The sequence below is a fragment of the Streptomyces sp. NPDC026673 genome, from assembly GCF_040638135.1.
Taxonomy (GTDB): Bacteria; Actinomycetota; Actinomycetes; order Streptomycetales; family Streptomycetaceae; genus Actinacidiphila.
In genome coordinates, this window is sequence record NZ_JBEZXR010000013.1 from 57,672 (window position 1) to 115,342 (window position 57,671).

Below are 57,671 nucleotides of genomic sequence, written 5' to 3' on the forward strand. Positions count from 1 at the left end.
TGGGCCGCCCGCGACCAGCACGCCAAGATCATCAGCATGAGCCTGGGCGCCGGACCCACCGACGGCCACGACCCGATGAGCGAGGCCGTCAACCGGCTCAGCGCGGAGACCGGCGCGCTGTTCACCATCGCGGCCGGCAACTCGGGCAAGCACACCGTCTCGACGCCCAGCGTCGCCGACGCCGCGCTCTCCGTCGGAGCGGTGGACGGCTCCGACACCCTCGCCGAGTTCTCCGGTACCGGCCCGCGCCTGGGCGATGCCGGCCTCAAGCCGGAGCTGACCGCACCCGGTGTCGACGTGCTGGCGGCCCGCTCGCAGTACGCCGAGGACGGCAGCGGCTACTACGAGACGCTGAGCGGGACCTCCATGGCCACCCCGCATGTCGCCGGCGCCGCCGCGCTGCTCGCCCAGGCCCACCCGGACTGGACCGGGCAGCAGCTCAAGGACGCGCTGGTCAGCACCACCAAGTCGACGCCCAAGTACACCCCGTACGAGGGCGGCAGCGGCCGTCTCGACGTCGCCGCCGCCGTCAAGGGCACGGTGTTCGCCACCGGCAGTGTGTTCGGCGGCTACCGCGACTCCTCGGCGCCGGCCGGCGACAAGACCGAGAAGGAGGTGACCTACACCAACACCGCGGACACTGCGGTCACCCTCGACCTGGCCGTCCAGGCCCCCGGTGCCCCCGAGGGCGCGTTCTCGCTCTCCGCGCCGAAGGTCACCGTCCCCGCTCACGGCAGCAGCAAGGTCACTCTCACCACGGACTTCGACCGGATGAAGCCCGACACCATGACCTCGGGGCAGATCGTGGCCACCGACGCGTCCGGCGCACTGCTGGCCCACACCGTGATCGGCGCCTACGTGCAGGCCCCGCGCTTCACCCTCACGATCAAGGGCAAGGACCGCAGCGGCCGCCCGATGGGCGGCGAGGTGTTCCTGATGAGCGACAGGGTCACCATGGGCCCGTTGCTCCTGGACGACTCGGGCACCGGCACGGTCGAGGTGCCGGCCGGCAAGTACTTCGTGAACCTGGAGGGCGATGTCCGGGGCGCTCACGGGCCGCACTCCCAGGGCAAGGCGATGCTGAGCGCTCCCGAGGTCGTCGTCGGCAAGGACACCGCGGTGTCCCTGGACGCTTCCAAGGCGAAGCGGGTCTCCGTCCGGACCCCGCAGGAGAGCACCCCAGCCGACACCCGCGTCGACCTGTACCGCGGGTTCGACAACGGGAACTGGATGCTCATGATGCGCTCGCCCGCCAAGAAGTACGACAGCGTCTGGGCCCTGCCCACCAAGCCGGTCACCACGGGCACATTCGACTTCGGCGGCAACTGGCGCCTGACGCAGCCGGCCCTGACAGTCGCGTCCGGCACGCGCACCTTCGACGACATGATCGTCATGCGCGGACGGACCCCGCTCAAGGAGGGAACGCGCCAGTACAAGGCCGTCTACGCCGGCAAGGGCGACGCCCGCGCGTACGTCGGGCTCCATGCCGTGGGCAGGGTCGTGGTGGTCCGGCGCAGCGATGCGGTCGGGCAGGCCGAGCGGGCCAAGTACGCCGCCAAGGCCGGTGCGAGGATGCTGCTGGTCGTCAACGACGGCGACGGTCGCCTGGATCCGTGGGACGCCAACGTCGACAGCCCGTGGGCCGACAACGACCACGCCAACCCGGCTCCGCTGACGGTGGCCTCGCTCACCGCCGACCAGGGCGACGAGTTGATCGCCAAGATCAAGCAGGGCAAGGGCACGGCGCTCAAGGTGACCTCCCACCCGACCACGGACTACCTCTACGACATCAGCCACCACTGGTCCGCGATCCCGGCGGACCCGACCTACCGGCCGCGGAGCGGCGACCTCAACCGGGTGGACGTCTCCTTCCGCAACAACCGGCCCGCGCGGGCCATGGAATACCGTTCCGCCGTGTGGCGCGACTCCTACATGGGCCATCACCAGCCCACCCCCGCCCAGGCCGAGCGCACCGACTGGGTGTCGCGCGACACGGACTGGGCGGAAGCGGCCCAGGTCAACCAGCAGCTGCAGATCAGCAGCGACTCCGTGAAGCGGTACCGGTCCGGCAAGACCTCGCACCTGGAGTACTTCGGGCCGATCCAGCGTCCCCGCTCGAACAGCAGGTATGTGCCGGTGCGCGTGGGCGACCAGGTGCTGGCGATCATCCCGGGCTGGGCCGACTCCGGAGCCGGACACGTCGGCGCGACCCTGAACAACACCGGTGTCCACAACAGCGTGAAGATGTACCAGGTGCTTCCCGACGGCAATCCTCTCCTGCTCAGGGTTTCCGATACGGACACCCTCGGCAGCCCTCGGTACCCCCTGACGCTGGACAGCTCCGAGAAACTGCCGTACCGCCTGGTCTCGGAGAACGCCCGGGCCTTCTGGGAGAACGACTACTCGGTCACGACCAGGACCGAGTGGAACTTCACCTCGGGGCAGCCCGCGGCCGACACCTACGACGTTCTGCCGCTGATCCAGCTCGACTACACGGTCAAGGGCATGAACAAGGCGGGCAGGACGGACCGCCGCGCCGCTGTCACCGTCACTCCCTCGCACCTCGCGGGCGCTCCCCGATCCGACACCATCGGAACGGTCCGCCTCGAGGTCTCCTACGACGACGGCGCCACCTGGAAGCGCGCGGCTCTGACCCGCACCTCGGCGGGCTGGAGCACGCACCTGAACGCGCCCGCCAAGGCGAAGTTCGTGACCCTGCGCACCAGCGCCGCCGACAAGCAGGGCAACACCGTCACGCAGAGGATCAGCCGGGCCTTCGGCCTGAAGTAGGCACCCAGCGGATCAGTTCCGACTGACCGACCCGGGGCGGGACCGCATCCAGCGGTCCCGCCCCTCGCGTGGTGAACACCGAAGGCCCGCGATTCGGCCGACTCCCGAAGTGGGCCGCCGGGCTCTCCGCTGCCGGATGCCACGGGCGCGACGGAGACCGAGCGGGCCACCGGCGCGGCGCTGCGGACTGACACTGGGCGGTACGGGCCGGGTGGCCGTGCGGAGTCGAGCACCGGCACCCCCGGGAAGCACCACCCAGCCGAACGTGTGGCCGCTCAACTCCTCGGCAGCCGGCGGCTGGGGCTACAGCGCCGCCAGCGTCAACCAGTCGCACTTCATCGGCTGCCGCCTGGAGGCCTTCGGCACGGGGGGGGATCACTCAGGGGACGGCCAGGACCGACAACCCCGACGGCATCCACCTGACGGGCTGCAGGTTCGAGAGCTCCCTCATCCAGGGCGGTGCGCATAGGAACACGGACGCGTCCTGCAGGCACGTGTACGCCGCCGACATCTACGCCTTCGCCGGTTCGTTCGCCTCCGGCTGGTCACACATCGCTTGAACAAGGTCGGGCGTCATTGCCCTGGCAGACAAGCGTCCTGGGACTGCGGATCCCAGATGACCAGGCGAAACTCCGCAGCGAGCTCCTCGATCGCTTTGAGCGCCGCGTCGCTCCTGGACGAGAAGCTCAGATTCATGACCACGTGGTCGATGCCGAGCGCCAACGGCGTCGACATCCACGGCGAATCCACGGCGAAGGGCGGGCGATCCGGGAACCGTGAGCACAGCCGCTCGTAGAAGCCGACCACCCGCTCATCCAGCTCACCCTCCTCGTGCTGGCCAGATGTGCACCGCTCGAACATCGCGCACGCCGCCGCGGCGTCAGCCGATTCGTCCATCGCAAGAACCGCCAGATCGAAGCTCACGAGATCATCTTCCACCTGGCTACGTCGAGCCGACCAGCCGGCTAGGAGGGGCGGAGAACGGGATCGATCTCTGCCAGGCTTTCGTGCAGCCGGCGGGCCCCCCGGACAACACGATCGTCGGTATCGCCCGCCATCTCCTCGCAGAGCCGTAGCGCCTCGTCCAGGTCGTCCGAGAAGACGCTGAAGACATCGACGATCGCGGTGTCGATGTAATCGGCGTGGCTGTCGTCGGCGACTGCCAGTGCGGACGCGACGATCGTCAGTCCGGCCCTGTCCTTTCGCCGAAGCAAGCCCTCCGCGGTCCGCCGGGTGACGAAGGTGTTACCAGGATCGAGCACAAGCCCCAGCAGTGGCTCTACGGCTTCCGGCATCTCGGCGAACCGTGCAAGGCTGTCACCGGCATCCGCCCGGTCACGCCAGTCATCGCTTCGCCCGAGTTCGCCAAGCGCCATGACGACCGCACGCCGCAGGTCACTGTCCATGGATCGGCCGCCCCTTCCCGCAATGGCGGTCAAACTATCACCGAGGCGCCCGACCGGATCATCGCCAGGACAGGTCCCAACGGGGCGAGCACTGCCTGATGCGGCACTGGCTGCCGGCGAGCGGCGCGCCGCTCGCCGGCCTTGCGGGCTTCCCGGGGGGTGTCGGCCGAGGCTCGGCGGGCGCCCGCGTACGAAACCATCGCCCACGGCTCCTTGCCGACGCCCACGTACTGCTTGCTCCCGCGCCCCCCTGCGGCGGTGCCACCGGGCGGCGCCGTCGGCGCGGAGCGCAACGTCTTCCCAGCGGCCGTCACACCATCCGCAGGCCGCCGGTTCGGGGATGTCCGGCCAGACGATCGCCCGCGTCGGGTGCACGGTCGAGATGTGCCTGTCGCCGTCTATGCGGACCCGAGGGTACTGGTTCCGGTAGCCGACGGTGAGCGCCTGCGGGGCTCCTGTGGCTGATTTCCGGGCCTCGCCGGGCCGGAACCCCGTGGTGGCGGCGGGCTTACCCCCTGTAGCTCATCGGACGGTCCAGCCACGAAGCGTCACGGCGATCTCCTCAACAGTGACCCGGCCGGCCTCCGCGTCGCGGACCAGACCGGCGGCGTGCTTGGGCGGGTAGTCCAGGCTGTGGCCCTGCAGGGTCAGGAATCCGACGGTGCTGACCCACGCGAACTGCAGGTTCGAGTGCTCCAGGGAGGGCAGCCGGGCCAGGGTGTGAAGGAGCGCGGCCGCCTTGAGGTGGACGGAACCGTACACGTCGCGCTCCATGGCGCTGGCCTGGGCGCGGGCCACCGCGGCGTACAGCGGTCCCAGCTCGTGCACCTGCGGGTCGCCGTCGATCTGCTCGGCGGCGTGCAGCAGGAACGGCACGTCGATGCGGTGGATCACGCGGCGTTCCCGTGACCGGCGTCGGCGCCGTCCAACTCCTCCAGGCGGCGACCTGCGGCCGCAGCGGCGGCGAGCCGTTCGGTGTCGGGCCGGTCGTCGCCGATCTCGGCGAAGGCCTCGCGGGTGTACTCGGAGGCCTGCCGGGCGGCGTCGAGGAAGACCCGCTCAACGGCGGTGGCGCGGTCGTAGGCGGCGGAGAGCACGTAGTCCTGCATGCTCATGTCGGCTGCCTTGGCGGCCGCGGCGATGGCGGCGTACTGGTCGGGGTCGGGGAAGCGCAGGCTCATGGCCTTCTTCTCGGTCTTCTCGGATGCCGTCATGGTGGCAACGGTATCACTGGTATCCAGGGTGGGGGAGAGGAATCCGGCGGGCCGACCCGTTCGGCGCCCCGGCCGCCGCCGGGCCGGCAGCGTTCGCCGGGGGCCGCCCGAGGTTCTGTCCGACCGCGCCCAGCCGGGCAGCTAGCAGCACGTCCTCGTCGACGGACGGGGCATCCCGCTCGCCGTCCGGCTGGCCGGTGGCTACCGGACTTCCGTCGAGACCGGGTCGAGAGAGAAGTTGCATTGGGTCGCGTCGAACTCGCGCACCTTGGCAATGAAGTGGAACGTGTCGCCCGCGCCGACGGTGGCGGGGATCTTCTCGCCGGTCAGTTTCAGGTCGGAGATGGTGGCGTCCTCGTACTTGAAGGCCGGGCCGACCACCGTGTCCGGTCCTTCGTCGCCTGGGCCCAGGAGGAAGTCGGAGCGGGTGTCGGCGTCACCGTAGGACGCCATGTTCACGATCGAGCCGTCGAACGCGACCGTCCGTCCCTTGTACCTGGTCGCGAAGTCCTGGTTCGCCTTGTCGCAGGAGTCCGGCGTCTTCAGCAGCGCCGCGAACTCCGGGTTGTTCTGAGGCGTGATCACCTCGGTGGCCGCCGACTTGGCCGCGGTCGGAGCCGGCGCAGCGGAAGGCTTCCGGCTCGCAGCGGCCGTCGACTTGTGCGACTCGTCCTTCTTCTCGCCTTCGCCGCTGAGCGCGGAGGCGGTACCGATGACGATGGCCAGGATCACCAGGACAGCGGTCGCCGCGCCGATCAGGAGCCACGGCTGCGGCTTCTTCGGCCGACGGAAGCCGAGGGTGGAACGAAGCGTGCCCTGGGCCTGCTCCACCAGCTCCCAGCCGTCCTTCTGCATCTTCGAGATCACCAAGCCGTCGGTGCCACGAACCGTCCGCACGGTCTTGTACTCGTACGTGATCTCGTCGGCCATGCTGCTCCACGCCCCCCGAATGAGCTGTTCATACCAACTGCCCCGCGATCATAGGGGACTCCGGGAGGAACGGGGCATCGCCGACATCACCCTCCGCCCCGGGCCCGTGGTGCGCCTGCCGCCGTCGCCGAGGGCTCTGCTGTGCCGGGCCGGCCGGCCGGCGCGTGGCTGCGATGCTCCCTCGGGTTAAACCGATTCATTGGTCTCGTCGATCTGTTCAGTCAAATCCGTCCAGGTCGTTGCCATGGGGGCGTGGTGGGCTTCAGAGTGTCATTGAAGCGTTTCAGTGCCCGCGTTTCAGTACCCCTTCTGGAGGAGTGCCTGTGCGTCAGCAGATCGCCGCGGTGATCGCTGCATCGGTCCTCGTCGTGGTGGCGACCACGACGGGGTCGGCAGCGAGTCCACCCGCCGCCCCCACCCCCGCCGCCGCTGCAACGAGCGTGGGCGGTTTGACGGTCAACGCCCTTGACGACCCGCTCGGTATCCCGCCCACGGCGCCTGCGCTCGGCTGGCAGCTCGACTCCCAGCGCCGCGGCGTCACGCAGCGGGCCTACGAGATACACGTCGCGTCCTCGGCCGGCCGTCTCGGCGACCCCGATGTCTGGGACAGCGGAAAGGTCTCCTCCCGTCAGTCGGTCGGTGTCCGCTACGGCGGCCCCGCGTTGCGGCCGCAGACCGACTACGTCTGGTCCGTGCGGGTGTGGGATGACCGGGGCGCCGCCTCCGAGTGGAGCGCGCCCGCCAGGTTCGGCACCGGTCTGGGCGACCGGCCGTGGACGGCTGCGTGGATCGGTGCGGACACTCCGGCGCTGGGTGCCAAGTGGACCGACTACACGATCAAGTTCACGGCTTCCGACATCAACGGGGCGCTGGGCGTCTACTTCCGTGGTCAGGACACCGAGAACGCCTACATGTGGCAGATCAGCGACGCCGAGGACGCGCTGCGCCCGCATGTGAAACGCAACAGCGGCTACTCGGTCCTGAAGGCGACTCCGTTCCCGGCCGGGTTCGATTTCGGCGCCGAGCACGACTACGCGATCGCCGTCGACGGCGACACGATCACCACCACCGTCGACGGCAGGCAACTGGACCGGCGCACCGACGCGACGTTCGGCGGCCCCGGCACGATGGGCTTCCGTACCAGCGGCGCGGAGCGCGGTGTGGTCCGCGACGTCACGGTCACCAGCGCCGACGGCACCGTCCTGGTCGACACCGCCTTCCCGGCGGGCGACCGTACGTTCGCGGCCGGCACCGTCACCGCCGGCGGCCTGCGGGTCGACAGCGCGGGCGGCGAGGCCTGGCTGCGCCGCGACAAGCCCGTCCCGCTGCTGCGCAAGGAGTTCGACCTCGGCGGGAAGAAGGTCGCCCGGGCACGTGTCTACGCGTCGGCGCGCGGCGTGTACGAACTGCGGCTCAACGGCGCGCGGGTGGGCAACGCCGAACTCGCGCCCGGCTGGACCGCGTACGACAAGCGCATCGACTACCAGACCTACGACGTGACCCGGCAGGTCCGCGCCGGCGCCAACGTACTGGGCGCCGAGGTCGCACCGGGCTGGTACAGCGGCAAGGTCGCCATGTTCGGCACCGACGTCTACGGCCAGGACAACTCGGTGATCGCCGAGATGCTGGTCGAGTTCACCGACGGCACCAGCACCACCGTCCGTACCGACGGCACCTGGACCACCACCTCCGGCCCGACCCGCGAGGCCGACCTGCTCGACGGCGAGTCCTACGACGCACGGGTGGCCAAGCAGGTCGCCGGCTGGGACAAGCCCGGCTTCGACGACGTGAACTGGGCCTCGGCCGACGTCCGCGACGAGCCGGTGAAGGTACTCGAACCGCAGACCGCGGTCGACGTGCGGGTCACGCAGGAGCTCAGGACCGCGAAGCGGATCGACTCGCCGACCGACGGCACCTACCTCTACGACCTCGGCCAGAACATGGTCGGCCACGTCCGCCTCACCCTCAAGGGAGAGCCCGGCCGGACGGTGAGGATCCGGCACGGCGAGGTCCTCAACCCCGACGGCACGCTCTACACCGCGAACCTGCGCAGCGCGAAGGCGACCGACTACTACACCTTCGCCTCCGACCAGCCGGAGACGTTCGAGCCGTCGTTCACCTTCCACGGCTTCCGGTACGTCGAGATATCCGGCGTGGACGAGGCTCCCGCGGCCAAGGACCTGGTCGGCGTCGTCGTCGGCACCGACGGCGACCTCACCAGCAGCCTCGACACCAACTCCGACTTGGTCGACCAGCTGCACAGCAACATCGTCTGGGGCATGCGCGGCAACTTCCTGTCGATCCCCACGGACACCCCGGCGCGCGACGAGCGGATGGGCTGGACCGGCGACATCAACGTCTTCGCCCGCACCGCCGTCTACAACATGGACGCGCAGTCCTTCCTGACCAAGTGGCTGCAGGACCTGCGGGACACCCAGCGGTCCAACGGTTCGCTGCCCGGCGTCGCCCCCGTCGTCCCCGGCCGCTTCGACGGCGGCTACGAGTCGGCCGGCTGGATGGACGCCGGCGTGCACGTGCCGTGGACGGTGTGGCAGGCGTACGGCGACACCGACGTCATCCGCGAGAACTACGACATGATGAAGCGGTACGTCGACTTCCTCGACGCCGACTCCACCGGCCACATCCGCTCCGCCGGCGGCTATCTCGACTGGCTCAACCTCGACGACGCGACCCCGGCCGACGTGCTCGACACCGCGTTCGTCGCCAAGAGCACCCGCGAGTTCGCGCAGATGGCCGCCGCCATCGGCCGGGACGGCGACGCGGCGGCGTACCAGCAGCGCTACGAGGCGATCAGGTCGGCGTACCAGGCGGCGTTCATCGGCGCCGACGGCACCGTCAAGGGCGACAGCCAGACGTCGTACATCCTGACGCTGACCAACGGCCTCGCCCCCGCCGACCGGCGCGACAAGGTCGTCGCCAAGTTCGTCAAGACCCTCGAGCGCCGCGACTACCACCTGTCGACCGGCTTCCTGGGCGTCGACGGACTGCTGCCGGCACTCACCGAGGCGGGCCGCTCCGACATCGCCTACCGGCTGCTGCAGCACAAGGACTACCCGTCCTGGGGCTACGAGATCGGGAAGGGCGCGACCACGGTCTGGGAACGGTGGAACTCCATCAACCCCGACGGCACCTTCAACGACGTGGGGATGAACTCGTTCAACCACTACGCCTACGGCGCGGTCGGCGAGTGGATGTACCGCACCATGGCGGGCGTCTCGGCGGCCGAGCCGGGCTACCGCAAGGTGCTCATCGCCCCGGAGCCCGGTGAGGGCATCGACCACGTCGACTTCAGCCACCAGACGCCGTACGGTACCGTGCGCAGCACGTGGGACACGACCGGCGGGGCGATGAAGCTCGACGTCACCGTGCCGGCCAACACCACCGCCCAGGTGCGGATCCCGGCGGCGAACCGCTGGGCGGTCACCGAGGGCGGCACGCCGATCGGCGACGTCGACGACGTGACCTATGTCGAGCAGGCCGACGGGGACGTGGTGCTGGAGGTCGGCTCGGGGCACTACGCGTTCGCCGTCGACCCGGTGCTCGGGGACCTGGGGGCGGCCCGGGCGCAGGCAGCGTCGTTCTCCGAGGACGTCGACGCGCTGCAGGTGAAGGGTCCCGGCAAGATCGCCAAGGGGCACCTGCAGGTGCGCACCGCGCTGATGCGCACCGAACTCGCGGCCGCGTGGCGCCTGCAGGGCCAGGGCGCGGACGAGCGGCTGACGGCCGCCGCGGTGCACCGTGCGCTCGCCGGCGTCGCGGACCTGGACCGGTGGACGCAGACGTACGCCGAGCAGGGCGCCATCGACAAGACCGCGGCCACGAAGCTGCGTGACGCGCTGACCGGCATCGAGCGGACCCTGTCGCGGGCATCGTCGCGCCTGGTCGGCGCGGTGGCCACGCTGGACGTGCCGGCCGGCGAGATCCTCCCGGGCGACGTCGTGCGCGTGACGGTGGCCTTGAAGAACACCGGCAAGCGGCCGCTGACCGGCGTCGATTCGACGCTGCAGGCTCCCGGCGGCTGGACCGTGAAGCCCGTGGGCCCGCACGCGTCCACCACAGGTGCGGGCACTACGGTCAAGCACGCCTACGACGTCACGGTCGCGACCGACGCTCAGGCGTCCATGGCCGACCTCACCGGCTCGGTGTCCTACCGGTACGCGGGAGGCACGGCGACGCTACCGGTGTCGGCGGGCCTGGCGGTCGCCCCCGGCGTCGCCATCGACGGTGTGTCCACCACGCCCGACCCGGCCGGCCCCGGTGGGCAGGCCACCGTCGCCGCCGTGCTGAAGAACCGCACCGACGTCGTGCAGTCCGGCAAACTCACGCTCGCCCTGCCTGACGGCTGGACGGCGCCGGACCCGGTCGGCTACCGCCTGGAACCGGGGAAGCAGACGACGGTCGAAGCCGTCGTGACGGTGCCGCTCACCGTCGTCGGGCAGAAGGCCACGGTCACGGTGGCGACCGGCGCGACGGCCGCGGAGCAGGCGACCGGCACGATCGCGGTATCGCTGCCCACGCCGCCCGCGCAGTCGAGCGATCATGTCGACCTCGGTGACGGGCCGTCGGAGTCCGCCCACCGGCTGACGGCGTCGCCGAACTCGGGGACGAACTCCGAGGCCGGGCTGACACGGCGCTACACCCACTCCTCCTACCCGGGTGGCTGGTTCGAGTTCGACGCCGCCGTGCCGACCAAGGGCCGCTTCGTGGTCCGCATGGTCGAGACCTTCGACGGTGCCCGACGCAAGACCTATGACGTCCAGGTCGACGGCAAGGTGGTGCACAGTGTCGACCTGAGGCGAAGCGAGGGTGGCCAGGGCACCATCACCCACCAGTTCGTGGTCGACCCCTCGGACGGCACCTCGGACGGCACCGTGCGGCTCCGCTTCCAGGACACCGGCAGCGACTACGACCCCTCGATCGCCGACGTGTGGGTGATACCCGTCGACTGATGTAGCCGATGACACCTCGTGTGCCTGAGCACCCCCGTGACGGGTGCTCAGGCACACGACCCGCGGCACGGGTGATCTCCGGACCCGGTCGACATGGCTGACCGAGGGGTCGGCCGGGGCGTGGCGGGCCGCGGTCGAAGGGCGCCGTCCCGGCACACGCGGCCGGGCCGGGAAGGGGGCTGCGGCGTACTCGGCCGACGTAGCCACGTGTTTGGAAGGCCACCCTTCCATGCGCGATCGTGGTCCCTACACGGGACGCACCGGCGGCCCGGCTCCCGAAAGGCATGGCGTGAAGCGCATCATCGCTGGACTGTGGCGGATGATCCGGGGGCCCCTGCAGTGGCGGATCATGTGGCTGACGAACAGCAAATACATGGTCGGCGTGACCGGCGTGGTCCGCGACGCAGAAGGCCGCGTGCTGCTGCTGCGCCACCGCCTGTGGCCCGAAGACCGGCAGTGGGGCCTGCCCACCGGCTACGCCAAAGCAGGTGAGGACTTCCGTGACACCGTCTCCCGCGAGGTGCGTGAGGAGACCGGCCTGGACGTCGAGGCCGGCGAGATGGTCCACCTCAAGAGCGGCTACAAGCTGCGCGTGGAGGTGGCGTATGCCGCCGAGTTCGTCGGCGGCTCCCTGAAGCTCGACTCGTTTGAAGTCCTGGAGGCCAGGTGGGTATCGCCGAACGACCTGCCACCGGGATTGCAGGAGTCGCATCGACTCCTGATCCAGGGCCGGCCCCAGCGCTGACTCGCCCGGCCGAGCGCGGCCCGCGATTGCTCGCCCCGCACGAACGCCCGACCGGCACCCGCGATGCGGCCCGGTTGCTCGAACTGCCGACCGTGTGACGTACGACGCCGGAAACCCTCACCGGGCATCCGCAGAGCGTGGGCGATGGGCGATGGGCGTGCGTCGGGCGGGGGAAACGCCGGTCGTCGTTCAGCTGACGGGTGTTCAGTTGCGGGCGTTCAGCAATCGCTCGTGCTGCTTGCGTGCGAGGGCCTCGGGTACGGACCGCGGTTCGCCCGTTCCCTGCGCGAGCAGGAAGGAGGACAGTGTGCCGCCCGTGCGGATCACCGACTGCACGTTTCCCTTTCCCTCCGGCGCGCTGAGGTTCGTGATGAGGTAGGAAACCGCCTCGTCGCCCGCTGTGACAGGTGTGAGTTCCTTGACGCTGAACCTGTAGTCCCAACCGGCGTCGGACGTGGCTTGGAAGTGTGTACATCCGGGCAATGCCGCCTTGAGGTCCGCCATCCAAGCCTGTGCCTCGGCCGCGGTGTGGCTGCTCAGCGCCAGGCTCCCCGACGTCTCACCCGCGGCGTCGCGCACGCCGTCCACGACCTCCCACACCAGCGCTTTTCGCGTATGGCGAGGACGGACACTCATCATGTCCGCCAGCGGCTGGCACTCGCGCGGCGACGCCGTCACGACGTCGTCCTGGTCGAACAAGGGCATGCCCCGCCCGGCGTCGGCGGTCAGTCCAGGTACGTCCGAGTCCCGAAGCAGAGCCTTCGACAGCTCTTCCTTGCTCAACGGCGCGAGGTCGGTGGGTTTCGGCACGGCCGACTGGCCGTCGCAGCCCGCGCACGACACCACGGCCGCCGTCAGGGCCACCGGGACAAGATGACGCACCAGACGTCGCATGACGAATTCCCCCCGCACGCACCATGACAGGGGGTGTACCCCCCTACCCCGAGCTCGGCGATCACGATAACAGCGGGTGGGACGCGGCCGGCGGCCACGAGCGACTCGGCAGTCGAGGGCGAAGCGGAATGACCGGATACGGCCGTTGGGGGCGAACGCGCCGAAGTCGAGGATTTCCTGAGGACGCCGGTGGAATCGCGAGGGGAAGGCCGGCCACGTCGAACCGGGTCTTCCTGTGGAGGTCGGGAGCGATCACCACGGTCACGCGGGGGCGGTGCGAGGGTCCGGCATGAGCCCGGAGCGGGGCCTTGGACGGCGCGTCAGCCCGAGCCGCCGTTGCGCCGGGCGTAGGCACGTGCGGCACGGGCGCGGTCGCCGCAGCGGATGGAGCACCAGTGGCGCCGGCCGTGGGTGCGCAGGAGGAACCGGTCGCAGGGGGCGGAGCCGCAGGAGGCGAGGATGCCGGCGTCGGGACCGGTGAGCAGGTCGGCGGCGTCGGCGGCGAGGGTCGCCAGTGCGTGGTTGACGGCCCGGTCGGTGGGGTGTGCCCGGACGCGGCTCGGTCCCTGGGTCCCGTCCCAGGCCAGGAGGGGTGCGGTGGGTACAGCCGTCAGTGCCTCGTTCACCGCGCGCAGGGAGTCATCGGGCGGGGTGGTGCCCCCGACACGGGCGGCGAACAGGTCACGTACGTGTGCGCGCAGCGCGCGCATCCGCTGTGCGCACACCTCGTACAGCCGCACGTCCGGGGTGGTCAGGTCATGGGCGACGAGCCAGCACATGGCGGATCCGGGGGTGGCCAGCAGGTCGTAGCTCTGGCCCGCGGGCAGGGTCGCGGCGGTGTCGGCGAAGTCCAGGGAGCGGTACTGGTCGGCACCCGGAGCCGGGGGCAGAGCGGTCCGCGCTGTGTCGGTGGCCAGGGTGTCGTCCATGCCTCTCATGGTAGCGATTGCATTTTTCCGTGATGCCCGCCTAGGCTGGCATCACGTTAAACGCAGATTTTTTGCGTGAGGGATGAGGGAGACGCGATGCCCCAGCTCGATGCCGATCAGTTCCCGGTCCACACGTACGGCGGCCCGACCGCCCTGTTCGAGTACGGCGGCCTGCGGTTCCTGACCGACCCGACGTTCGACGGCCCCGGCGACTACGGCCGGCCCGGCCGCCCCGTCCTGACCAAGACCGCCCCCTCCACCGGCACCCCCGCCGAACTCGGCCCCATCGACGCGGTCCTGCTCTCGCACGATGAGCACCCCGACAATCTGGACACCTCCGGCCGTGACCTGCTCGCCGACGTCCCCCTCACCCTGACCACCCCCGGCGGAGGCGAGCGCCTCGGGCCGAAGGCCAAGGGCCTGGCCGACTGGGAGACGGTCGAGTTGGAGCGCCCGGGCGGCGGCACTGTCACCGTCACCGGTGTCCCCGCCATCCACGGCCCCGGCCCGCGCGAGGAGGTCGAGCCCTTCACCGGCCAGGTCGTCGGTTTCGTCCTGACGGGAGAGGGCCTTCCGACGGTCTACGTCAGCGGCGACAACGCCTCCCTCGGGGCCGTCAGGGAGATCGCCGAGCGCTTCGCCCCGGTGGACACCGCCATCCTGTTCGCCGGCGCACCTCGCTTCGCCGCGCTCTTCGACGGCAACCTGATCGTCCTGGACAGCGCGCAGGCCGCCGAGGCCGCCCGGATCCTCGATGCCCGCCGAGTCGTCCCGGTCCACCACGACAGCTGGGCCCACTTCACCGAGGGCCGCGAGGACATCGAGGCCGCCTTCACCGCCGCGGGCCTGGCCGACCGCCTGGACCAGGACTGGGCGCAGGGCTCCTCAGCCTGAACCGCCGCCCATAACCGAGGCCTTGCGTGTTCGGCGCGTCAGTCTTGGTCCGGGCGCGGCCCGTTCGTGCCGACGCGGGCGAACAGGTCGGCGACCAGGGGTGCGGCGTGCTGTTCGAGGTAGAAGTGACCGCCGGGGAAGGAGCGTGTGGCGAAGCTCGACCGGGTCACCGCGGACCAGGCGTTCACCTCGTCCTCGTCGACGTGCTCGTCCTGGTCGCCGTAGTAGGCGACGACCGGGACGGCCAGAGTCGGCGGCGGGAGCGTGACCTTGTACGCGTCGATGAGGCGGTAGTCGGCCCGAATCAGCGGAAGGAACAGTTCCCGCAGCTCCGGGTTGGCGAACACCTCCGCGTTGGTGCCGCTCATGGCGAGCAACTCCTCGACCAGTTCCTCGTCGCTCGCGTCGGCGAGATTCCGCGAGCGCACCTTCTCCGGCCCGGGGCGACCCGAGACGAACAACGCCTCGAGTCCGGCCGCGACGGGAGCCGCCGACAGGCGGGCGGCGACTTCGAATGCCACGGAAGCACCCATGCTGTGGCCGAAGAACACCAGCGGCCCGCCGGCGAGCTTCGCGCATGCCTCAGCGATCGGCTCGGCGAGCTCCTCCATACGCTGCGCCGGCGGTTCGGCAAAGCGGTCCTCCCGCCCCGGGTACCGTACGGCCAGCAGTTCGACATCGTCGGGAACGAGTGCGGCCCAGGAGCGGAAGAAGCCGGCCGACCCTCCCGCGTGCGGGAAGCAGATGAGTCGCAGGCGTGGGGCCCGGCAGTTCCGCACCTGTCGGAACCAGGGGTCAAGCGACGTTCCACCGGCCGGGCGCTGCATCACGTCTCTTCTCTTCTCTTTTGTCGGCGTCGGAGGCTTCGATTGTCCCGAAGCGGTCAGGGTTGATTCCGCGAAGGCTCCGGCGAGCGTGTCGCCGGGTGGTTCGCCGCGTCCTCGTGAGTCGGAGGTCGTGGCCCGGCTCTGTTCGACCGCGGAGGTCACTTGATGCCCCGTCATGTCGGAGCGGTGAGACCGGCGCTACGTCCCATGGTCGTATCAACGACTGACTGATCGTCGTGACCTCGTCCAGCCCCGGCGATGCTCGGTGCAGACCGCTGAATACGGTGGAGGGGCCCGGTCGAATGAGAGGACGCGGAGACGTGGATGTGTATGAGGCCGTGGACAGTCGCCGGGCCGTGCGGGCGTTCAGCGATGAGCCGGTACCCAAGGAGGTGCTTGATCGAGTGCTGACCGCGGCGACGCGGGCTCCGTCCAGTGGGAACCTCCAGCCGTGGCATGTGTATGTCGTGACCGGCGGACCCTTGGCCGAACTGAAGAGGCGCGCGACGGCGAGGGCGCTGGCAGGAGACCCGGGTGATGAGCGGGAGTATCCGATGTACCCGGACGAACTGGCCTCGCCGTATCTGGACCGCTTCTCCGCCGCGGCAGCCCAGCGGTACGAGGCGCTGAGGATCGAGCGCGACGACCCCGACCGGCCCCGGAGAATCGCCGCCTTGAACTCGCAGGCGTTCGGGGCGCCGGTCGTCCTCTTCTGCTACCTCGACCGGACGATGGGGCCCGGACAGTGGGGTGACGCAGGGATGTACCTGCAGACGGTCATGCTGTTGCTGAGGGCGGAAGGGTTGCACAGCTGCCCACAGGTGATGTGGACCATGTACCGCAGGACCGTCAGCCGAACAGTCGGCGCCGATGACGAGCTCGTGCTGTTCTGCGGCATCTCGGTGGGATTCGAGAAGGAAGGCGTGCCACGGCTGCGTACCGGGCGCGCGGACATGACGGAGACGGTGACCTTCGTCGGAGCGTGACCGCCGGACGGCCGAGATCGACAGACAGCCCCTGCAGACTGCCCATGGCGCGGGTCTGGTGGAGGCGGCACCGTAGCTCGCCGGCCGTGACGGTTTCCGCGGGCTGTCTCGTCTCCTCCTGCGCGAAGAAGGCCGTGGCGTTTTCCCGCGCCTCGATCGTCGGCTCTTGCTCGCGCCCCTTGCGCCGCAGCCTCGACGGCTCCTCACGCTCCGCCGTCGTCAGCGTCCCGGGCCGAGACCCTCACCCCCGGGCGCCCACCTCCTGCTTCACCCAGCCCCGCCGACCCTCGGGACTGACCGGCTCCGACGCCGTGATCACACCAGCCACGGCAAGATCATTCCACTGTGGCTGAACCCTCCAGTCGGTGAAAGCGGACTCCGGATGCGAAGGCAAGGATGTCTTGAACCGCTTCGCGCAGAGTGCCGAAGTGACGATGCACGCCCTCGATTGCTGCGGGGGTGTTGACGCCCCACACCGTCATCCCGGCACGCAACCCGGACTCCACCCCGGAGGGGGCATCCTCGATGACCAAGCAGTCCTCCGGCTTGGCGCCGAGTTGCGCGGCCGCCTGCAGATATGGCACCGGCGACGGCTTGCCTTCCGTCACGGCGGCCGCATCCACGACAACCTTCGGGACTGGCAAGGCCGTCCGTGCGAACCGTCCACGTACCCGGTGCTCGTAGTTCGAGGTCACGAGTGCCCAGGACCCGGGCTGCAGGGCATTCAGCAGTTCCGAGGCGCCGTCGAAGGCCGCATATGAGCCGGTTCGAACGTCCTGGTCCTCCAGCTCATGCAGTGCTGCCAGGCACTCCTGGGGGTCCTGGCCCGGGGCAACCTGCGCGAACGTCTCCATCGGCCTCGTCCGCAGTGCCACTTGGTAGACCTCATCAGGGTCCAGTCCGTACCGCTCGGCCCACGTGCGCCAGACCAGGCGCTGATTGTCCACGGCATCGATCAACGTGCCATCGACATCAAACAGGACATACCTCGCCGCACCGGGACGGCCGGGTTCACTGATCACGCCTCGATCATGCCATCAGGCCCTGAGCAGGCGGTTTGCGGGACAAGCCTGAGTGATCGCAAGTAAACTTGGAGTTACCTCTGGCGGGCACCGGGATGATCTTGCGGTGGCAGGTGACAGCGGATCCGCTTCGTCATCCGGGTGAGGCAGGCCCTGACCGCGGTGCCGCGCCGGATGGCGGACGGCGGGATCCGGCGCGGGATCCGTCCCCCCGCCCGTCAGTTCCGCGGCGACGACGTTGGCGTACCGGAGTCCGCCGGCGAAGCGGCGCAGGATCTCGTAGGTGAGGGGGGCGGTCCTTCGGTGGACTCCGGGCGCTGACCCCGAGGCTGCCTCGGGTGAACGACTTGCCCTCGTTTTCCGAAAGCGCCGCCGCACACTTCCCGGCAGCAGGGCTCAGGCGAGCCCGCGACGGAATCGACTCGGGCGCCCAGGCTGCCCATGGGCACGCCGCGTGCAGCCGCGACGCGCCCTGGACCGAGCCCGTTCGTCCTGCCTGGGAGGGAACGTCAGGGCTGGTCAGGCGGCGTGGCCGCCGGCACGGGCGGAGAGCCGGTCAGGTCAGCCGGTTGGGTTCCAACGAGAAGAAGGTCACCTGGTAGAAGCTGCTCCGCACGTGTGAGGGCAACTGCCGCACGTGATCGGCGTGGATGGTGGTGTAGACGTCGTGTCTGGTCATTCCCGGCGCGGGTGTGTAGGTGCCCGAGAAGGTCATCAGATCCTGATCGCGATGGCTGAAGGTGATGATGAAGCAGTACTCGACGAGTGGTTCCGCGGGGTGCGACATGGCCGCCTCTCGGTGGTGTGGGCTCGGCTCTATCAATGCGGACGAACGAGTGATCCGTCGGGTTGCGGTCGCCGTACCGCCGGCTTGAGGAGCCGTCGGCCATGGGCGGTGGGCGAGGGGCACGAGCCCGGTCCATGCCGTCGAGCCCGTCGAGAACCCGGAGTTCATGCCGCCTTCCCCAGATGAACCGCGACAGTCGGGCCGTCTGTCCGACCGGGTACGCAATCGGCATGCGGACGTCCACGCCCTGCCGGATGAGGGTTCGGGCTGCGACCGACCGCTCGCCGACTGGGGCTGGCCCGCAACACCGTCCGCCGGCTCCGCTGGCCCTGCTCAGCTCGTGAGGGGGGTCCAGCCTTGATGTGCGTACCAGTAGCGCGGCAGGCCTTTGATGCCGCTGGTGCGGAACGCGAGGCCGTGGTCGTCGATGCGTTCGGTGCCGGTGCGGCCCTGCGAGGACCAGTCGAGCTCAGGTACCAGCGGCAGTCGCAGCCGGTGGTTCGGGCGTCGACCAGGAGCACCTCGGGTTCCTTGGCGGACACCCGGTAGGGCATGCGCATTGCCGGGGTGCTCGTTCCGTTCTCGCTGCCCTGGACCGAGCGGGCGATGGGTCGGTCGATGTCCAGGTTGACGGCGAAGGAGCGGGGTGTGATGTCGCTGCCGCAACCTTGGGCTGTGGAGTAGACGGTGCCCTTGACCGGGGCGGCCCGTCCCACGACGCGGACCCGCAGCGCTTCCAGGACGACGGCTGTGTCCGTCCGCCCCTGCACGGTGACGGCGACGAGGGTTTGCCCGCCGTGCACCGCGCCTTGGGTACGCGCCCATGGGGCGGCGTCCTGAGGGCTCGGAGGCGGCGGCACCCGCTGGGGTGCCTTGTTGATCACGTAGTCATGATTGCAACCGAGCTCCCAGACCTGGGAGTCCGCCGTCCAGGTGAGGGGCGGGGCGGCGGGGACGGCTGTGGCGGTGGGGCTCATGGACGGGCTCGGCGAGCGGTCGCCCGCGGCGGGTGCCGTCGCCGAGGGCGCCCCGGGCAGCCGGCGGCGCGTGGTGGAGTCAGGTGCGGTCGGTGCCGGGGAGTCGTGCCCTGCGCCCGCGGTTCCCGTGGCTCTCGTGCCGGACGCCTGGTTGTCGCCGTTGGCCCATAAGCGCTCGGGTGGCAGGGCGGACAGGCTGCCCATGGTGGCGATCAGCGCTGTCACGGCTGCGGCGGTGATGGTGGCGCGGTGTCTGTACCAGGGCCTGTGCGAGACGGGGCGGGAGGCTGCCTCGTGGTCGCGAGAGGTGTGGGGGTGGCTTTCGGTGGGGGCTTGCCGGGGTCCGGGGGAGGGCGCGGGTACTGCGGCGGGCACAAGGTCGGCGGCTGCTTCGGACGCGGGCGCAGCCGTCCCGTCTGCCGGGGATTCGTCGTTGCCGGCCGGGCGGTCCGCGCCGGATCGCAGTGCGGACCGGGTAGCCGTCCGGGGACGCTGTCGTGCCGCCACCGCCAGGACCCATCGCCGGTGCAGCTCGATCCGTTCGGCCGCGGTGGCCTCGCACATCGCGGCGAACCGTTCCACGGGTGCGAAGCCGAGCGGCACGGCGTCTCCCGCGCAGTAGCGGTGCAGCGTCGAGGCGTTCATGTTCAATCGGCGCGCGAGTGCCGCGTAACTGCGGTCCGTGCGGGCTTTCAGACGCCGCAGCAGCGCCGCGAACTCCTCCACCTCGTCCTGGGTCGACATCGGTTCCCCTTGCCTCCCGTCCCAGGATGGCATCCCAGGTACTCCCCATAAGGAGAGGTCAACAGGCCTGGGATGGTTCCACCGTTGCCGATGGGGCGCCGTCCGTTGTACCCGGACCACGGGGCCGCCGATGCTCGTGGTGTCGCCGGAGCCGCCCCCACGCAACGAGGGTCGAGTGGGCCGCCCCGCACACAGCGACGTACTTCCGAACCCATCGAAATCGGGGAGCACTCTGATGAACAGCAACACGACCGCCCGCACGCGCCTCCGCCGCACCGCTGTGATCGCCGGCCTCGTCGCCGCCGTGGCGCTGCCGCTGGGGCTGACCGCGTCTGCACGCGCGTCCGTATCCGCCCCCGCGACGGTGTCCGCCGTCGCGCCGAGGTCGGTCAGCGGCACGGTCGGCGAAACGGTGACCCGGGTCGCCGACTTCTACGGCGCGTACATCGACGCCAAGGGCGACTACGAGGACCCGGACGCCACCTTGGCCGCGAACCTTCGCAGGCACTACCTGACCCCCGAGTTCGCCCAGCGGCTGGCGGCCTGGGAGGAGGACAACGGAGCGGACGGCGTCCTGCGCGCCCAGAACGTCCCGGCGCGGTGGAAGGTGACCGACAACGGCGCCGTGGGCAACAGCCACGAGGTCGTCGTCACCCTGACCTTCGGAAGCGGCGGGTCGACGCAGAAGATCAAGCTCTTCGTGCTGGTGGAGCGGTACGACCACATCGTCGACATCGAGACCACGAGCGCTCGCTGACGGTGTCGCCGCGCCTCCCGGTCCGTCCCCGCCCGGGACGGACCGGGGGAGGAGGAAGCACGGGCATCACCGTGCGTCTGTTGGGGGGCGGCAGCGGACCGGTCGGCCGAGGCGATCGCGCGGGCGATCACCGTTCGAGATCGATGGCACGCGGGAGACGGAGCTGAAGATCGCTCCGTTCGCCGGACGGTACGTCCGCCTCACCACGTAGGACACGGTTCACGCGGGTGCAACTCGGCGGGCAGGGACCTCGAAGAGGAGTTCGAGACCGTCCTCCTCGTCCCACTGCTCCCCGACCTCGACGAAGCCCAAGCCTGCGATCGTGGCGAGGGACGCCGCGTTGTCGGGGCTGATCGACGCCCGCACGGTCGTGACCGCGGGCTCGGCCGCTGCCCGGCGAAGCAACTCGATCAGCGTGGAGCGGGCGTATCCCTGGCGACGGAAGCGAGGGATGACGAAGTAGCCGATCTCGACCATACCGACCTCGTCGGGTGGTCCGTGGAACCCGCCGTGCCCCACGACGAGGCCTTCGTCGCCGACGACCGCCTGCCGCACCATCCAGCCCGCATGGTCGCGGTCGGCGGCCATCTGATCGAGCCGGAACCGCCACAGCCACCGAGCGCTGTCCGTCGCGAAGTCCTCCGTCAACGCGACCCCGGCCAATCTGCCGGCCGCGGACAGGTCGCCTTCGAGCAATGCGGACATCACCTCGCCGTTCAGCTCGACGAAGCGGACCTGCTTCGGGCTCCGCACGAACAGTGTCTTGCGATCGACTTCATCTGTCACCCGCGCATGCTCGCCCACCGAACCGAGGAGCGTCCACCGGTTTCCCCGGCTGGTCCCCGACCGTGCGCCGGAGGCCACCGGTGGCCGGCGATCGCCGATGCTCCGATCCACCCGGAAGGCACCGACACCATCCCGACCGAGCTCGGCGCGGTGACGCAGCCGGATGCGGTGCTGTGCCAAGGCGACATCGCAGCCATGGCCCGGGCCGATCGATGATGCCGACGCCCGCCTCGCTTACGTCGCCGTCACCCGGGCACGCACGCGCCTCGACCTCGGCGGCCGTACTGGCCGGGCGTTGTGGCGGCTGACGAGAGAGCTTCTGCCTTCAGGCCACGGCCGGGCTGCAACGGCCGTGACGAGGAGGACACGTTCCTCTCATTCCGTCATAGAAGCCTCAACGACCGAGCTGTCGATTGAGCTCTGCAAGGAGGTCGATGATCTCCAGTCGGCTGGTGCCGGCCGGGGTGCCGCGGGTGGTGCCGTAGGCGAGCTCGACCAAAGCGGCGCGTGTGGCAGCGAGTTCGTCTGCGGTCATGTCCAGCTGATGCCACGATGCGTTGGTCGCTTGGACGATGTCCTCGCGCAGCCGTACAGCAACGGCCCGCGCTGTCTCGGCGTCCGTGCCGGTCCGGCACTGCCACTCGTCGTCACCGAGGTCGTCGAGCGCGATGTCGATGACGCTCGCCGGCAACTGAAGCATCTGCGGATCGCCGGTGAGGCGCACCTGGGTCGGGGTGAGCCGGACGGCGGTGCGAGTGATGGGCACATCGTCCAGACCGGCGTGTCGTTCGCCCAGCATGAACTGGACGTTCTGGCGTTGCCAGCCGCGGGCGAGGCGCAGCGCGGTCATGCCGTCGGCGCCGGCGGCGTCCGTGTCGGCTCCCGCCAGCAGAAGGGCCGCGATGACCGGTTGTTCGTTGCGTTCCACCGCGTGCATCAACGCGGTTCGCCCCTGCCGGTCGCGGGCTTCCACATCTGCGCCGGCCTGCAGGAGCACGTCCACGGCGGCGTGATCGCCTCGCCGGGCGGCCAGGACGATGGCTGGTGTCCCGTCGGAACGCCGTTGGTTGGCGTCCGCACCGTGCGCGAGGAGAAGACGCAGTGCGGCCGGCGCGACGGGATGCATGACCGCAGTGACAAGAGCTGCCTCGTCGCTCGGACCCGGGGCCGCCCCCGCTTCCAGCAGCACCCGCAGCGTGACAAGAGCTCCTGGCCGCGGGTGGAACGCTGTGTGGGACACGGCCTCCGTCAGCACGCTCGACCTGGTGGCGGGCTCCGCCGCGAGGGCTCCGCGGGCGACGAGGAACCGCACCACCGTCGCGTGCGCCTCGAGTACGGCGGAGCGCAGCGGCGACGCGGTGTACGGGTCAGCGGCCTCAACGCGGGCGCCGGCGTCCGTCAGCAGCTGCAGGATCCCCAGCCTGCCGCTGCGCGCAGCCGCGGCCAGCAATGACCCCTGGAACCGGCCAACCGCCACGTTCGGGTCCGCACCGTCGGCCAGTGCCTGTCCAACGGCCACCTCGTCACCGGCCCGCACCGCCTCGATCAGGCGCTCATCGTCTGCGGAATTCATCGGTCATCACCACCCGTCAGGTCAGTGAAAGCCCGCAGGTGCAGGCGCGCTGCCACAGTGCCGGTGAACCACGCGAAGAAGTCGCCGTCCGCGTCGAGCTCTTCGCGGACCGTGTCACACCAGTCCTGCCTGTCGAGTACCGCGAGGTACTGCTGCACGATGCGGTCACGCTGTTCGGCGGTGCACCCGCCTCGTTCCGGGGCCTTGTCCGTCAGGTGGTCGACGATGAGCGCGGCGTCGACGTATCTGCCCGCGGTCGGTGCCCGCCGATCAAGATGAGCGGCATGTGCGGCGAGCACGATGGGCGCCGGCGGATAGTGCTCCAGGGTCATGCCCATGCCGCCGCAATCGGCCATCAACCTAAGGAGTCGACCGGTGTGATCGACCAGGTCGTCATCGACCTCAGTGTCCGTGATCGCTTCGTGCAGGTGAGCGGCGGTGGCGACCTGGCCGGCGAAGTATCCGTTCAGGAAGTCGCCGTCGCAGGCATGGCGCAGCAGCCACCGACGGGACTCCAACGTCGGGTGTCGGCAGAGGGCCTCGATGACGTAGACCCGGCCCCAGCCGGCGACTCGCCGGCCGAGCCACAACAAGGCTCGTTGGCCACCGCGGCGACGTCGCAGCGCATCAGCGGCCAACGCACCGAACTGGTTCGACAGCAGACCTATGGTCTGGATCAGTGGGATGTCCTCCTCCGCCCAGTCCGTGGCCAGCAGGGCGAGGCCGACGGTGGCAGAGCATCGATCCGTGCTGTGCCGCACGAGCCACCGGCCGGTCTGTCGCACCCGCTGTCTGTCCGCGCGCAGCGCCGCAGCGGCGATGTGCTCGTTGCGGTGGATCGGGACGTCGACATCATGGAAGGCATCGGCGAGTTGGCCGGGTGGTGCATCGGCCGCGGCGAAGTACGCATCGAGGATGCCGGCAACCTCGGCGCCCCTGAGGCGCTGATCTTTCGGCGGTCGGGGCGGTTGCCGGCGACGGTGGAGGTCGTCGTCCGGATACGGCTGGCCGTCCCGCGGAAGGGCACTGTCAGGATCCTGCCGATGCAGACGCAGAGCGTGCTCGAACAGTGTCGTCCGGGATCCGAGCGCACCACGCTCGGTCGTCACGCTCACCGGCGGACGGAGGACTCGATTCTCTCGATCATGCCAGGGATGATGCCAGCCCGGACTCTCCGGGGCAATCGACTTCTCTTCTGGCGCCACCCACGGCCGGCAACGAAGACCCTGGCACTGCCCAAGAGCGTGAGGTCCCCCCAGCCGTAGCGGCGGCTGCGCCCCTTCGGTGATCAGGCGGTACCGGAAGGTGGTCAGTGCTTTGCGTGTCGGCTGCGGATGCCGAGGGCGATGACGGAGACGAGGAACCAGAAGGCACCGAACGCCGAGTATCCGGCGATGGTGGACAGGCTGCTCGTCGTCGAGGCGGAGGTGGCGGCGATGGTGGCGCCGGCGAGTACGGACTGTCCACCGCTGATGACCATGGGCCACTGGGCGCCGACGGTGCGCCGGCGTCGGATCGCCACGACGAGCTGGATGGCTCCGGAGAGCAGGGCCCAGACGCCGAACACGAGCAGGGACGTCCCGATGGTGGAGAACACGGCGATGACCATTGCGGCGGTGGTGGTCAGGCCGAGACCCACGTTGACGGTGCTGACGCGGTTCGCGGAGCCGGTGCCGGCCAGGCGACGCTCGAGGAGCGTGGCGATGACGTCCCACAGGGGGTAGACGACGAGTAGCACGGCCGCGATCACCGTGGGCTGGTCCGCCGACACCAGCGAGGCGGAGGTCGTGACGAGGAGTGCCACCCAGATCAGGGAGAAGACAACGCGGATCAGGTGGAGCGATCGGAGCCCGGAGGGGGTCGTCGCGGCCGTGGTCGAAGTGGCCGAGGTTACGGTGGTCTGAGTCATCGGGTGTCCCGTGGTGATCGTGACGGTGTGAGACGGTCGCCTCGATGACGAGTCTCAGGGTCTTCAGGAGGCGCCGTGTACTTCGAACGAAGTAGTTCCGCCATCCGCTTCGACGCCATGCGCTCTGCCGCCCCGATCGACCGACGCGGCTGCGCGGTCTACATCATTCGAAGTACACGGCCGCCGCACCCGTGAACGACAATCGGCTCATGGTCACCGCGCAGAACAGTCAGGTCGGGCTCGCGGCACCGCTGTGGGTCCGCCGCCCCGAGGTGCTGCACCGAATCGCTTATGCGCTGGCCGCGCTGGCGTTCACCGGTCAGATCGTGGCGGTGATCCTGAGGGGTTCGGATTGGCCGACGGCGCTGTCCGTGCTCCTCGCCGGCGGCGGTGTGGCCCTTTCGTGGTGGCGGCCGTGGGCGGGACTGGTCGTGACGAGCGCGGCGTCCTTCGCCGTCACAGCGGTGGGCCACGATCCTCTGTCGGTGTGGATGATGGCGGTGCTCGTGCTGTTCTCGGTCACCCTCAGGGGAAAACAGCCGCTGGCCGGTACCGGCATCGTGGCGGCGTTCTTCCTCGGGGCGTTCATGACGGTCGGAGGATTCCGCGGCGGCGCGGTCGTGGGAGCCGCCGCCGTCTTCTCCGCTGTGGCGGGAGGCGCGAGCGGGGCCGCGCTCCGCATCCACCGAGACCACTGGTGGATCCTGGAGGAACGGGCCGAAAGCGCCATCGCCACCCGCGAGATCGAAGCCACCCGACGAGTGACCGAGGAACGACTGCGCATCGCCCGGGACCTCCACGACGTCATCGGCCACCAGGTCGCGATGCTCAGCATGCACCTTGGCGCGGCGGAGATCGGGCTGCCCGAAGACGCCGAGTCCTCCCGGCAGGCCCTCGTCTCCGCCAGGTCCAGCGCCCGCACCGTCGTCGTCGAAACGCAGCGCATCCTCGCGCTCCTCCGCCTCGGGGACGACGTCCCGGGCGACGAGGCGCTGCGGCCGACCCCGGCGCTCAGCGGCCTGGAAGGACTCATCGCCTCCTTCGAGAGCATCGGCCTCGACGTCCGGCCCTCCCTTGACATTCCCGCCGGCTTCGTGGAGCCCAGTGTCGGCGTCACCGTCTACCGGGTCGTTCAGGAAGCGCTCACGAATGCCTACCGCCATGGAGAAGGGACGGCAACGGTGGATGTGCGCGAGCACGACGGCAGGATCTGCGTCACCGTGGAGAACCGCGTCGGTCACTCACCCCGCGGCTCCGATGCGGGCAGCGGACTGGGACTCGTGGGGATGCGCGAGCGTGTCGAGTCCTCCAGCGGGCGGCTGACGATCGACAGTCACGACGGGCGCTTCCGGGTCCACGCGGAGTTCAGCCCCCTGGGAGCCGTCGTCCGATGACGCGGATTGTGATCGTCGACGACCAGGACGACATCAGGGCCGGGATCCGGGCGATGCTCCGGCTCGACCCGGGCCTCGTTGTCGTGGGTGATCTCTCCGATGGACTCCAGGTCGTTCCGTTCCTCCGGGAGCACCCCGTCGACCTGGTCCTGATGGACATCCGGATGCCGGGCATCGACGGTGTCGAAGCCACCCGCCGGATCCGTGCGGAGCATCCGCCCGAAAAGACGCGGGTGATCGTGCTGACCACGTTCGACCAGGACGACATCGTTCTCGCCGCCCTGCGCGCGGGCGCCAACGGTTTCCTGAGCAAGACCGTGAGCCCCGCTGAACTCGTCGCCGGAATCACCGAGGTCGTCGGCGGTGGCGGTGCGCTGTCGGCCGCCGCGACGGCCGCGCTCATCGGTCACATGACCGACCGACCGCCCCCGGTGATCGACCGGGAGCTGCTGGGACGCTTCGGCGCTCTGACACCCCGGGAGCGGGACGTGGTCGTTCTCGTTGCGAGCGGCCTCGGGAACGACGAGATCGCGGCGCAGATGTCCGTGTCGCCGTTCACCGTGAAGACCCATGCGGTGCGGGCCATGACGAAGGTCGGCGCACGTGATCGGGCGCAGCTCGTCTCGTTCGCCTTCCGGGCCGGCCTCTACCCCTGAGCCGGGCGCGTCACCCGCGCTGTGCGAGGGCGTTCACGTCCGGTGTGCTGGTCACCGGGCGTGTGCGGCCGACTGCCGGGACCGTGGCCATCGTGGTGCTCGCCAGAGCACCACGATGGCCAAGGCGGAGTGGAATCACGCCGAGCGGATTCGCCGTGTCCGTCCGATCGGTGACCGGGGCGGGCGCCAGGGGACCGGCCCCTGGCGCCCGCCGTGTCGGTCGGTGTGTTCTCCGTGTGTTCCCGGGAGTGTGCGCCTAGCCGAGGCGGTAGGCGCGTTCCACCGTCTGCCGGACCGCGTTGCCCGCCTTGTCGGTGGCGGTGACGCGCAGGGTCACAGAGGCACCCTTCCGCTGGTGGTCCGGCCGTTCGATGGTGGCGGTGAACCGGTTGTGACCGCGGTCCTTGACACGGACCAGGCCCTTCCAGCTCTTGCCGTCGTCGAAGGAGGCCTCGACCTTCATCGTGACCCCGGTGGGGGCGGCGAGCCCGTCCTGGTTCCTGACGGTCAGGTCGAGGTCGTGCCGCTTCCCGCCGTCGACGGTGTTCGCCAGGTCGACCGGGACGCCGTAGTCGACCTGGAGGAGGGGCAGCAGCGTCTCCTCGGCCGTGGTGTCCGAAGAGAACGTCCACGACGTGGAGGTCCTGGTGCCGGTCTGCCAGTACGCGGACTCGCGCTCGGTCGTCAGGTCCAGGCGGTAGTCGGCCGCTCCGGCGGGAACGGAGAAGTTCCCCCAGGCGTCCGCGGCCTCGCTGACCTTCTTGCCGTCGCGGTAGAGGACGGCGGCCACGGTGTCGCCCTCGTAGTTCGGAACGTCCATCGTCCCAGGGGCTCCGGAGGTCCGGAGGCCCCCGAGGAGCGAGCCGGCCTGCTTGCGGCCCCAGTGGCCGGCCACCGAGTCGGTGTACTCGGGGATGGCCAGCCGGAGGATGTCACGGTCACGGACGGAGGGACGGTTCCAACCCTTCGGGATGGACGGCCGCACAACGGCCTTGTTCCACTGCTCCGCGGCCTTCTCGCCCGCTCCGAAGCTGCGGGGCGCGTCCTTGAGACCCCACACCATCGGCACGTTCTCGAACGCGGCGGTCAGGAAGTTGACGTAGTGCATCCACTCCGTGTCCCCGGCGGTGACGTACTCGGTGCGGGTCGCGCCCGTCGGTACCCACCGTGAGGTCTCGAAGCTGTACTGCGCGTAGGGACGCCAGCTGAAGCGCTGCTCGCCGGTCCAGTCCAGCGCGCCGGTGTCCGCGTAGGACGCCTTCACCTGCGCGGTGTTGCGGTCCGAGACGGTATACGTCGTGTCCTGCGGGATCTGGTGCTTCCAGATCGCCTTGATGTCGTACAGGTAGGGGCTCTTGACGGTCCCGGAGATGTCGATGACGGCCTTGTGCCTCTTCATGTACCGCAGCAGGTTCGCACCGTCGGTCGCGTCGACCCGGAACACCGGGACGGCGGAGCGGGTGTCCGTCGGCTGCCAGCGGGTCCAGGCCAGCATTCCCTCCGGCATGACGATCACGAGGCCCTTGGCTCCCGCCTTGGCCGCCACCTCCGCGAGGTCGTACCCGCTCGAGGCGGTGTCGTCGCGGATCACGGCGAGCTTGCCCCGCACGGTGCCCGGCCGCAGGTCCGGCTTCTCCCTCGTCCCCGCGTCCACGGCGGTGAGCCGCTCACCGTCGGGGTCGAACGGGGCCGACAGCGGGACGTAGTAGGAGTTCAGGCCGAAGTCCGCGCCGCGGACCTCGGTCCGGAGCTGGGGCGCCGTCATCTCCCAACGGGAGTTGAACTCGAACTCGCCCTCGGTGACCTTGCGCGTGGGGTTCACATAGAGGTCCACCGCCTCGGCGCCACCGTCGAACAGGATGGTCTGGTCCAGCACCGTCCCGTCGATCTTGCGGTACATCTCGTACGACAGGTCGTTGCGCCGCACGGCGGGCTTGGGCGTCTGCACGCGTACCAGCTTGGTCGTACGCGCGTCCAGGGTGACCTTCGTGTCACCGGTGACCTTCACCTCGGGCTGCGTCACCTGGAGCACCCGCGCGCCGGTGTCGGTCCACTCCACGGCCGTGCCCGCGATCTGGTACGTGCCCTCCTCGACCTCGGCGACCAGCGGGTCGAAGCTGGTGAACCGGGCGTCCGCCTCGCCGCCGAAGACCTGCACCATGTCCCACCAGATGGGATCGCCGGTCGGGCCGTACGACTCGATGGTGACGTTGTGCATCGGGGCGCGGACCCACAGGCTGGCGGTGGTGTGCACCGACACGCCTTCGGCGGTGGTGGCGGTGACGTAGCCGTAGTAGGTGCCCCGGCCGGCCTTCTTGGGGTCGACGGCGACCGGCACCTCCACGGTGGCGCCGGGGGCGACCCGGACTCTGTCCGTGCCCAGTGACAGCGCCTCCGCGGGGAGCGCCCTGCCGCCGTTGGTGGCCAGTACGGCACGGAGGTTCAGCGAGACCTCACCGGCGGAGTGGTTCGTGTACCGGATCACTCCGGCCCGATCCACCGGGGAGCCGTCCCTGTCGTACGTGCCCAGGGCGACGGTGCCGGTGGCGGTGACGGGGGCGGAGATCGCCGCCTTGACGTCGACGCGGCCGCCGCCCTGCCCGGTGGGCACCTGGCCGGACACGGTGTGGGAGGAGCTGATCAGTGCGTCCTTGAGCTGCTGGGCGCTCCAGTCGGGGTGCTGCCCGGCGAGCAGGGCTGCCGCGCCGGCCACATGGGGCGTGGCCATCGAGGTGCCGTCCGCCGCCGTGTAGTACTGGTCGACCGGGGTGCCCATGGTGGTGCCGGCGGCGCGCGCGGCGACGATTCCGACGCCCGGAGCGGTGATGTCGGGCTTGACCGCCTTGTCGCCGTAGCGGGGGCCGCGGCTCGAGAACGGGGCGAGCGAGTCGTCGCGGTCGACGGCGCCGACGGTGAGCGCGGCGTCGGCCGCGCCGGGCGATCCGACCGTCATGTCCCCGCGCTGGCCGGCGTTGCCGGCGGCGATGACGAAGAGTGCTCCGCTGGAGCGGGAGATCTCGTTGACCGCCTGGCTCATGGGGTCGGTGCCGTCGGTCTCGCCGTCCGCGCCCAGACTCATGCTGATGATCTCGGCGTCCTGCGCCGCTGCCCACTCCATGCCCGCGATGACCTGTGACTCGGTGCCGAAGCCACTGTCCCCGAGCACCTTGCCGATCAGCAGGTCGGCGGCGGGCGCGACGCCCTTGCGCAGGCCGTTCGAGGCGGCGCCGCTGCCGGCGGCGGTGGCGGCGACATGCGTACCGTGGCCGAAGTGGTCCTCGGTCGAACCGCTGTCGCTGAAGTCCTTCGCCTCGCTCACGCGGCCGGCGAGGTCGGGATGCGTCTGGTCCACGCCGGTGTCGAGGACCGCGACCTTGACGCCCTCGCCGTGGTAACCGGCCGCCCACGCGGCCGGCGCGTTGATCTGCGCGGTGCTGCGGTCCAACGTGGGACGGACCTTGTGGTCCAGCCAGATCTTCGGGGTCGCGGCGGCCGCGCGCGCGACGGACGTACCCGCCGTAGGCACGAGCTTCTTCCAGAAGGCGGCCAGATCCTGGTCGCCCACACGCAGCGCCTGGGCGTCGATGCTCGGCAGCTGCCGCGGCTCGGTGGAGTCGTCCTGGAACGCGGCGAGTGCGTCCACCTTGTCGACCGCCGTACGCGCCGAGCCCTTGGGTGCGGACACGATGAGGGGCAGGGCGTCGGCGTGCGCCTTGTCGTATCCCTGGGCGACGAGGCCCGTGACGTCGAAGAGCCCCGCGTCCAGCCGCTCCGTCCGGACGAGCATCGCCGCGTCGGAGGGCAGCACCGTCAGGGCGCCGTCCCTTTCGGTGATCTGGAAGAAGACCTTCTCGCGGCCCGGTGCGCGTTGCACCGAGGCCGTCTTCTTCCCGTTGGGCGCGTCGCTGACGGTGACCAGGTCGCCGGTGATCAAGCGCACGGTGGCCGTGCGGCCTTGCGGCGCCGGCGTACGCGCGGCGGTCCCCGACGAGGCCTGGGCCGAGGCGGGCACGATCGCACCCGTCGCCACCATCGCCGACGTCGAAATCACCGCCCAGAGGCGGATCCGTCTCATTGGTGTCTACACCCTTTCTGTCATCCCGAAAATCGGGCAGAGCAAGAGAGGGGTGTCATGACGCGTCGCCATGACACCCGCCTCGGTGGACGGTGTGGCGGACTCCGGCCGAGACCGTGTGGGGCCGACGACCCGTGCGATCCCCCCGATCACCGAACCGACGGCGACCGGTGGCACCTGTCGGCAGCGGCCGAACGCGGCACATCTGTTGCACCCGGCACCGACGCCTCCTCCGCCGCCGCTTGGCAGTTCCATGCCACGAGCAAAGCCCCTCGTACGACTACGGTTCACGAGCCGTTCGAAATCATCCGGTGCGCCAACCGGCTCTGTCACCCAACCCACTTGGCACAACTGGGCCATGTCCCAATAGCGCCACCTGTCGCGTGGACCGCCCACGGAACACCCGGCGCGCTGCGCGCGTCACGATGGGTCGCACGGGTCGTGGGGGTCTGCTGCATGATCGGGTGGTATCGGAACTGGGCTGCCGTGTGGGGTGGGTGCCGTTGTGCCCGAGTCTCAGCCGGAGGAGTCCTGCGAGGACGTCGTGCGGGTCGCCGGGAACCGCGGCGCGGGCGTGGCACTCGAGGAGGTGGCCGCCTCGCCCCAGCATCTTGTGTGGATTCTCGGCCGCCTTGTCCAGGGCCGCTGTGCCGCACCGAGTCAGGGCAGGTCCGCTGATGACGGAGTCGAGGGACGTGCGCCGTGCCGCGACCACCGTCCTGGGCGCGGACGATCGCGTCTCTTGGAGTGGCGGCCGACGGGCTGGAAGCTGTCGCCCACCAGGTCGAACCGCCTCGACGAGCCTGCGGTCGGCCTTCCGCAGGGCGGCCGGGGAACCGTAGCGCTCCGGCAGCCAGGTGACGGCCTGGTGGTCAAGGCGGGGCCCAGGACGCGTTCCAGCGACGGATGGAACTGGGTGAGCAGGCCGCGGATGCGATGGGAGGCGCGGGTAGCCTCGGCCGCCAGGTCCCGGTCGAAGCCGACGAGGGCGGTGAACTCGGCGGTGTACTGGTCGGTCGGCTCCAGGCAGCGCAGGGTGTGGGGCATGGTGCGGGCGGCGTCCGCGACGACGGCGGCGTCCTTCGCGTCGGTCTTGGCCTCGCCGGGGTAGAGGTCGGCGATCCTGCGCATCGCAAGGCCCGGCAGGTAGGAGACGTGGCAGCGCGCGTCATGGGACGACCTGGGGGAGTTCCCCCAGACGGCTGGGAGCGAAAAGGCCCTTGGCTAGTGTGGTTTCACGCGTGATGACACACTGAGCTCCTTCAACTGCGGCTCACAAGGGTGAAGGTACCCGGGACGTCGACACGGCTGGGAACAGCGCGAGGCACATCGAGCAGTTTCAAGTCGCCGTTCGAAGCGCCACCCGATCGGTGGCCACCTGAAAGAGCTCACTGATCGGACACCGGATCCTCTGGTGCTCTGAACGGCTGTCCTGGTCGACTGCCAGTTCTACCGGAGCTCCGCTTCTCACGTTCCGAGTCACCGCAGATCAGCACGCACTTGCCGGCGCCTCCGAAGCCCTGGATTCACGGCCTTGCCCCAAAGGCGTTGGAAGGGGAGCACGAAGAGGCGAATATGCACGAAGGTTTGTTTTGTGCCTCTTGGCGTCGCCTGCGCTTCGCAGGCCGCCACCCCTCCCGCAACGGTGAAACGTTTCGCATTGACCGATATGCGGCTTCGCTTAACCGGATCGCGACATGACCAGTCTTGACGGCCACGCGGGCAGTTGCAATTGTTGGCGGCGGTGCTGCTGATCATGCGGCTGCCGTAAACCCGCTTATTCCATGCAAGGTTGTCCGCTATGTCCCGTGTACTGCTCACTCATGCTTCGCCTGCTCGGTGGGCACACCTCAGGCTCGTGCACCGGAACGGCTTCGCGCCAGTCATTTTTTGACCCCCCGAGGATCGGCACGTCCCCGGTCAGCGCGACTAAGTCTCCAGTCACTCATCGGACTTGCGGGCCGATACGCCTCATTTCACGAAAGACCGACTAACAGTGCTGCGTTACATCGCCCGCAAAATAGTCGGCTGGTTTTTGATGATCGCCGTCGCGACCAACCTCACGTACTTCCTCGCTAACGCATTCCTCAAACCTGCGTCGAACTACACCGCGTTGCGACCGCCTCGAACTCCAGCCCAGATCAACCATTCGTTGGCGCTCTACAATCTCAATCCAGACAAGCCGATCATGGATCGGTGGTGGCACTGGATAACTCAGATCGTGACTCACTTCGATTGGGGCCAGTCGCCGACCGGGGGCAGCGTCAACGACCAGGTCGCCTATCGGATTTTTGTCAGCGGTCAGTTGGTCCTGGGCTCGACGATCCTGTCCATCATCATCGGAGTCGGGCTGGGCGTCTACACCGCGTCGCGCCAGTACAAGGCCGCCGACCGGGTGCTGCAGGGGTTCTCCGTGCTTTCCTTCAACACGCCCTCCGCGGTGGCCTCTCTCGCGGTCGTGCTCGCGGCCATCGCGCTGAACCAGTCCCTGGGCAGCACGCTGCTGCCTGTCGCCGGAGCGCAGAGCCCGGAGGTCAGCGGGTTCTGGTCGGTCTTCGGGTCCAGAGCGATGCACGCGATCCTGCCCACGATCTCGCTCACGTTCATCTCCTACGCCGGATACCACCTGTTGCAGCGATCGCTGCTGCTGGATCACATCAACTCCGACTACATCCGTACCGCACGGGCCAAGGGGTTGACGCGGAGGCAGGCCATCTACCGGCACGGGCTGCGGACCTCGATCATTCCTGTCGCCACTCAGGTCGCGTTCGCGATGCCGGCGCTGTTCACCGGTGCGGTGATCACAGAAACGGTCTTCGCCTGGCACGGAATGGGTGAGTACTTCACCAAGACCATCAGCACGAACGACGTGCACGGCGTTGTCGCTGTCGCGGCCTTCGGTGCTCTCATGACGGCCATCGGCGCGATTCTCGCCGACCTCGTCGTCGTGGCCCTTGACCCCAGGATCAGGGTGAGCTGACATGGCCATCAACATGCCCGGTGTCGGACCCGACGCCGAACGGGCGCGCCCCGACGAGTCCGAAACGCAGGAACCGGGAAAGACCGGCCTCGGTGGCAAGCGCCTCTCCCCGTCCAAGCTTTACATGCGGCGCTTCGCGCGCAACAAGCCGGCGCTCGGCGGGCTGGTCCTCTTCGCCCTGCTCGTGTTCTTCTCGCTGCTCGGCCCGTACCTGACGCACTGGGACCACATGGAGGCGGACTTCACCGCACTCTCCGTCCCCCCCGGGGTCGGTGGCCACCTGCTGGGCACCAACGGAGCGGGCAACGACGTCTACGCGCAGCTCGTGCACGGCCTCGGCAGATCGCTGATCATCGCCGTGACGGTGTCTCTGCTGACCACCGCGATAGCCGGACTGTTCGGTACCACCGCCGCCTACTTCGGCGGCAAGGTCGAGCGGGCGATGCTCGGGTTTGTGCACTTCCTGCTCATCCTGCCCTCGTTCCTCATCATCGCCCTGGTCGGTACGCGCTACCGCGGCGAGTGGCAGGTTCTGGTCGTGGTCCTCACGCTGTTCGGCTGGATGCTCACCGCTCGGGTGATCTGGTCCCTGGCCACCTCCCTGCGGGAGCGCGAGTACGTGCTGGCGGCCCGCTTTATGGGCGTCAGCCCGATGCGCACCATCGTCCGCCACCTGGTACCGAACATCGGGTCCTTGCTCATCGTGACGTTCACCCTCGGTGTCGCCTCGACCGTGCAGGCCGAGACGGCGCTCTCCTTCATCGGTTTCGGCGTCAAGCAGCCCGATGTGTCGCTGGGTTCCATGCTCGCCGACGGGCAGAACACGCTGTCCACCGCTCCCTGGCTGTTCTACCTGCCCGCAAGCATGGTGGTGCTGCTCACCGTGGCGATGGCGCTGATCGGCGACGGCCTGCGCGACGCCCTCGACCCCACCTCGCAGTCTGGAGGCCGCGCATGATCGAGCAGCGCGCTGTCACGACCACGCCCGACACCCAGCAGCCTCTGCTGTCCGTGCGCGACCTGAAGGTGGCCTTCCCATCGGAAGCAGGCCGGGTGGAAGCCGTCCGCGGCGTCTCCTTCGACCTGCACCGCGGCAAAACCCTGGGCATCGTGGGGGAATCGGGGTCGGGCAAGTCCGTCACGTCCATGGCCGTCATGGGGCTTCTGCCCGACTACGCCGCGGTCACCGGCGACATCACGCTCGGGGGGAAGAACCTCCTCGATCTCGACGACCGACAGATGTCGAAGGTGCGCGGTCAGCACATCGGCATGATCTTCCAGGACCCGCTCTCGTCGCTCACTCCGATCTTCAGCATCGGAGCCCAGATCGTCGAGACCCTCCAGATCCACCAGGACATCTCGTCCGCGGCCGCCTGGAAACGGGCCGTCGAACTGCTGGACCTGGTCGGCATTCCCAACCCTGATCGTCGCGCCAAGGGGTTCCCGCACGAGTTCTCGGGCGGGATGCGGCAGCGGGCCGTCATCGCCATGGCGATCGCGAACGACCCTGACCTGATCATCGCCGACGAGCCGACGACCGCTCTCGACGTCACCGTGCAGGCGCAGATCCTCGATGTCCTCAAGACCGCCCAGCGCGAGACCGGGGCCGCGGTCATCATGATCACCCACGACCTCGGGGTGGTGGCCGGCTCGGCCGACGACGTCATGGTGATGTACGCCGGCCGGCCGGTCGAACGTGCCGGGGTGGACGAACTCTTCGCGCGACCGCGCATGCCGTACACCATCGGCCTGATGGGTGCGATTCCCCGCCTGGACGACCGCGAAAGGGGCGCCCTGACCCCGGTCCCGGGGACTCCGCCGCTCCTGGTGAACCTTCCCGACGCCTGCCCGTTCGCGGCCCGTTGCCCCGTCGCACAAGACGACTGTCGGGATGCCGAACCCCCCCTGCTGGCGATCGCCGAGGGCGACAGCGGCGACGAGCAGCACTTGGCTGCCTGCCGGCGCGCCGCGGAGATCCACGATGGCGCCATCGGCGGCGAGCCGATCTATCCCGTCCCGGCCCTCAGGGAGAACCGAGCCGCGGCCGTCCCCCGTGAGGACCGACCGAAGGTGCTGGAACTCTCGGGTGTCACCAAGACCTTCCCGCTCACCAAGGGCGGCCTGCTCAAGCGCAGGGTGGGCTCCGTCTTCGCCGTCAACGGCATCGACCTGGACATCCGCCAGGGAGAGACGCTCGGACTCGTCGGCGAGTCGGGGTGCGGCAAGACCACCACACTGCTGGAGATCATGGGCCTGAAGCCGCCCGAGCAGGGCAGCATCGCCGTCTGCGGCCGGCCCACGGCGGACCTGAAGCGGAAGCAGGACATCAGCACCGTCCGCCGCGACATGCAGATGGTGTTCCAGGACCCCATGGGGGCACTGGACCCCCGCATGACGGTCTTCGACATCCTCGCGGAACCCCTCCGCGCGATCGGTGACCGCGACAGCAAGGCGCTCTCCACTCAGGTGGGGGAGCTCATGGAACTCGTCGGACTCGACCCTGAGCACCGCGACCGCTTCCCCGCGGCCTTCTCCGGCGGGCAGCGGCAGCGCATCGGCATCGCCCGGGCGCTCGCCACGAAGCCGAAGTTGCTCGTTCTCGACGAGCCGGTCTCGGCTCTCGACGTCTCGGTGCAGGCCGGCGTCATCAACCTGCTCAACGACCTCAAGACCGAGCTGGGCCTGTCCTACCTCTTCGTCGCCCACGATTTGTCGGTGGTGAGCCACATCTCCGACCGCGTGGCGGTGATGTACCTGGGGCGGATCGTCGAGATCGGCGCCACCGACGCCGTCTTCGACAACCCCAGGCACCCCTACACCAAGGCACTCCTCTCCGCGATTCCCCTGCCCGATCCGGTCGCGGAACGCACTCGGGAACGAGTCCTGCTCAAGGGCGACCTTCCCAGTCCGACCGATGATCAGCCTGGTTGCCGGTTCGTCACCAGATGTCCGCTCCACTTGACGCTGTCGGAGCCGCAGAAGGCGCAGTGTCGCGGGGTCACTCCGCAGCTCACTGACAGGGGCGACCGGGATCACCGCGACGCATGCCATTTCGCGGACACGAGCACAACTGTTTCCAACTGAGCTGAAAGGCTGTCATGAGAAAAATGGTTCTGAGCGGGCTGGCGCTTGCCGCCACCGCTTCCCTCGTCCTCTCCGGGTGCACCAGCGGTGGCTCCGACAACTCCCCGAAGGAGAAGTCCAAGGGGGCCACCTCGGAGAGCGAGGTGCTGACCGCGTACAACCCCCAGCCTGCGAGCAACCTGCAGCAGGGCGGCAAGCTGACGCTGCCCATCGTGGAGATTCCCGATCAGCTCAACCCCCTGAACGGCAACGGATCGCTCTACACGTCGAAGATCGCCTGGTTCTACCAGCCGCAGCTGTCCTTCAACGACCCCAAGGGCAACATCACTTACAACCAGGACTACCTCGCCGATGTCAAGCAGGCGACGGTGGACGGCAACACTCAGGTCACGTACGACATCAACCCGCAGGCCAAGTGGAACGACGGCCAGGACATCGACTGGACGGCGTTCCGGGACACGTGGAACGCGCTCAACGGGAAGGACAAGGAGTACGTCGTCGGCTCCACCGACGGCTACTCCAGCATCACCTCGGTCAAGAAGGGCAAGGACGCCAAGCAGGCGATCGTCACCTTCGATGGCACCTTCGTGTACTGGAAGTCCCTGTTCACCACGCTCGTCAACCCGCACATCGCCAAGGCCGATGCCTTCAACAAGGCTTACGTGAGCAAGCCCCACCCGGAGTGGGGTGCCGGCCCTTACACCATCTCCAAGTTCGACGCCAAGGGTGGCACGGTCACCTACAAGCCCAACCCCAAGTGGTGGGGCGCCAAGCCGCATCTGGACGAGCTCACCTTCGTGCAGATGGAGGTCAGCGCCAGCCTCAACGCCTTCAAGAACGGCCAGATCGACGCGGTGCAGGCTGCCAACGCCGAGGAGCTCAACCAGGTGAAGTCGGTGGAGGGGACCGAGCTTCGCCGCGGCACGACCACCTCCAACAACCTCCTGGTCTTCAACAGCACCTCGCCGCAGTTGAAGGACCCGGCGGTGCGCAAGGCCCTGATGGAGGCAATCGACCGCTCCCAACTCGCGAAGATCACGTTCCAGGGACTCGGCTACACCGAGCCCCTGCCCGGGTCCTTCACTCTCTTCCCCTTCCAGAAGGGGTACCAGGACAACTTCGGTAAGCTCGTGAAGTTCGATGCCGCCGCGGCGAAGAAGGAACTGGACGCCGCGGGCTGGAAGGCCGGCGCGGACGGTGTGCGTGCCAAGGGCGGCGAGAAGCTGGAACTGAACTTCCCCACCATCGGTGACAGTGCCACCGTCAAGGCCCGTGCCACTGCCATCGCCCAGATGATGAAGAACATCGGCGTCAAGGTGAACATCGAGGCTCGCCCCTCCGCCGACTTCAACAAGGTGTTCACCAAGCGGGCCTTCGACCTCTTCGGGATGGGCTTCATCTCGAGCGACCCGAACGGAATGCTCTACATCTGCCAGATGTACTGCTCCGACTCCACTCTCAACGTCTCCCGCTCGGTGCCGAAGAGCATGGACGAGGAGGTCAAGGCCGTCACCAACCTGCCGACCCTGGACGAGCAGATCGGCGCAGGCAACAAGGTCGAGCTGGAAGCCATGGAGACCTACGGCATCATGCCGCTCCACAACGGCCCCACCGTCTGGGCCGTCAAGAAGGGTCTCGCCAACTACGGGGCGGCCCAGTTCTACGGCAACTACGGCGTCATGGGTGCGCCCGAGCTGATCGGCTGGCAGAAGAAGTAAGCCGCCTTTCCGGGCTCCGCCGCAGTGTCAGTGCGGCGGAGCCCCCGCGTGGCGGACGAAGGCGAAGTGTTCCGTGCGATCTGCCCCGACTGCCGCCCTTGGCCCACGCTGATCCACTCGCTCCGCGGCCGCACGGCACCCTGCATGCTCTCGCGGTTGACCGGGCAGCCCCGTTGCGGCCGTTGCGGCCGGCGAGAAGTGCACTGCACCAGGTGCGGACGCCATCGCGACATCCGCTCCGGCATGGTCAACGCCCCCGTCTGCGACCCTGCACGAAGCCGGACCCCGAAGTCCTGCGCCCCGGCCCGACCTGCGGTGAGGCCAAAAGTGGCCGAGTAGCCGAAGGGATTCTCACTCCTCGGCGGGGCGGCCGGTGAGATGGGCGTCGGCGGCCTGGCAGAACACGACGGTACTGACCTGCGATCTGGTCAAGGGCGTCGCCGAGCTCAAGGCGCAGGACGGCGGGCCGATCCTGTTTGCGGGCAGCGCACGGCTGGTGCACACCCTGCTCGATCACGACCTTGTCGACGAGCTACGGCTGATGGTCTTCCCCGTGACCATCGGCACCGGGGTCGCGGAGCGGCACTCAGCGCACCTTGGACTCCACGAAGGCGGCGAGCCCCCCGAGGGTGTCGAAGGTGTCACAGACGATCTGGTCGATCTCGATCTCGATCCCGAACCGCTTCTGCAATGCGACGATGAGCTTGACGACGGTGAGCGAGTCGAGCCCAGGAAGATTGCCGTACAGTCCCGTCTTCGGCCCGAGGCCATCGGCCTGGTCCTCGATGTCCAGCGTAACCACCACGACGTCCTTGACGTCCTCGAAAATCGCCTGTGGGATCTCTGGCGAGCGAGTCATATGGCTTCTCCTCATCTGTCGTGGCGACCCGGCGGCCTTCGATCCACACCGACACCCGTGCCGGATGGCCGAACGCGTGAGGCACACACCTGCGAGCAGGTCCAGCGGCATGCACCAGCACGCGACGACGCTGACGGTCCCGGCACCCGGGACGCCTACTCGGTTCGCGATGGCGCCCGGGTGAGTCCTGCGGTTCACCTGCCCGAAGTCCCCCACGCAGCGAGCGGGTGGTGGAGGCCGCCATCGACGAGACGCCTGCGGTCATGCCGGCTCCTGAGGGCGAGAGGCGGTGAGCTCGCGGCGAAGGACTGCCCGGTCGAACTTGCCGTTCGGCGATCGGGGCAGGACACCGAGGACCACCACCTCGGCGGGCACCATGTAGCTGGGCAGTTCATGCCGCAGGCGTGCGGTCACCGCCGCCGGGTCGAAGCCGGCGGGATCGCAGGGTGCCACGACGAGGACGATCCGGTGGCCGAGTGCCTCGTCCTCGAGGCCGAGCGCGACGGCATCGTGGACCAGGCCGGTCTCGTACGCCACCTCCTCGATCTCCTGCGGGCTGACCCGGTAACCCGATGTCTTGATCATGTCGTCACGCCGCCCGACGAAGTACAGGAAGCCCTCCTCGTCGCGGACGACGACATCGCCGGACCAGACCGCCAGCTCGGGCGTACACAGCTCGACCGGACGGTTCGGCGGCGGCCGGAACCGCTCGGCTGTGCGCTCCGCGTCATTCCAGTAGCCCAGGGCGACAAGCGGACCTCGGTGCACCAGCTCACCCGGCTCTCCTGGACCGCACAGGCCGCCGTCCTCCCGGACCACGAGGATCTCGGCGTTCGGGATGGCCTTGCCGATCGAATCGGGGCGCCGGTCGACCTCCCGGGGATCGAGGTAGGTGGAGCGGAACGCCTCTGTGAGGCCGTACATCAGGTAGGGCGTTGCGTTCGGGAAGATCGTTCGCAGTCGTTGCAGGGTGACGCGGGGGAGCCGCCCGCCGGTGTTCGCGAAGTAGCGCACGCCGGCCACGGCCTCGGACGGCCACGTCTGGGCTGCGAGCTGGATCCACAGCGGCGGTACGCCCACCAGCCCGGTGATCCGGTGCTGCGCGCACGGCCGGACGACATCTCCCGGCAGCAGGTAGTTGGCGAGCACCACATGGGCACCGACATAGAAGCCGGTCGTCAATTGGCTCAGTCCGGCGTCGAAGCTCAGCGGGAGAACGGCCAGGATTCGGTCCTCTGCCGTGTTGTTCAGGTACGTACTGACGCTCTCCGCGCCGACGACGAGGTTGCGGTGCGACAGCACGACGCCCTTCGGAGCCCCGGTGCTCCCTGACGTGTAGAGGATCGCGGCCACATCCGTGTCGACGCCACCCGTCGCAGGACACGCGGGCTGGCTCGCGGGCTCGGCGACCTTCGACCAGGGGAGCACGCGGTAAGGGGCTTCCGCGTCATCGGCGAGCGAGTCGCCCAGCACGAGGACGTGGGAGAGCGACGTGCAGGCGGCGAGCTCGGCGCGCAGGGTGTGCAGCCGGTCCGTGGAGGTCACCAGTACGCGTACGGCGCAGTCGTTGAGGATGTGCCTCACTTGCCCGGCCCGCAGCACGGGATTCACCGGCACGAACACACCGCCGGCCCGCGAGCAGGCGAGCAGCGCCACGACGGTCTCGATCCTCTTGTCGAGGAAGACCGCGACGCGCTCGCCGTCATCGAGGCCGAGGTCGCGTAGGCCGGCGGCCGCGAGTTCCGTCCGTTCGTGGAGATCGGTGTAGGAGATCGTGGTCGTCCGTGCGGTCAGGGCGGGCGCGCCGGGGTCGCGTTGGGCGGACCTCGCGACGAGGTCCGGCAATCGGTTGATCATTTCGGCGGATTTCTTTCTCTCGCTTGTGCCTGGCAGCCGGGGGATCCCAGCCCCGTGCCCTGCGCCGGCTGGTCTCCGGGGGCGGGGCCGGGGTCGCCGGGGCGCTGGACGCGGGGATCGTTCGACGGCTCGCGCGGTGGATCTGGGCACCGGAGGTGACCGTGAACGGGCGCACGAGGGGCGTGGTCATCCGGCGTTCACCTTGACGGGCGGCGCGCAGTCGGCCAGGCGCACCGGGTCGGCCATCCCGACCAGGACTTCACGCGGTCCGGTGAAGGGCTCCCTGCTGTGTGCGCTGCGGATGTTGTCGACGAGCATCAGGTCGCCCGCCTGCCAGGGCTCCCGCACGGTCTTGGCCTGGTACATCTCGTTGATCAGCTGCACGACGTCCTCGCCTATCGGGTCGCCGCCCCCGAAGCGGGTGGTGAACGGCAGTCCCTCGGCGCCGTAGGAGTCGACGAGGAACTCGCGCACCTCGGGGTCGAGTGTCCACTCGTTGAGGAAGGCGATCTGGTTGAACCAGCAGCGCTGACCGGTTTCCGGGTGCCGCACCACTGCGTTGCGGCGCTGCCAGGTGCGCAACCCTCCGTCGGATCGCCACTCGAACTCGATGGCATTGGCGTGGCAGTAGCTCTCGATCGCGCCTCGGTCCTCGGTGCCGAACGACTCGGCGACCGATGTACCGATCTCCTCGTTGTAGTTGCGGACGAGCATCCAGCCCTCCCGCTCGAGCCGTTCGACGAGGTCACGGGGCAGTGCGTCGAGCGCGGCCGTCGAGTCCGCCACACCGGTCACTCCGCCCGTGATGGGCGCGGACAGGCACGCGAAGAGCATCAGGCCGGGAAACTCGAGCCGGTAGCTCAGTTCGTGGTGCATGCACATCGGCTGGCTCGGCGGCCACTTGGAGGAGGAGTACACGCCCTCGGCGTAGGTCTGCCGGGAGGCGAAGGCCTCTCTCTCGGTCATCGGACCTGTGCGGGCCAGTTGGTGGAAGACGGCGACGGTCTCGGGCGCGTCGCGCAGCCCGAGGCCACGGACCAGGGCCGACCCGTGCTCGGCGACCATCGCGCGCAGCGCCACGTGGTGCTCGGCCGCCCAGCGCACCGCGTCGTCGGCAGGCTCGGTGCGCAGGATCGGCGGTTTGCCGGGTTGCAGGTCCACCTCGGGCAGCGCTGTCTGGGAAGAGATCGACATCTCGTTTCTCCTTGATTCCTCGATGTCCGCTCAGGAAGGAGCCACCGATTCGGTGACGCGCGGCACGTCGGGGGCTCTTCCGCCGGTGAAGGATCGCCGGGACCGTGTACCTGGGCGGTGACTCGTCCGGTCGATGGCGCGGGATCGGTCGCCTGGTGTCAGTCGCCGCGGATGGGCACGGCGACGCCGTCGGCTCGGCTGATCGTGTGCACCTGAAGGTCGGCCGACTGCCCGCGCATCTGCCTGGCCGGGTTCCCGCCCCACAGCGCGTGCGGTGGCATTTCCTCGCCCTTCATGAGGAAGGAGCTGGTGGCAAGCATCCCGCCGTCGCCCATGGTCACGCCGTAGTGGACGAACGCGCCGACGCCGAGCGTGCAGCCGGCGCCGATCACGATACGGTCCGACTTGAATCCTCCGTCCTCTTGCGAATGGCACTGCAAGATGGTGTCCGCGTTGAGGGTGCAGTCGTCCCCGATGGTGGTGAACGTCCGCTCGGGCACGCTGAGGCCGTCGTCGAAGACCCGGCGGCCGATCCGCATGCCCAGCAGCCGCCAGATCACGTTCTTGAGCGGGGTGCCGTTGAAGACGAGGACATACGCGAGGGAACTCATTTTCCAGAAGCGTTCGTGCCGCCAGAAGGCGCGGTCGTAGATCGAGCAGCCCTGCGGCCGCAAGGCTTGCAGCGGGCGGACCAACCGGTCGACCAGGACGTTGTAGGCGACGGTGAAGACGAAGACCCCGGCGGTGGCCAGTGCGAAGGCGAGCGCACCCAGGGAGGCCCAGAGGTCGACGGCAGCCAGGTACAGCGCGGTGACGATGAAGATGAGGATCCAGCGCACCAGCAGGAACAGTGCCATGCTGATGGTGTTGTAGACGTTCTTGGCCCGGAGGCGGCGGCGCAGCTCGTCCTGGCTCGCCACCTTGAGCTGCTTGTCACGCTTGACCGACCGGGGGATCTCGAAGCTGGGCGCGCCCAGCAGGCCCACGCCTTCCCGTACCTGTCCGTCGACGGGAACCATCACCTTCGTTGCGAGGAGGCAGTTGTCGCCCGTCTTGCCCTGCGCGGAATAGGCGATCACGTTTCCCAGGAAGTTCTCCGCCCCGATCGACACCCGGGACAGCCGGAATGACGTGTTCGAGAAGTCGGCATTGATGATGGACAGCCCGTCCGCGGCCATCGTTCCGCTGCCGACCGCGCTGAGGAACGGGGTGTCGTGCTTGACCATTTCGCCGAAGTTCGAACCGGTCTGCCGCACGCCGCGAAGCTCGTAGCCGAGCCAGCGCAGGTAGTGGACGATGTAGGAGGTGCCACCGAAGAGAGTCATGTGGAACTTGCTGTTGCTCGTGCGGGCGATGGCGCGGTGAATCCAGTAGTGGAATCCGTACAACGGGTAGACCTTGTCCGGCTTGATGAAGAGGTTCAGCACGCGCGGAACGGTTCCCACGAACACCAGGCTGACGAGCAGGGCGCCGAAGAAGAGCACGGCCGATAGGACCAGCGCGTTGTCGCGGTAGAACGCGCCGCTCGTGAAGGAGAGCGGTCCCGCGCCCAACAGCGTGACGAGCTGCGGGACCTTGGTGATCGCGAGGAGCACGATCACGAACGTCAGCGGCGTACCCACCAGGAGAAGGTTCACCAGCTGCACGGTCGCGAAGACGGCCCGTCGCCGGGTGCTGACGTCCATCGCGGGGATCCGCCGGCAGTCAACGTCGGTCGGCTGTGCGGGGGAGCCGTGCCAGCGCTCCCCGTCGGGCACGCGCTGTCCGGCGTGCAGCGATGAGGAGTGCCCCAGCTGGGCCCCGTCACCCAGCGAGGTCCAGATGTCGAGCACCGTCATCTCGCCGACGAGCACGTCCTTGCCGAGGCTGACCGCGCCCGTCTGGATGACGCCGTTGTGGGCCCGGTAGCCGGTGAAGGACGCGTCCTTGCGGATGACCGTGCCGTCGCCGATGCTGAGGAGGTCGGTGCAGACGGGCAGGGACCTGGAGAAGATGACGGCGCCGCGCCCGACCTTCGCGCCCAGTGCCCTCAGATAGAGCACGTAGAGCGGCGAACCGACGAACAGGGCCATGGGGTTGCGCTGGACCAGGGTCTTGACGAGCCAGAAGCGGAAGTACGCCATACTCCAGACGCGGATCTGCTGCGGCTTCCACCGGCCGATGAGCACCCACTTGAGCAGGATCGGAAGGGCGCAGAGGCCGAGGAACATCGCGCCCCCGTATGAGACCGCCCGCAGGTAGACGTCGACCGGGTTCGGGCCGGCCGAGACCCATGCGTAGCCCTTCACCGCGACGACGGCGGTGAGGGCGGGGTAGCCGAGGAGGAAGAGGAGTTGCAACGTCCCGCAGAGGACGTACTCGGCATTGCGCGCCCGCCTCGGCGGCTCAATGAGAGTCGCCGGAGTTGCCGGAGTTGCCGGCTGCGAGGCGGGCCCGGTTTTGGTGTCGGCTTTGGTGTTGGTGAGGGCTGCTGTGAGCGTTCGGATGGTGGGGTGCTTGTAGACGTCCGGCATGGATACCGATGGCAGGTCGGTCTGTTTGCGTACTCGGGCGCAGAAGCGGGCCATCAGCATGGAGTCGGCACCGAGGTCGTCGAAGAAGTGGCTGTCGACTGATACGTGTTCGGTGTGCGTGATGTCGGCCAGGACTTCGGCGAAGCGCTGTTCGCGTTTGGCGAGTGCGGCCGGATTGCCGGCCGGATCGGCGGTCAAGCCGTCGTTGGTGAGGGCTGCTGTGAGCGTTCGGATGGTGGGGTGCTTGTAGACGTCCGGCATGGATACCGATGGCAGGTCGGTCTGTTTGCGTACTCGGGCGCAGAAGCGCGCCATCAGCATGGAGTCGGCACCGAGGTCGTCGAAGAAGTGGCTGTCGACTGATACGTGTTCGGTGTGCGTGATGTCGGCCAGGACTTCGGCGAAGCGCTGTTCGCGTTTGGCGAGTGTGGCTGGACTGCCGGCCGGATCGGTGGTCAAGACGTCGTGAGAGTTCCCCATCAGCTGGGTCCCTTGAGAAAACACAGTGGTCGACGCAGGCGCGCTGACTATGACTACACGTACACGAACGAGATGCGCGCACTTGCCTGGACTGCTATGAGAGCTGGGGCCGGAACGCAGCAGCGTGATTCGCCCGCCTTGACCGTGGCTCGTTTGGGTTGGCCCTGCTCAACGGTCTGATCCGGCCGACTGGATCGACAATACTGCTTACGCGCAACGCCTCCCTCGACCGCAGCTGCAAGGGGCTGGTCGAGGTGCGGAAAGATCAACCTGGACGTGCGGCCAGTCCCGCCTCGATTCCCTGCCCCGTCCCCTTGGCGCATCCGGGTCTCCTGAGCGGTGGCCGCCGGAACAGAAAACCACGGGCCTTTTCTCAGGGTACGACTGAGTGAGCTGCCTCGCGTTTCGTGGAGCCGGCCGATCATGCGATCAGGCGGGAGGGGGGCATCAAGCGGCGTCCAGTACCCGTGTTGGTACGCGTCGGGTGGCGGGTGGCCGAGGGCGGAGCGGAGACGTTGATCGTTCTACCACGCGAACCACCGGCAGACGGCCCGCTCGACCTCCTCGACGTTCCGACACGGCACCTGATGCCCGATCAGTTCGACCTCGGCGGTGCCGTTCAGGGCTTCGGCCAATGGCAGTCGGTGATGGCAACTGCCGCCGGGGCCGGTGAAGCTGCCGGTGAGGGTGGCGACTGCGGTCCGGACCGGGCCGGCGTCTCCTTCTTGACGCCTGCGCCCCGCGGAGCCGTTGCACCGGGCGCCGTACCCTAGTCGCATGCTGGCGATCGCGCATCCGGACGAGGTCGGCCTCGCCGGGATCGTCACTGATGGCCTGCGCTTTGAGCGCGCTGCCGGCCGGGGTGTTCGTGGTGCCGTTCCGCACCAGCGCCTACACTCCCGCGGTGTACTGGCGGGCCGTGGCGCTGATCAGCGTTGTCGGCACCCTGATCAGCGACAGCCTCACCGACAACCTGAGCGTGCCGCTGGAGACCAGCGCAACGGTGTCCGCCCCTGAACCGGAGGCTGCCCGCTGGGCTGCGGCCGTCGATCACCCCGTCGTAGAGCGGGCTCGAGCCGAAGGCCTGCGTCGCCCCCACCGACCCACCTGGGCGGAACCGCCCCGTCGGACCAGTACGGCCAGCCGATGGCGAAGGCATCAACCGTCCTTGCCGGCGTGTGAAGTGTGCGACGAACCGGAATCTGTCGTCGACCGGCCTGGCGCAGCGGTGGTGCGGCTAGGGTTCCGGCATGAACCCAGGACTCCCCGACTATTCCAGTCTCACACCCGCTGCGCTCGACGAGGCGTGCCAGGGCGCCATCGACGCCTGCCAGGCCGGCCTGGCCGCCATCGTCTCCGTACCTGCCGACCAGCGCACCTACGCGAACACGCTGTTGGCGCTGGAGGAGGCACAGCAGCCGGTGGCGCTCGCGAGCGGCGCCTGGGCGTTGATGGCCGACGTGGCCGTGGACGAGGATCTCCGCGAGAGCGCGCGAGAGTGGAAGGAGCGCCTGGGTAGGTACACCGTCGGCCTCGGATTCGACGAGGAGCTGTACCGGGCGGTCCGTGAGTTCGCCGACACCCCCGAGGCCGCGACACTGAGCGGCGAGGAGGCCCGGCTGCTGGAGCACACTCTGCGCGACTACCGGCGCAACGGGTTCGAGCTCGCGGCCGGGGACCGCCGACGGTTGCGGCTGCTCTTCGAGGAACTGGTCGAGCTCGAGTCCCGCTTCATGCAGGCGATCGCCGACTGGCAGGACGGGATCGAGGTGGGGCGCGAGGAGCTGGACGGTCTGCCCGACTCCTTCATCGAGGGCCTGCAACGGGACGGGGACCGTTACCGGGTCTCGCTGGACTACCCGGAGTACAACCCGTTCATGGCCAACGCACGCTCCTCCCAGCTGCGGCGCGAGCTGATGGAGCGCAACCAGCGTACGGGCGGACAGGAGAACGTGGCCCGGCTTGAACGGGCGATCGAGGTGCGGACCGAGATCGCCCACACGTTGGGTTACGACTCCTGGGCCGACTATGTCATCGAGCCGCGCATGGCCGGGAACCACCAGACGGCGCAGGCCTTCCTCGACGACCTGCGCGCCAAAGTCGCCGTCAAGGCGGTGCAGGACCTGGTCCTGCTCGCCGACGCCAACGAGGCCGCGCTGGGTACACGCGAGATCGAGCTGTGGGACCACAGCTTCGCCGCGAACCAGCTCAAGCGCACCTCGTTCGCTGTGGACGACCTGGAGGTCGCGGCGTACTTCCCGCTCCAGGCCTGCCTCGACGGGCTTTTCGAGCTGATGCAGGAAGTGCTGGCAGTACGATTCGCCGAGGTGGCCGACGCGCCGGTGTGGCATCCAGACGTGCAGGTCTACGACATCACCGAGGCCGACGGGGACGAGCCATTCGCCCGTTTCTACATGGACCTGTGGCCCCGGCAGGGCAAGTACAAGCATGCGGCGGCCTACGTGCTGCGGACGGGCCGGGCCCTGGCCGACGGGTCCTATCAGCAGCCGCTCGCGGCGATCGTCGCCAACTTCACCAAGCCCGCCGCCGGCCAACCCTCACTGCTGCGCCACGTGGAGGTCTGCAACCTCTTCCACGAGTTCGGCCACGTGCTGCACGACACACTGACTCGCACCCAGCGGGCGCGCTTCGCGGGTACCGCCACCGAGCTGGACTTCGTGGAGGCTCCCTCGCAGATGCTCGAACACTGGTGCTGGGACCCCGCGGTGCTGCGGCGCTTCGCCCGCCACCACGCCACCGGCGCCCCGCTGCCGGAGGAGCTGCTGGCGGGAATGGTCGCGGCCAGGAACACCGGTTCCGGTCTGGCCACGCTCATGCAGGTATTCTTCGCCTCCCTGGACCTGGCCTACCACTCCCCGGATTTCGACGGCGACACCACGACCACCCTCAGGAAGATCTGCGACCTGCACGGGTTGACCCACCTGGAGGGAACCCACCGCCAGTCCTCGTTTGAGCACCTGTTCGGCTATGAGGCCGGCTACTACGGCTACCTGTGGTCACGCGCACTGGCCGACGACATGTACACCCGGTTCCAGGCCGCCGGGCCGCTGGACCCTGAGCTGGGCCTGACCTACCGCCGTACCGTCCTCGAACGCGGCGGCAGCGTCGACGGAGCCCGACTCGTCAGCGACTTCCTGGGTCGCAGCCCCGACCACCGCGCCTTCCTGCGCAACCTCGGCCTCGTCGCGGATCCGGACCCCCTTCTCAAGGCATGACGGGCAGGGGCACGGGGCGACGAGCGCCATAGGCCTCCCCCGGCGTACCGATGCGCACACAGGGGGCTCATCGGTGGGGTGGCGGCCGCCGGGAAGGCGTACGTCGAGATTGTCCGGGGCCGGGAAACTGCCGTGCCGCGCCCGGCGGTTCGCCTCGCTGCGCGAGCCGCCAGGCGCCTGCGGCATGTCCTGATAAGGGGGACTGTACAAAGAACAAGTTGACACACCCGGTCCCGGTGGCGTCCCGAGGCTTTCAGCCCAGGGCGGGATAGTCACCGGCAGCGAGGTCGTCGATCAGGCGTGGGTGGGTGGGCTCCCAGCCGAACCGTTCCCGGGTCAGCGTGCTCGACGATGCCATGTCAAGGGCGAAGAGGCGGCCGATGAAGCCGAAGCGCTCAGGCGGCGCCGACTGGACCGGCACCGCGAGAACGCCGCCGATGGCCTCGGCCAGCGACCTCATGGTGTCACCCTCGTCGGCCACGGCGTGCAGGACCGTGCCCGGCGCAGCGTCCTCGAGTGCGATGCGGAACAGCGGTGCGGCGTCGAGCAGGTTGACCGCCGGCCATCGCTGCGTGCCGTCGCCGACGTACGCGGACACGCCCGTCTTCTGCGCGGTGGCGATGAGCACCGAGCAGAATCCGTACGTCGTCTTGCGCTGGTGCACGGAGCGCGGCAGCCGTACGACAGAGGACCGGACGCCCTGGGCGGCCAGGGTCAGCACCTCGTGGGAGGTGCGGCCGCGGCCGCCGACCGGACCGTGGGTGGTGTCGGGGTCCTCCTCGGTTGAGGTGTGGCCTGGCTGCATCGGCGTGAGGCCGGCATGCACGAACGGCTTTCCACTGCCTGCGAGTGCGGCGCCGAGGGTCTTCACGGCGCGTGCTTCCTCGTCGATGCCCTGCTGGATGTTGCTCCAGTCGTTGCCGAAGGCCAGGTTGAGGACCCCGTCGGCCTGCGCGGCGCCGGCGCGCAGGCTGTCAAGGTCGGTGAGGTCGCCGCGGAGCGGCGTCCCGCCGGCGGCGGCGACGGCTGTAGCCGCGGCATCGGAGCGGACGAGGCCGATGACGTCGTGACCTGCGGCGATGAGTTCGGGAACGACAACTGAGCCGATGCTGCCGCTGGCTCCGGTGACAAAAACGCGCATGGGAAGCTCCAGATGACTGCCGCGACGCTGCATCGCACGATGGCATGCCGAGGGATCAGGCGTGGCGGCTGTAGGTGTGCGGATCCACGGGTCGCTTGGACTTGGGGAGCCCGCCGACCACCAGACGGTAGGAGTCGGTCACGAGTTCCTTCACCACCTTGTCGTCGATGGTGTCTCCGCCTTCCACTGTGATCCAGTGTCTTTTGTTCATGTGGTAGCCGGGGGTGATGGCCGCGTGCTGCTCACGCAGGGCCGCAGCGTCGTCCGGATCGGCTTTCAGGATCAGAACGGGACGTCCAGGCATATCGGTCATGAGCATGAAGACCTTGCCGCCCACCTTGTGGAGCTCCCAGTCAGGGTCGACACGTTGCTCCTGTTCGGTGCCGGGCAGTTCCGCGGCGTGGTCGCGCGCGAACTTCTGCAGTTCCTGTCCGTCCAAGGTGATTGACTCCTCCGTCGGTTCGAGATCCTGGCGTGTGTCGGTTCGGGTCCTTGCGCCGGTCGGTGGCCGATGGCCATGGCGTGGATCAGGACCATGACCCGCCGCTCGGACGGCGCCGTCCACTGCCTACGGGAGGACGCGGATGACGGTCTTCCCGAGGCGTCGCGTGGTCGGGTTGAGGGCGCCGACGGCATCGTCGAGGCTCGCGACGTCACCGATGTTGGTCCGCAGCCGTCCGTCCCGCACCCGCTGCACGATCTCACCGAGTCCGGCGCGATCGGCTTCGACGACGAAGTCCACGGTCAGGCCGTCGGTGGGCCGTGCTTCGACCGGGCCGACGATGGACACGAGTGTTCCTCCGGCCTTGATCAGGGCGGCGGACTGCTTTTGAACGTCGCCACCGATGACATCGAATACCAGGTCGACGCCGCCGACGTCTTTCAGTGTGTCGTTCTCGAGGTCGACGAACTCGTGGGCGCCGAAGTCGAGCGCCTTCTCGCGGTCGGCGGCGCGTCCGGTGCCGATGACGTAAGCGCCGGCTTCACGTGCGAGCTGGGTCACCATCGTCCCGACTGCCCCGGCTGCGCCGTGGGCGAGGAGAGTCTGGCCGGCCTGGAGGCGGCCGTGCTGGAACAGGCCCTGCCACGCGGTCAGACCTGAGATGGGCAGGGACGCGCCTACCGTGAAGTCGACGTCGCCCGGCAGCGGTGCGAGGTTGCGTGCTTCGATCGCCACGTACTCCGCGAGGGTGCCGTCGCGGTGCCAGTCGGCGAGGCCGAACACGCGCTGCCCGACCGAGAGCCCCGTCGTGCCGTAGCCGAGAGCGGTGACCACTCCGGCCAGCTCGTGGCCGGGGATCGACGGTGTCTTGTCACGGCCCGCGCGATCGGCCCAGGTGGACGGCCACTCCATCTCTGTGGGGACGAAGCCCGATGCGTGGATCCGAACGATGACGTCGTTGATCGCTGCGAGCGGCTCAGGCCGCTCCGTCAGCGTCATTCCGGCCGTTCCCGCGGCCTGGTCGCTTACCACAATGGCTTTCATTGAAAGGGCTCTTCCTGGTAGGTGTGGCGGGTTTTGGTTTCTGGGTGGGTTTTAGATGAAGGTGAACAACTGGTCCGCGTCGAAGCGCGAGATCGGGGTGGTGTACACCCTCTCCGGGTCGGGGTAGCCGAGGGCCAGCAGCACCGTCGTGGTGTGTCCGTTCTCGCGGATCTTGAAGGCCTTGTCGACACTGGTCGGGTCGAACCCCTCCAGCGGCGTGGCCTCGACGCCCAGCTCGGCGGCCGCCATCATGGTCAGGCCCACCGCCATGTAGGTCTGCTTCTCCATCCAGTGGTTCAGGTCCTTGTAGCCGTAGTTGCGAAGGTCGAGGAAGTTCCGGGTCATGGATTCCCACAGCTCCTGCTTGGACGGATCCGGGAACCGGCCATCGGCCCTCTCCTTGGCGAACACCGCCTCGAGGTGGGTATCGGGCAGATCCGCCCGGGTGGTGAGGATGATGGTGTGCGACGCGTTCAGGACCTTCTCGGCGTTGTCCCGGAATCGTTCGCCCAGGTTGTCGGCGAGCCGCTCCTTGCCTTCGGGCGTGGCGAGGACGTAGAAGTGGTTGGGCTGTACGTTCACCGATGACGGCACGGAACGCAGGAACCCCAGCAGCTGCTGAAGGGTTTCCCCCGGAATCGTCTTGCCGGGATCGAAATACCGGGTGAGATGCTTGTTCATGAGCTTATCGAGATCCATGTGAGTCTGCCTTTTCTTGCGATGAGTGGGCGAGGAACGGTGATCCGCGGGGTCTGGGCTAGTTCATTCCGCGGGCAAGCAGTTCGCTGATGCGCTCGAAGCTGGTTCCTGTCGTCGCGGTGGAGAGGTCACCCGCGACGAGAGCCTTGACGGCCTGGTCGAGTGCCTCCATCGCGTGGGTGTAGAGCGCCGGCCCCACGCTGATGCGCTTGACCCCGGCCTTCTGCAGTTCAGCGACGGTCAGCACCTTGTCCGCGGGTGAGATGAGGACGTTCACCGGTGTCGGCGCGACGGCGGTGACGATCGCGACGAGTGCGTCAAGGTCGGGTGGGTAAGGAGCGTAGAGCACATCCGCGCCGGCTTCCGCGAAGGCCGTCAGGCGCCGGATGGTGTCGTCGAGATCGGGCCGCCCCTGGATGAAGTTGTCGGTGCGGCCGGTGACGACGATGCGTCCCTTGGCCGCCTCGACCGCGCTCCGTATGCGGTTGACTGCCTCGTCGAAGTCGCGGATCGGTTGATCGGGATTGCCCGAGGTGTCTTCGATCCCGATCCCGGCCAGGCCGGACTCGACGGCGGCTTCCACGGTTGCGGCAACGTCTTCAGGCGTGTCGCCGTAGCCGTCCTCGAAGTCCCCGTTGACGGGCAGCCCGGTGAGACGGCCGAGCAGCCGCGCATGCTCGAGGTGCTCACCACAGGTGACTTGGTGACGCCCGTCGGACCGGCCGAGTGTGGTGGCCAGTGCCGCCGATGACGTCGCGATGGCCTCGAAGCCGGCATCGGCCAGCATCAGCGCCGAGAGGCCGTCCCATGCGTTCGGCATGACGAGGCCGCCGTCGCGGGTGTGCAGCGCCATGAATTTCTCATAGAGTTCGGAGCCCGACATACCGAACCTTTCCCGAATGATCGTTTTTGTGCGGTGAGGGGTTTACCGGCTGTGTGCGCAGCCTCGACAGGGAGTTCCGGCAATCAGCGGGATGTACCGGCCGAGCCGGCGGCGGGAATGTCGCAGTGCCCGGCTGACGGGCTCTGGCTCGCCGCCCGCTCTTTGTGCAGCCGGACCGGGCCGAGCATCGAGGACTCGACGCCTGCATGCATGGTGCCTACCGCCCTGGAGATCCTGTGAGGCTTCACTGCTGGCCGTCCGCGGGGAACCGCCTTCCTCAAACGTACCGCAGATCGGCCACTTTTTGGGACCAAATAGTCCTCTAATTCTGAACAGGGCGTCCGGCTTCTGCCTAGTGGCTGCCCTCCATGGCGGCTGAGGCCCAGGAAACAAGGGACGAAAGCGTCCTCCCGTGGTCGCACACTCCGCAGGGCCGAGTTCGCCTGTCGGGGGAAGTGCGGTCCCGCACGGTGACCGCTAAGAAACGCGGTGTGACGCGATATCGGAAGTGCTCCGCTCCGCCTCGTCTTGGACGGCTCTAGACGGCGTGAGGCCGGGGGTGCGAGACAGGATCCCGAATCGTGGTCTGCTGGAGTGCGGACAGCGCGGGTATCGCCGACGATGTTGGCGGGTACACCGGCGCCGATTCCGATGGTCTCGTGCGTGGCCTTCTCGCCTGGAGCCAGTACTCGAGTGAGGCGCCGGCCGGTCTCGGCTCGTCGCCGTGTCGTGACTCGTCCTTGGAGTGGTCCTTGGTCAAGGGCGTGGCTTGCCCATCATGCCTGCCGTTACAGGCGGCCATGTCCGAACACCGGAGAGCTACGCCAGGTCGTGCTCGATTGCGGTGAGCTCATCGTCGTGGCGGTCTTCCGCGGGCTTGTGCTTGGGGGAGGCGCCGGCGCCGGGATGGACTGTATCAATGAGGCCGGCGTACTCGGGGTTGCGGTCGATGAACTCACCCACCACCGGGCAGATGATGGTGATCTTCTTCCCGCTCTCGCGGATTTCGTCCAACACGCGAGAGATGAGCTCGGTGGCCACCCGATTCTTGCGGTAGGCGGGGTCGACCCAGGTCGTCAACAGCACGACGCGGCCGCCCACGAACCGGTACGAGAGCTCGCCGATCCCTTCATCACCGAGAGCGGCGACCCAGCGACCGTGCTCCGCGTCGTGAACGACATCGAGCACCCAGCTGGACTCCGCCTCGCTGAGATTTGCCTGGTCGAAAGCAGCGATGAGCGCCGCGTTGTTCTCTTCGCGGGCGGACGCCTCGGCCCCGAAATCGAACGTCATTGTCATACTTTCTGTTGGGGGACTGTGCCGGCGATGTTGTCTATGACGACGGTTCACCGGTTGTCACGGGCGGCCAGGGTGATCCGGCTGCGGGTCGCGCGCAGCGAGGACGCTGAAGACGGTGGCGACGACGGCGAGCACGGCGTAGGCGAGGGCGATGTGCGGTAGCGAGAAGACGTTTGAGAGTTGGCCGGAGATGAAGCTGGGGAAGGCGGCTCCGCTGTAGCAGAGGAGGTAGATGGCGCTGAAGATCGGCGCCCGGTCGGCGAGGGTGCTGTCGTACAGCAGGCCGCGTGTGGCGGAACTGATGGCGATGCCCTGACCGGTGCCGGCGATGATGGTTGCGGCGATGAACAGCGCCAGCGTTCCGATAGTGATCGCTGTGATGATGCCGATCCACCCGATCAGGAAGATGATCATGCCGATCCGTTGGGCTGCCGCGGATGTGAACCGGCCGCCGATGGGAGCGCCGAGAACGCTGGGGGCCATGTAAAGGGCGAACAACAGTCCGAGAGTGAGCGGGCTGTGGGTGTGGAACTGATCTGCGACCAGTGCGGGCATGAAGGCCTGATAGAAAGCCCCCGTTGCCCAGGTCGCCAGGAACACCGCGGCGGCGACAGGGAGCAGATGCCTGACCCGGGCCGGTATGCGGACCCGGGGTACCAGTGATTGCCAACCGCCCGGCGTCGGCTTCGCGGTCTCGGGGCTGATGACGATGAGAGCGGCGGACAGCACGAGGAAACCGGCGCAAACCAGGTAGATCAGGTGGCGTGGCCAGGGACCGAACTGGACCAGCGCGCCGGAAGCGATGGCGCCGAGGGTCAGGCCGAGCATGGGTCCCTGGCTGGAGGCGACGGAAGCCAGCCATTCCGGCTTGGTGGGTGCGGCGTCGACGATGTAGGAGGTGAGGCTGCTGCTCGCCACCCCTGTACCGACACCCATCAGTAGCCGACCAGACAGCAGGGTCGTGATGTCGTGCACGTTCAGCAGCAGTAGAGCGCCCAGCAAGAGCAGGCCCAGACTGGCAATCGCGGTGGTCCGTCGGCCCAGATGATTGGACAGTCGGCCCAGTACCAACAGTCCGGTAATGGTGCCGACGGCGTTGCTGACGACGGCCAGCGAGATGCCGGCGTTGGTGAACCCGTCCTCAGCCCGGTAGGTGTTGAACAAGGGGATCGGTGCGGCCGACGCGGCAAACGAGGCCACCAGGGAGACCACCGCGGATACGAATGCCAGCCGGAGCGGTCTGCCCCGGTGAGTCAGCTTGACCACGGATGCCACGTCCTGCATCGCGCAATGCCTTTCCATGAGTCGGTAAATCAGGTCTCGACGTCGGTCCTGGATGCTCCGCCTTGCGCGAGCCCGGCGCGCTACGTCATGCCCGCTTCTTCGTGGAAGAGGCGGACGTAAAACGACGGAACGGAGGCGGGTGACGCGGCTTGGCTGCCACGCAGCACGGTCGCCGAGCGGGGTGGCGTTCGACCAGGGCGACGCTGAGTTTCCGAGCTGTGCCCCGCGCAACGCGGCTGCATACCCGGCGCTGCCGGCCCCGAAAACGACCATGTCGTAGGGTTCTTCGTTGTCGCTCATGTCATTGCTCCTTTGCGGTCTGCCGGGTGGTTGCCCGGTCGGTGCCGCCCCCGGTTGGCGGCGGCACCTCTCCTATGGCCCCCCCAAAGGACTGAACGGTCCGTGTTGTCAGGAAACGGGAAGACGTTCCTGGGGAGAGACAAGGGGGGAGGACTGGACGGCGCGTGTGCCGTCCGCACTGATCCCGAGACGTGGCGTGCATCGGCGGCACCTGCGCTCGTCCGGGCCGACGAATGGAGGTGCCGAGTACCGTCAGGCCTCGACTGGCGGGTAGGGCTTGAAGCACCACGAACGAAGGCACCGCGCCAGGGCGTCTTCTCCGGCTGTGGCCCCGCAGGGGCAGTCTGGGATCGGCGTGACCGACGCAGAGTCCTCTCGCGCGCTCATGTCAGGCAGGAGGTACGAGGCTGCTCCCAACGCGCTTGTGGCCGGCAGGCGTATTTTTCCGGCACCCGCTTCGTGCGTCGTGTATCAGCCCACGGTGTACGTCTTCACGTGGGCTAGCGCCATGTTCATGGCGAGGCGCATCGGTTCGACGTCGCGTGCCATCTGGGCGAGCAGGTAGCTTCCCTGCAGTGCCGCCATCACGGACACTGCGAGTTTTGCGGGATCGGCCTCCTCTTTGAGTGAGCCGTTCTCCTGCATCCGGCGCAGGCCGGCCGCGATCAACTCTTGCCATTCGCCGAACTTCTCAGCGAGCAGATTCCGGGCCGCGGGATCATGAGCCGCGCGGGATCCCACGAGTGCACCGAGAGCGCATCCGTAGGCTCCGTCCTGGAGAGAGTTGAGTCGGATGATGGAATCGCTCCAGCGCTCCAGCGCTTGGAAGGAGTTCATCCGCTCCAGGTGCTGTCGGTCGCGCTCGAGAATCTGCTGGGCACGCAACTCTATTACACTGTGCACAAGCTCGTCCTTGTCTGCGAAATGGCGGTAGAACTGGGACTTGCTGGTCCCGCTCGCCGCTCGCACGTCATCCAAGGTCACCGAGTTGACACCCTTGAAGTAAAAGAGGTCTGCAGCGGCCTGGATCAAGCGATCACGTGTTATTGCTCCGCGCGGCGTCAGGCGCCTTTTCTGCGGGGCATTGTCGTCTTCGGCCATAGGCTTGACGTTACCCGTTGATGTCGAAGTGGCTTCCGGATAAGGGGCTTTCGAGACCCGGGCGGCGGCGTGGACCGCGAGTGATGCCCAGTCACTCCCGGCTCGGACATTCATCCCGCGGACGTTCAGCGCCATAGGGGAGTCGCACGATTTTCCGCTGGTGATCGCCATTCTCTGTCCCTTCTGAGAGGTCCGCGATCGAAGTTTCAGTCCGACGTGTGTCGACGCGCGGCAGTGCCTACTCGTCCCACCGACAGAACCTCGGCCCTCATCAACCCTCGAGCCCGGTCGT

42 protein-coding genes and 3 pseudogenes (1 of these 45 only partly in view) are annotated in these 57,671 nt (G+C 68.6%); 15 read left to right on the forward strand and 30 right to left on the reverse strand.

Annotation, left to right across the window (positions count from 1 at the left end):
• Positions 1–2,790 carry the 3' portion of a S8 family serine peptidase gene (locus AB0F62_RS12715; protein WP_361796247.1) on the forward strand. It extends 897 nt beyond the left edge of the window, so the window shows 2,790 of its 3,687 coding nt (coding positions 898–3,687); the start codon falls outside the window, past its left edge; the stop codon is at positions 2,788–2,790.
• Positions 2,791–3,363: 573 nt separating this feature from the next.
• Here AB0F62_RS12715 and AB0F62_RS12720 read toward each other — a convergent pair.
• The 5 genes from AB0F62_RS12720 to AB0F62_RS12740 all read right to left on the reverse strand — a co-directional run bounded on the left by AB0F62_RS12720 (position 3,364) and on the right by AB0F62_RS12740 (position 6,340).
• Positions 3,364–3,714 carry a hypothetical protein gene (locus AB0F62_RS12720; RefSeq protein ID WP_361796250.1) on the reverse strand — a complete coding sequence of 117 codons (351 nt, stop codon included), beginning with the start codon at positions 3,712–3,714 and terminating at the stop codon, positions 3,364–3,366.
• 41 nt (positions 3,715–3,755) lie between these two features.
• The gene (locus tag AB0F62_RS12725; RefSeq protein WP_361796253.1) at positions 3,756–4,196 is read right to left on the reverse strand and encodes a hypothetical protein; all 441 of its coding nucleotides are present in this window, start codon (positions 4,194–4,196) and stop codon (positions 3,756–3,758) included.
• 522 nt (positions 4,197–4,718) lie between these two features.
• Entirely contained in the window at positions 4,719–5,090 is a 372-nt protein-coding gene (locus tag AB0F62_RS12730) for a fic family toxin-antitoxin system, toxin component (protein ID WP_361796256.1), read from the reverse strand.
• On the reverse strand, positions 5,087–5,410 hold the full coding sequence (locus AB0F62_RS12735) for a hypothetical protein (RefSeq protein WP_361796259.1): 324 nt from the start codon (positions 5,408–5,410) through the stop codon (positions 5,087–5,089). The genes AB0F62_RS12730 and AB0F62_RS12735 overlap by 4 nt, the downstream gene beginning before the upstream one ends.
• A gap of 201 nt (positions 5,411–5,611) precedes the next feature.
• Positions 5,612–6,340, reverse strand: coding sequence for a DUF4839 domain-containing protein (locus AB0F62_RS12740; RefSeq protein WP_361796262.1), 729 nt, complete (start codon positions 6,338–6,340; stop codon positions 5,612–5,614).
• Between the two features lie 323 nt (positions 6,341–6,663).
• Here AB0F62_RS12740 and AB0F62_RS12745 point away from each other — a divergent pair, with 323 nt between their 5' ends.
• On the forward strand, positions 6,664–11,310 hold the full coding sequence (locus tag AB0F62_RS12745) for a family 78 glycoside hydrolase catalytic domain (protein ID WP_361796265.1): 4,647 nt from the start codon (positions 6,664–6,666) through the stop codon (positions 11,308–11,310).
• 289 nt (positions 11,311–11,599) lie between these two features.
• Complete coding sequence (locus tag AB0F62_RS12750) at positions 11,600–12,055, forward strand: NUDIX domain-containing protein (RefSeq protein ID WP_361796268.1); 456 nt, start codon at positions 11,600–11,602, stop codon at positions 12,053–12,055.
• Between the two features lie 204 nt (positions 12,056–12,259).
• Here AB0F62_RS12750 and AB0F62_RS12755 read toward each other — a convergent pair whose 3' ends face one another.
• Positions 12,260–12,949: a hypothetical protein gene (locus AB0F62_RS12755; protein WP_361796271.1), complete on the reverse strand. Its 690-nt coding sequence runs from the start codon at positions 12,947–12,949 to the stop codon at positions 12,260–12,262.
• 320 nt (positions 12,950–13,269) lie between these two features.
• A complete protein-coding gene (locus AB0F62_RS12760; RefSeq protein ID WP_361796274.1) occupies positions 13,270–13,878 on the reverse strand; it encodes an ABATE domain-containing protein in 609 nt (202 codons plus the stop codon).
• Between the two features lie 96 nt (positions 13,879–13,974).
• Between AB0F62_RS12760 and AB0F62_RS12765 the strand changes: the two genes are divergently transcribed.
• Positions 13,975–14,772 (forward strand): MBL fold metallo-hydrolase, encoded by a 798-nt coding sequence (locus AB0F62_RS12765; RefSeq protein WP_361796277.1) that lies wholly within the window; start codon positions 13,975–13,977, stop codon positions 14,770–14,772.
• Positions 14,773–14,810: 38 nt separating this feature from the next.
• On the opposite strand, the gene AB0F62_RS12770 is transcribed toward AB0F62_RS12765, so the two are convergent.
• Positions 14,811–15,551 (reverse strand): alpha/beta fold hydrolase, encoded by a 741-nt coding sequence (locus AB0F62_RS12770; protein WP_361796280.1) that lies wholly within the window; start codon positions 15,549–15,551, stop codon positions 14,811–14,813.
• Between the two features lie 368 nt (positions 15,552–15,919).
• Between AB0F62_RS12770 and AB0F62_RS12775 the strand changes: the two genes are divergently transcribed.
• Complete coding sequence (locus AB0F62_RS12775; protein WP_361796426.1) at positions 15,920–16,585, forward strand: nitroreductase; 666 nt, start codon at positions 15,920–15,922, stop codon at positions 16,583–16,585.
• A 335-nt stretch (positions 16,586–16,920) separates the two neighbouring features.
• On the opposite strand, the gene AB0F62_RS12780 is transcribed toward AB0F62_RS12775, so the two are convergent.
• The 3 genes and pseudogenes from AB0F62_RS12780 to AB0F62_RS12790 all read right to left on the reverse strand — a co-directional run bounded on the left by AB0F62_RS12780 (position 16,921) and on the right by AB0F62_RS12790 (position 20,115).
• Complete coding sequence (locus AB0F62_RS12780; RefSeq protein ID WP_361796283.1) at positions 16,921–17,607, reverse strand: HAD-IA family hydrolase; 687 nt, start codon at positions 17,605–17,607, stop codon at positions 16,921–16,923.
• Between the two features lie 556 nt (positions 17,608–18,163).
• Positions 18,164–18,562 (reverse strand): hypothetical protein, encoded by a 399-nt coding sequence (locus tag AB0F62_RS12785; RefSeq protein WP_361796286.1) that lies wholly within the window; start codon positions 18,560–18,562, stop codon positions 18,164–18,166.
• A 165-nt stretch (positions 18,563–18,727) separates the two neighbouring features.
• A pseudogene (locus AB0F62_RS12790) lies at positions 18,728–20,115 on the reverse strand (helix-turn-helix domain-containing protein).
• A 235-nt stretch (positions 20,116–20,350) separates the two neighbouring features.
• On the opposite strand from AB0F62_RS12790, the gene AB0F62_RS12795 reads away from it, so the two are divergent.
• The gene (locus AB0F62_RS12795) at positions 20,351–20,872 is read left to right on the forward strand and encodes a hypothetical protein (RefSeq protein WP_361796289.1); all 522 of its coding nucleotides are present in this window, start codon (positions 20,351–20,353) and stop codon (positions 20,870–20,872) included.
• Positions 20,873–21,091: 219 nt separating this feature from the next.
• Here the strand turns inward: AB0F62_RS12795 and AB0F62_RS12800 are convergent, their stop codons facing one another.
• From AB0F62_RS12800 to AB0F62_RS12815, 4 genes are all read right to left on the reverse strand, one after another.
• Positions 21,092–21,838 carry a GNAT family N-acetyltransferase gene (locus tag AB0F62_RS12800; RefSeq protein WP_361796292.1) on the reverse strand — a complete coding sequence of 249 codons (747 nt, stop codon included), beginning with the start codon at positions 21,836–21,838 and terminating at the stop codon, positions 21,092–21,094.
• A gap of 214 nt (positions 21,839–22,052) precedes the next feature.
• Positions 22,053–23,231, reverse strand: coding sequence for an ankyrin repeat domain-containing protein (locus tag AB0F62_RS12805; RefSeq protein WP_361796295.1), 1,179 nt, complete (start codon positions 23,229–23,231; stop codon positions 22,053–22,055).
• Positions 23,228–24,346 (reverse strand): hypothetical protein, encoded by a 1,119-nt coding sequence (locus tag AB0F62_RS12810; RefSeq protein WP_361796298.1) that lies wholly within the window; start codon positions 24,344–24,346, stop codon positions 23,228–23,230. Before AB0F62_RS12810 ends, AB0F62_RS12805 begins: the two co-directional genes overlap by 4 nt.
• A gap of 194 nt (positions 24,347–24,540) precedes the next feature.
• Positions 24,541–25,140 carry a DUF308 domain-containing protein gene (locus AB0F62_RS12815; protein ID WP_361796301.1) on the reverse strand — a complete coding sequence of 200 codons (600 nt, stop codon included), beginning with the start codon at positions 25,138–25,140 and terminating at the stop codon, positions 24,541–24,543.
• A 209-nt stretch (positions 25,141–25,349) separates the two neighbouring features.
• Here AB0F62_RS12815 and AB0F62_RS12820 point away from each other — a divergent pair, with 209 nt between their 5' ends.
• Positions 25,350–26,534 (forward strand): histidine kinase, encoded by a 1,185-nt coding sequence (locus tag AB0F62_RS12820; RefSeq protein ID WP_361796304.1) that lies wholly within the window; start codon positions 25,350–25,352, stop codon positions 26,532–26,534.
• On the forward strand, positions 26,531–27,190 hold the full coding sequence (locus tag AB0F62_RS12825; RefSeq protein ID WP_361796307.1) for a response regulator transcription factor: 660 nt from the start codon (positions 26,531–26,533) through the stop codon (positions 27,188–27,190). Before AB0F62_RS12820 ends, AB0F62_RS12825 begins: the two co-directional genes overlap by 4 nt.
• Positions 27,191–27,446: 256 nt before the next feature.
• Here AB0F62_RS12825 and AB0F62_RS12830 read toward each other — a convergent pair whose 3' ends face one another.
• A complete protein-coding gene (locus AB0F62_RS12830) occupies positions 27,447–31,130 on the reverse strand; it encodes a S8 family serine peptidase (protein WP_361796310.1) in 3,684 nt (1,227 codons plus the stop codon).
• Here AB0F62_RS12830 and AB0F62_RS12835 point away from each other — a divergent pair.
• Complete coding sequence (locus AB0F62_RS12835) at positions 31,117–31,326, forward strand: hypothetical protein (RefSeq protein ID WP_361796313.1); 210 nt, start codon at positions 31,117–31,119, stop codon at positions 31,324–31,326. The genes AB0F62_RS12830 and AB0F62_RS12835 overlap by 14 nt on opposite strands.
• Before the next feature lie 726 nt (positions 31,327–32,052).
• On the opposite strand, the pseudogene AB0F62_RS12840 reads toward AB0F62_RS12835, so the two are convergent.
• Positions 32,053–32,423, reverse strand: a pseudogene (locus AB0F62_RS12840) (transposase); the annotation flags it as partial.
• 321 nt (positions 32,424–32,744) lie between these two features.
• Positions 32,745–33,023: a hypothetical protein gene (locus tag AB0F62_RS12845; protein ID WP_361796316.1), complete on the reverse strand. Its 279-nt coding sequence runs from the start codon at positions 33,021–33,023 to the stop codon at positions 32,745–32,747.
• A 238-nt stretch (positions 33,024–33,261) separates the two neighbouring features.
• Here AB0F62_RS12845 and AB0F62_RS12850 point away from each other — a divergent pair, with 238 nt between their 5' ends.
• From AB0F62_RS12850 to AB0F62_RS12870, 5 genes and pseudogenes are all read left to right on the forward strand, one after another.
• Positions 33,262–34,245, forward strand: a complete 984-nt coding sequence (locus tag AB0F62_RS12850) for an ABC transporter permease (RefSeq protein WP_361796319.1) — start codon at positions 33,262–33,264, stop codon at positions 34,243–34,245.
• Between the two features lies 1 nt (position 34,246).
• Positions 34,247–35,203, forward strand: coding sequence for an ABC transporter permease (locus AB0F62_RS12855; protein ID WP_361796322.1), 957 nt, complete (start codon positions 34,247–34,249; stop codon positions 35,201–35,203).
• Positions 35,200–37,329, forward strand: a complete 2,130-nt coding sequence (locus AB0F62_RS12860) for an ABC transporter ATP-binding protein (RefSeq protein WP_361796325.1) — start codon at positions 35,200–35,202, stop codon at positions 37,327–37,329. The genes AB0F62_RS12855 and AB0F62_RS12860 overlap by 4 nt, the downstream gene beginning before the upstream one ends.
• A 14-nt stretch (positions 37,330–37,343) precedes the next feature.
• Positions 37,344–39,047, forward strand: coding sequence for an ABC transporter family substrate-binding protein (locus tag AB0F62_RS12865; RefSeq protein ID WP_361796328.1), 1,704 nt, complete (start codon positions 37,344–37,346; stop codon positions 39,045–39,047).
• Positions 39,048–39,420: 373 nt separating this feature from the next.
• A pseudogene (locus tag AB0F62_RS12870) lies at positions 39,421–39,609 on the forward strand (dihydrofolate reductase family protein); the annotation flags it as partial.
• Positions 39,610–39,633: 24 nt separating this feature from the next.
• On the opposite strand, the gene AB0F62_RS12875 reads toward AB0F62_RS12870, so the two are convergent.
• From AB0F62_RS12875 to AB0F62_RS12890, 4 genes are all read right to left on the reverse strand, one after another.
• Positions 39,634–39,906: an acyl carrier protein gene (locus AB0F62_RS12875; RefSeq protein ID WP_361796331.1), complete on the reverse strand. Its 273-nt coding sequence runs from the start codon at positions 39,904–39,906 to the stop codon at positions 39,634–39,636.
• A 261-nt stretch (positions 39,907–40,167) separates the two neighbouring features.
• Positions 40,168–41,763, reverse strand: coding sequence for an acyl-CoA ligase (AMP-forming), exosortase A system-associated (locus AB0F62_RS12880; RefSeq protein WP_361796334.1), 1,596 nt, complete (start codon positions 41,761–41,763; stop codon positions 40,168–40,170).
• Positions 41,764–41,949: 186 nt separating this feature from the next.
• Positions 41,950–42,957, reverse strand: coding sequence for a TauD/TfdA family dioxygenase (locus tag AB0F62_RS12885; RefSeq protein ID WP_361796337.1), 1,008 nt, complete (start codon positions 42,955–42,957; stop codon positions 41,950–41,952).
• A gap of 158 nt (positions 42,958–43,115) precedes the next feature.
• Entirely contained in the window at positions 43,116–45,950 is a 2,835-nt protein-coding gene (locus tag AB0F62_RS12890) for a Pls/PosA family non-ribosomal peptide synthetase (protein WP_361796340.1), read from the reverse strand.
• A 1,250-nt stretch (positions 45,951–47,200) separates the two neighbouring features.
• Between AB0F62_RS12890 and AB0F62_RS12895 the strand changes: the two genes are divergently transcribed.
• Complete coding sequence (locus AB0F62_RS12895; RefSeq protein WP_361796343.1) at positions 47,201–49,186, forward strand: M3 family metallopeptidase; 1,986 nt, start codon at positions 47,201–47,203, stop codon at positions 49,184–49,186.
• Positions 49,187–49,439: 253 nt separating this feature from the next.
• Here AB0F62_RS12895 and AB0F62_RS12900 read toward each other — a convergent pair whose 3' ends face one another.
• From AB0F62_RS12900 to AB0F62_RS12935, 8 genes are all read right to left on the reverse strand, one after another.
• Entirely contained in the window at positions 49,440–50,327 is an 888-nt protein-coding gene (locus AB0F62_RS12900) for an SDR family oxidoreductase (RefSeq protein ID WP_361796346.1), read from the reverse strand.
• Positions 50,328–50,382: 55 nt separating this feature from the next.
• The gene (locus AB0F62_RS12905) at positions 50,383–50,766 is read right to left on the reverse strand and encodes an MmcQ/YjbR family DNA-binding protein (RefSeq protein ID WP_361796349.1); all 384 of its coding nucleotides are present in this window, start codon (positions 50,764–50,766) and stop codon (positions 50,383–50,385) included.
• Positions 50,767–50,895: 129 nt separating this feature from the next.
• Positions 50,896–51,813 (reverse strand): NADP-dependent oxidoreductase, encoded by a 918-nt coding sequence (locus AB0F62_RS12910; protein ID WP_361796352.1) that lies wholly within the window; start codon positions 51,811–51,813, stop codon positions 50,896–50,898.
• 51 nt (positions 51,814–51,864) lie between these two features.
• The gene (locus AB0F62_RS12915) at positions 51,865–52,494 is read right to left on the reverse strand and encodes a nitroreductase family protein (RefSeq protein WP_361796355.1); all 630 of its coding nucleotides are present in this window, start codon (positions 52,492–52,494) and stop codon (positions 51,865–51,867) included.
• 76 nt (positions 52,495–52,570) lie between these two features.
• Positions 52,571–53,365: an isocitrate lyase/phosphoenolpyruvate mutase family protein gene (locus tag AB0F62_RS12920; RefSeq protein ID WP_361796358.1), complete on the reverse strand. Its 795-nt coding sequence runs from the start codon at positions 53,363–53,365 to the stop codon at positions 52,571–52,573.
• Positions 53,366–54,214: 849 nt separating this feature from the next.
• On the reverse strand, positions 54,215–54,688 hold the full coding sequence (locus tag AB0F62_RS12925; RefSeq protein ID WP_361796361.1) for a GNAT family N-acetyltransferase: 474 nt from the start codon (positions 54,686–54,688) through the stop codon (positions 54,215–54,217).
• Between the two features lie 63 nt (positions 54,689–54,751).
• The gene (locus AB0F62_RS12930) at positions 54,752–56,278 is read right to left on the reverse strand and encodes an MFS transporter (RefSeq protein ID WP_361796364.1); all 1,527 of its coding nucleotides are present in this window, start codon (positions 56,276–56,278) and stop codon (positions 54,752–54,754) included.
• Between the two features lie 471 nt (positions 56,279–56,749).
• Entirely contained in the window at positions 56,750–57,550 is an 801-nt protein-coding gene (locus tag AB0F62_RS12935) for a TetR/AcrR family transcriptional regulator (RefSeq protein ID WP_361796367.1), read from the reverse strand.
• Positions 57,551–57,671 lie beyond the last annotated feature (121 nt).

Excerpts from the sequence above, each read along its gene's own strand:
- AB0F62_RS12725 (WP_361796253.1), bottom strand. The coding sequence starts at position 4,196 with ATGGACAGTGACCTGCGGCGTGCGGTCGTCATGGCGCTTGGCGAACTC.
- AB0F62_RS12735 (WP_361796259.1), bottom strand. The coding sequence starts at position 5,410 with ATGACGGCATCCGAGAAGACCGAGAAGAAGGCCATGAGCCTGCGCTTC.
- AB0F62_RS12740 (WP_361796262.1), bottom strand. The coding sequence starts at position 6,340 with ATGGCCGACGAGATCACGTACGAGTACAAGACCGTGCGGACGGTTCGT.
- AB0F62_RS12755 (WP_361796271.1), bottom strand. The coding sequence starts at position 12,949 with ATGCGACGTCTGGTGCGTCATCTTGTCCCGGTGGCCCTGACGGCGGCC.
- AB0F62_RS12760 (WP_361796274.1), bottom strand. The coding sequence starts at position 13,878 with ATGGACGACACCCTGGCCACCGACACAGCGCGGACCGCTCTGCCCCCG.
- AB0F62_RS12765 (WP_361796277.1), top strand. The coding sequence starts at position 13,975 with ATGCCCCAGCTCGATGCCGATCAGTTCCCGGTCCACACGTACGGCGGC.
- AB0F62_RS12785 (WP_361796286.1), bottom strand. The coding sequence starts at position 18,562 with ATGAACTCCGGGTTCTCGACGGGCTCGACGGCATGGACCGGGCTCGTG.
- AB0F62_RS12795 (WP_361796289.1), top strand. The coding sequence starts at position 20,351 with ATGAACAGCAACACGACCGCCCGCACGCGCCTCCGCCGCACCGCTGTG.
- AB0F62_RS12805 (WP_361796295.1), bottom strand. The coding sequence starts at position 23,231 with ATGAATTCCGCAGACGATGAGCGCCTGATCGAGGCGGTGCGGGCCGGT.
- AB0F62_RS12815 (WP_361796301.1), bottom strand. The coding sequence starts at position 25,140 with ATGACTCAGACCACCGTAACCTCGGCCACTTCGACCACGGCCGCGACG.
- AB0F62_RS12820 (WP_361796304.1), top strand. The coding sequence starts at position 25,350 with ATGGTCACCGCGCAGAACAGTCAGGTCGGGCTCGCGGCACCGCTGTGG.
- AB0F62_RS12825 (WP_361796307.1), top strand. The coding sequence starts at position 26,531 with ATGACGCGGATTGTGATCGTCGACGACCAGGACGACATCAGGGCCGGG.
- AB0F62_RS12845 (WP_361796316.1), bottom strand. The coding sequence starts at position 33,023 with ATGATCAGCAGCACCGCCGCCAACAATTGCAACTGCCCGCGTGGCCGT.
- AB0F62_RS12855 (WP_361796322.1), top strand. The coding sequence starts at position 34,247 with ATGGCCATCAACATGCCCGGTGTCGGACCCGACGCCGAACGGGCGCGC.
- AB0F62_RS12860 (WP_361796325.1), top strand. The coding sequence starts at position 35,200 with ATGATCGAGCAGCGCGCTGTCACGACCACGCCCGACACCCAGCAGCCT.
- AB0F62_RS12865 (WP_361796328.1), top strand. The coding sequence starts at position 37,344 with ATGAGAAAAATGGTTCTGAGCGGGCTGGCGCTTGCCGCCACCGCTTCC.
- AB0F62_RS12875 (WP_361796331.1), bottom strand. The coding sequence starts at position 39,906 with ATGACTCGCTCGCCAGAGATCCCACAGGCGATTTTCGAGGACGTCAAG.
- AB0F62_RS12880 (WP_361796334.1), bottom strand. The coding sequence starts at position 41,763 with ATGATCAACCGATTGCCGGACCTCGTCGCGAGGTCCGCCCAACGCGAC.
- AB0F62_RS12885 (WP_361796337.1), bottom strand. The coding sequence starts at position 42,957 with ATGTCGATCTCTTCCCAGACAGCGCTGCCCGAGGTGGACCTGCAACCC.
- AB0F62_RS12890 (WP_361796340.1), bottom strand. The coding sequence starts at position 45,950 with ATGGGGAACTCTCACGACGTCTTGACCACCGATCCGGCCGGCAGTCCA.
- AB0F62_RS12895 (WP_361796343.1), top strand. The coding sequence starts at position 47,201 with ATGAACCCAGGACTCCCCGACTATTCCAGTCTCACACCCGCTGCGCTC.
- AB0F62_RS12900 (WP_361796346.1), bottom strand. The coding sequence starts at position 50,327 with ATGCGCGTTTTTGTCACCGGAGCCAGCGGCAGCATCGGCTCAGTTGTC.
- AB0F62_RS12910 (WP_361796352.1), bottom strand. The coding sequence starts at position 51,813 with ATGAAAGCCATTGTGGTAAGCGACCAGGCCGCGGGAACGGCCGGAATG.
- AB0F62_RS12915 (WP_361796355.1), bottom strand. The coding sequence starts at position 52,494 with ATGAACAAGCATCTCACCCGGTATTTCGATCCCGGCAAGACGATTCCG.
- AB0F62_RS12920 (WP_361796358.1), bottom strand. The coding sequence starts at position 53,365 with ATGGCGCTGCACACCCGCGACGGCGGCCTCGTCATGCCGAACGCATGG.
- AB0F62_RS12925 (WP_361796361.1), bottom strand. The coding sequence starts at position 54,688 with ATGACGTTCGATTTCGGGGCCGAGGCGTCCGCCCGCGAAGAGAACAAC.
- AB0F62_RS12930 (WP_361796364.1), bottom strand. The coding sequence starts at position 56,278 with ATGAGCGACAACGAAGAACCCTACGACATGGTCGTTTTCGGGGCCGGC.
- AB0F62_RS12935 (WP_361796367.1), bottom strand. The coding sequence starts at position 57,550 with ATGGCGATCACCAGCGGAAAATCGTGCGACTCCCCTATGGCGCTGAAC.